Raw genomic sequence first — 56019 nt, forward strand, 5'->3', positions numbered from 1 at the left:
CCGAGGTTGAAATTTCACGCAGGTGAGGGGATGCGCCCAAGCCACCGCACACCCGCAGCCGGGTACGCGCGGGAGGGGCCGTGCCGGTACATCGAGGCCCGTCGCCACCGACGGCCACACCTCACCCAACGGCGACGGGCTGATGCCCCGGCACGGCCCCGCCCCACCCACCGGACCCACCCCGCCCTCCGCCCGGCACCCGCTTCCCCACCCGAAAACCGGGGAACCTCCAGACCTGCTTCGCGGGAACTCCACAGGTAAACGCGGGTAACACCCCAGGTCACCGAAGTAAGCGCATACCGACCGCCCAGTTCGGCGAAACGGTCGCGCGGGCCCGCTACCTACGAGTAGCGTGCGCGCTGCTCACCCCCCGCTCCCTGCGGTCCCGCCCCGGACCCGAGCCACGCAAGGAGAACCGGGATGCCCGACGCGTTCTCGTCCCCCGAGCACCCGAAGCCGCACCGGCAACAACCACACCGACCCCCGTACTCACCGCCCCCGTCCCCGTCCCCGCGCGCCCCGCTCTACCAGCCGTACCCGCCGCCGCAGGAGGAGGACCACGGGCATCCCGGACACCCGCCGCCCGACCCCGACCCCACCCGGCTGACCTACCCCTGGCAGCCCCGGCCCCGGCCGGCCGAGCCCCCGCAACGGCGCATGCCGCGCCACCGGCTCCTCGGGCAGCACAGCGACATCAGACTCCTGCGCGGCGCCTACCGCCGGCAGCGCCGCGTCGCGACCCTCACCGCCCTCGGATACTTCACCCTCTTCCTCATCCTGTCGGCCTTCGCGCCCTCGCTGATGACGAGCACGGTGTCCGGCGGACTGTCGACCGGTCTGCTGCTCGGCCTGCTCCAGGTCCCCGTCACCTGCCTCGCCATCGCCGTGTACGAGTACTCCGCGCGCCGCCGCCTCGACCCCATCGCGGACCGGATCCGCAGACAGAGCGAACTCGACGCGCGACGGGAGGCGGCACGATGACGGGGTTCAGCACGTCCGCCCAGACCATGTCGCTCGTGGCGTTCACCGCCGTCGCCACGATCACCCTGCTGCTGTGCGTGATGACCGGCCCGGACCGCGACGACCTCGACGAGTTCTACACCGGCTACGGATCGCTCTCGCCGATGCGCAACGGCCTCGCCATCGCCGGGGACTACATCTCCGCCGCGAGCGTGCTCGGCACCGGCGGCGTCATCGCGCTGGCCGGCTACGACGGCGTGGTCCTCGCCCTGAGCACCGCCCTGTCCCTGATGCTGCTGATGTTCCTGCTGGCCGAACCGCTGCGCAACGCGGGACGGTTCACCATGGGCGACGCCCTCGCGCGCCGCACACCGGGCCGCGCCGTCCGCAACACCGCCTGCGCGGTGACCATCGTCGCGCTGCTGCCGCTGATGCTGGTCCAACTCGCGGGCGCGGGCGACCTTCTGGCCTTCATCCTCGGTTTCTCCGCCGACTCCCTCAAGACCGGCTGCGTCATCGGCCTCGGCGCGCTGATGATCAGCTACGCGGCGATCGGCGGCATGAAGGGCACCGCCCTCATCCAGATCCTGAAGATCGTGATGCTGCTCGGCTCGGGCGTGGCGGTCGCCGTCCTCGTGCTCCACCGCTTCGACTGGAACCCCGGCACCCTGCTGGCCGCCGCGGCCCGCAACAGCGGTGTGGGCGACGCCTACCTCCGCTCCGGCCTCCAGTTCGCGGGCGGTGCCAGCCCCCGCCTGGACATGATCACCTCGGAACTCACGGTCGTCCTCGGCGGCGCCTGCCTCCCCCACATCACCATGCGCATGTACACGGCCGACAGCGCCCGCCAGGTACGCAGGTCGCTGTCCTGGGCGGTGCCGTGCGTGGCCCTGTTCGTCCTGATCGTCAGCGTCATCGGCTTCGGCGCCACCGCCCTGATCGGCCGCGAGGCCATCGCGGCCGCCGACCCGCAGGGCAACACGGCCTATCTGCTGGGCTCCCGGGCGGCCTTCGGCACCTCCGTCTCCACCGCCGAGACCCTCCTGTTCACCACCGTGACGACAGCGATCTTCCTGACACTGCTCGCCTCCGTCGCCGGGATGATCCTGGCCTGCGCCAACTCCCTCGCCCACGACGTGTTCGCCCACAGCCGGCTCTTCCGCGGCCGGCGCCGGGGCGACGAACTCTCCCCGCGCCGCGAGATGCTCCTCGCCCGCATCTCCGCGCTGACGGTGGGCGTCCCCGCCATCCTGCTCTCCACCCTCGCCCAGCACCACAGCCTGCAGCCCCTGGTCACCCTGTCCTTCTGCATCGGCGCCTCCGCGATCGCGCCCGCGCTGGTCTACAGCCTCTTCTGGCGCCGCTACACCCGCGCCGGACTGCTCGCCACCCTCATCGGCGGCACCCTCACGGTCCTCGTCCTCATGCCCGGCACCAACCTCGTCTCCGGCTCCCCCACCGCCGCGTTCCCGGACGCCGACTTCAACTGGTTCCCGTTCACCACCACGGGCATCGTGTCGATCCCGCTGGGCTTCGCCTACGGCTGGCTCGGCACGGTGGCCTCGGGCCGCCGCAAGGCGGAGGAACAGCGCAGGCAGTACGAGGCGGTGGAGGGCTGGATCCTGGCGGGGGCGATACGGAAGGGGCGCTGAAACCGGCCAGGACCGGTGGGAGACACACCGCGGAGCGGCGGGGGAGACACCGCCGAGCGGGGGAAGCTCCCGAACCGCGGAGCGGTCGGGAAGCACCGCGGCGCGGGGCTTCCCACCGGGTCGGCTACTCCGCCGGGGCCCGCCCGGTGAGAGACGTGAGGCTGCTGCGTACGTGATCCATGTGGGCCCGTACGTGATCCCACCGCTCCCCGTGCTCCCGCAGCACCCGGTCCGTCTCCCGGGCGATCCGCTCCTCGCTGACCCGCGCCTCGGCGACCAGTCCGGCCGCACGCGCCGCCGCGTCCTCCTGCTGGTGCCGGTCCCACTCCTCCGCCTCCGCGAGAACCCGCTCGGCCCGGGCCAGCGACTCCTGCGCGCGCGCCTCGCGTTCGATCCGGTCCGCCTCGGCCTCGGCCTCACGCTCGGCGGCGGCCCGCTCGAACTCGGCCCACCGGGCGGTGTGCTCCGCCTCCTGAGCGCCGGCCAGAGCCTCCGCCCGCCCCCGCACCTCACGCAGCACCGCGAGCACCTCCCCCCGTTTCTCCTTCACCTCCCGCCGCGCGGAGACACGCACCTCGTCGGCCTCGGCACGCGCGTCGGCCAGCCGCCGCAGGGCCCACTCCTCCGCCTCCTCGCGGACCTCGTCCGCGTACGCCTGCGCGGCCTTTCGCACGTCGCGGCCCACCGCCTCGGCGACCTCGGCCTCCGACCGCGCGTCCTGCCGCGCCTCCTCCCGCAGGGCCTCGGCCTCCTCCTCGCCGAGCGCGAAGATCCGCCGCGCCCGCTCGCCGAGTTCCTCGTACGTCTGCGGGGCGAGCCGCGTCACGGCCTCCCGCAGCCGCTCCGCCTCGGCCTCCATGTCCTTCGCCAGCACGGTCAGCCGGGCGGCCCGCTCCCAGGCCGCGTCACGGTTCCGGGAGAGCGCCGCGGCGTACGCGTCGACCTGTTCGGGACGGTAGCCGCGCCCCCGTACGGCCACGAAGCCGTACGGCGACACCGGTGTGCTGCTCATCCTTGGACCCCTCTCCGCCCGACACACACGAAAAGACGATTTCGCGCACATCTTGATGGATCACGCGGAAGTGTTCATAACGCGACACTCCGCCCACCCATTTCGGCCACAGACACGTCACGGACGTGACATTCGGGGTCGACGCCGATACGAAACGAACGAGGCGCCCGGCCCGTGATCCGGGCCGAGCGCCTCATCCGTACCGCCGTCGTCCTGCTCGTACCGCCCGCTTCCGCGGAACCGCGGCTAGAGCAGGCCGTCCCACATCTCCTCCAGCAGGACCGACCACCAGCTCTCCGGGGAGGCCAGGGCCGCCGGGTCGAGCGAGGCGAGCTGGGCCTGGAAGTCGACGGTCCAGCGGCCCGCCTGCTCCTGGTTGAGGCCGAACCGCAGCCGCCACATCCGGCCGAGCAGCGCCAGGCAGCGTGCGAACTCGGGCAGACCGGTGTTCACGAACTGCGGCGGCACCGGAGCGCCCCCGGGACCGGCCTCCACCGGCACGGCGACGATGTTCGCGGTGCCGTACTGGACACAGATCGCCTTGCCGAAGTCGCTGCCCATGACGAGGTACGAGCCCGCGTCCTGGGACGCCATCACCCCACGCTCCTGCGCCAGTTCGGCGAGGGTGGGCACCGGACGGCCCGGCTGGGCCTGCGCCCAGAAGAACGGGCCCATGTCGACCGGCAGCCCGGCCACGACCAGGGTGTGCGCCACGATCGGCGGTACGCCCTGCCGCGACACGGCCGCCTGGTCGAACCGGAACATCCCCGGCCCGAACGCCGCCGCCAGCTCCTGCGCGATCGCCTCCGGCGGGATCGGCGGCGCGGGCTGCACCGGCGGAATCGGCGCCCGCACCGGCGCCGGACGCGCCGGCCCGTCCGCGACCTGGTGCAACTCGCCCTGATGCGCGAGAAGTTGGTGCATCCCCTGCTGCCGGCTCGCGTGATCCGTGCCGTACGGCGCGATGCTCGTGATCCGCGCCTGCGGGAAGGTCTCCCTGATCATCCGCGCGCAGTACGCACCCGGCAGTTCACAGGACTCCAACTCCGTGTGCAGCTCCAGCACTTGCTGCGGCGGCACGTTCATCGCACGCAGCTCGTGCAGGATCTGCCACTCCGGGTGCGGGGTACCCGGCGCGGACCGCCGGATCAGCTGCTGCTCGGAGCCGTCCTGGGCCCGGTAGCGCAGCACGGCCTGATAGCCGGGCCCCACCGTCGGCTGTCCCGCCTGCGGGTAGCCGTACGCCGGCTGCTGACCCGGAACCGGCTGCCCCGGCACGGGCTGCTGCCCGGGCAGCGGCTGAGGGGCGCCCTGCGGCACACCGGGAGCCTGCGGGGGCGGCGGCACACCCGGGCCACCGGCCGGAGGGGCGAACATCGTCGCCGCGTGGTGCACCTCACCGGAAGGCGTGCCCCCGGGCGCACCAGGAGCACCGGGCGCACCCGGCGGCTGCGGCGCGCCCGGACCGCCCGCCTGGGGCCCGGCCAGCATCGTCGCGGCGTGGTGCGCTCCGCCCGCGGGCGTGGCACCCGGCGGAACAGGTGCACCGGGAGCGCCCTGCTGCCAGGGAGCGCCCGGGGCTCCGGGGGGACCCGGCGGCTGCGGCGCGCCGGGGCCGCCCACCGCGGGCCCCGCCAGCATCGTCGCGGCATGGTGGACACCGCCCGGAGGAGGCGTCGCGCCGGGCGGCTGGGGCGCACCCGGCACCCCCTCGGGCCCGTCCGGCCCGAGCTGCGAGACAAGCTGCGTCGGCACATAGCCGCCCGCGGGCGCACCCGGTGCGGACGGCGGAGGCGTGCTGCCCGGCCGTGCGCCCGGCGCCCCCGGGGCGCTCGGCGGATGCGGGGCGGCCGCCCCGCCGCCGCGCGCCGCCCGGGGCGGCATCGCCTTGCTGGTGGCGGCGTCGGCGATGTCACCCGCGTTCGGAGGCAGCGGCCGTGACGGCGCGGCGGACGACGGCGTACCGGGGAAGCCCGGAGCCGACGGGACACCGGGCGGCGGAGTACCCGGACCGGCGCCCGGAGAGTGCGGGAAGCCGTACGCGGGCGCGCCCGGAGGCGGCGTTCCCTGCGGGTCGCCGGAAACCGGCGCGGGAGAGCCCGGGAGGCCGGCCACGGGCGACACCGTCGTGCTCGGGAGTCGACTGCCGCCGGACATCATGGCGGTCTGGTCGTACGCGGCGGCGGGCGGCGGGGTGCGCGAGTCGTCGGCATCCGTCAGCTGCGGGGCGAACACGGTCGCCGGCAGCGGCACGGAACGGTCGTCCCCGGGATCGGCGTTCGTGTCCGTCCCCGCCCACGGGGTCGCGTCGGCCGGAACGGGCGCCATCACGTCCCGCGGACCGGGGACCTCGTCGTCGGTCGCGGCGGCCGGCCACGGCGTGGCCCCGACGGGAACCGGCGGCGCACCCGGCGTGGTGGCCGGCGAGGCGGCGTGCACCCCCGGCGCGGCAGCGGCTCCCTGCTCCCCGGAATCCCCCGGCACACCCGGCAGCGAACTCCCGCCACCGGCCGCGCCGTTCGCGGAGGCGCCCGCCGAGGAGGCGGCCGGACGGGAACCCGCCCCGTCGGAGCCGGACGATCCCGATCCGGAACGCCGGTCCGGAATCCCCATCTTGTCCGCGGCCTCCTGCAGCCACTCCGGAGGGCTCAGCAGGAACGACGTCTGATTCAGATCGACCCGGGCCGCGGGCGCCGGCGCCGGCTCGGAAGACCCGGCCGGCACCCCGTACTCCTCCTCGTACCGGCGGATGACCTCGCCCACCGGCAGCGCGGGCCACAGCGTGGCCTCCCCGCTGTCCCGCGCGATGACGAGCCGCTGCGCGCCCCCGTCGGAACGCGGCCCCTCGGCCCGGTCCTCCGCCCATACGACAAAGCCGAGTTCGAACTCGCGCACCCGCACCTCACGGTGCTGGTACCCGGCCACGTCCCCGTTGATCCACTCTTCCGCGCGCTCCTGCGCCTGCGCGAAGGTCACCATCGCAGCCTCACTCCCCCACCGAAGACACCGAGGAGACGGGCACGGCGTGCGCGAAACCGCCGTCCACCATCAGATTCGCCACCGTCTCCAACTCCGGCGGATTGCCCGCCAGCCGGGACAGGAACTGGTCGAAGTCGTCACCGCACGGCAGCAGCAGCCGCTGCACCCGCTCGGCCGGCGGCCACGCGTCCTGGTCACGGGCGTCGTCGAACGCGCAGAACCAGACCGAACCGATCCGGTCGCCCTTCACCTTGACGGCCAGCAGACCGCCCTGCACGAACCCGATCCCCAGGTAATCCTTGGTCAGATGGTCGCGCAGACACTTGTTGACGTACACCAGGTCGTTGACCGCGGCCTCGTCGCGCACCGTGAACAGCGGCTGGTCCACCAGCAGTCCGAGCTCGGCGTCGAGCGCGGCACCGACCGGCGCGCACCCGCCCGCGGCCTTCAGGAACGACCGGTAGGCACCGGGCAGCCGGTAACCGAGGTCCTCCTCGACCGCCAGCACCTGCTGCTCCGTCACCGCGACCGACGACTTCGGCAGCCCGAAGTGCGCGGGCCGCGTCTCCTGCAACGGCCGCGTCCCCCGCTTGGAATGGTCCACCACCGCGGTCGCGACACCACCGTGATGCCGCAGCAGCGCCTTCACCTCGACCGGCACCAACTCCAGCCGCCGGGTGCCCGCCACGTGGTGCCACGTCCAGCCGTGCGGAGTCGCCACCGAGGGAATCGTGTCCCACAGATCGTGCCCGGACGCGGCGAGGGCGGCGTTCGCGGACACATAGTCCGTCAGCCTCAACTCGTCGACACCGAAACCCTCCGGGGGCTCGGCGATCTCCGCCGCGGCACGCGCGTAGAGCGAGAAGTCCGGATAGCCGCGCTCGTCGATCCGTACACCTCTGGGATGGCGCGCCGCCCGGACCGGATCCGGGAAGTGCACGACTTGCCCGGCGTAGGCCGCGTTCGGCGGCGCGGCCTGCTGCCCGAGCCGACCTGTCGTCATGACGGTTGCCCCCTGTTACGGCGTCTTCAGTAGCTGGATGGAGCGCGGATGTCGACAGCCTATTCGGTTGTACGACACCGGTCACCGGGCCTCCGGTTCCGTGACCGGCCGTCACCTCACAGTGACCGTATGCCGAAGACCTGGCGTGTCGCGGCGCCCCAGCTACCGCTCCCGCCACGCCATTTGGCAGTCTGTCTCCGCACCGGGGGATGCACGGGAGGGAAAGACGATCATGAACGCGACGCATACGAGCACGTCCGGGGACCCCCGGGTCGGCTGGAGCAGCGCCGAATCGCTGCACGCGCCCGCCCTGCTGTACCGCCGCGACGGCATACTTCCCACCGTCGCCGCCGCCCTCTCCGTCCGCGGCACCACCCTCACCGGCACGGCCGCCCGGGGCGATCAGCCGCCCGTTCTTCACCCACTCGTCCAGGACTTCCTCGACACCCTCACCAACGCGCAACGCGACCGCTTCACCGGCCGCTGCGCCGAGGCCATCCTGATCTCCCGCCAGATCGCCTCCGCCGACGCCGAACGCAGCAAGCGCTCCGGCCGCAGGCCGATGACCAACGGCGAAGCCCGCAAAGCCCTCAAGGGCGCCAAACTCACCGCCCGCCGCATCCGCGAGGACGGCGACCCGCTGCACGGCAGCTTCGCCGCCCCCTGCCGCTCCTGCACGGCCCTCAGCGGCCACTTCGGCGTACGCATCGTCGACCCGGCGGCACCGAACGCCTGAACTCCCCCACCCCCGCACACGTACGTATGACGGCGTCCCGCGACGCCGAGTCCCATCCCTCGACGAACGAAGGGCAGATGCACTCCGAACGCTCCTCCTCCAGCCTCTTCTCCAGACCGGGGCAGGGGGGACCCCCGTCACGTTTCCCCGACCCCGTGGACGCCGTGCTGCGCTCGGCGGGGTGGCAGCCGGGACGCTGGGACATAAAGCAGGCCGAGTACTGGGCCGACGAACTGCGCGGACACGAGTCACCGGCCGGGCACCGGCACGCCGTGTTTCCCGCGGCGGTCGAGGCCTGGGCGGAGTTCGGGGGGCTGCGTATCGGCTCCGCGGGGCCCGGGCGACAGCTCACCCCCACCGCGCTCCACCTCGACCCCCTGCACGGGCTCCACATGGCCCGCACCCTCGGCGACCTCGGCCGCGCGCTCGACACCGAGGTCTGCCCCCTCGGCGAGGAGCCCGACTCCCACGCGCTGCTCGCCATCGACGCCGAGGGCCGTGTCTACAGCCTCGACCACACCGGCGACTGGTACCTCGGCCCCCACATCGACGCGGCCCTCACCACCCTCCTCACCGGCACGCCCCCACCCCGCCTGACCACCACCTGACAGACGGTCCCTCGCCCCCTCCGCCCCTGCCCTCCCCCAAGGTCTCGGCTTCGCTCGACCAGGGGGGGACCCCCATCACCCCTGGGGCTCCGCCCCGGACCCCGCTCCCCAAACGCCCGAGGGGCTGAAAATCCCTGGCCGGGGCACCACGACGCACCCGCAGACGGGATCCGACGCGAGGGGCCGTGCCGGTACATCGATGCCCGTCGCCACCGACGGCCACGCCTCACCCAACGGCGACGGGCTGATGCACCGGCACGGCCCCGCCCCACGACGCACCGCTCCCGAACCGCACCCACGAACCGCCCGCGAACCGCCCGCGAACCGCCCGGAAGGCTACGCCGGGATCACCGCCGACACCCGGAACCCACCCGCGTCGGTCGGCCCCGACACGAACACACCCCCGAGCGCGGCCACCCGCTCCTTCATCCCCAGCAGCCCGTTCCCCCCGCTGGGCAGCCCCACGGACGCCCCCGCCCCCATCTCCGGCGGACACTCGTTCTCCACCTGCATCGCGATCTCGGACACCCGATGCGCCAGCCGGACGTACGTCTTCGCCCCCGCCGCGTGCTTGTGGACGTTCGTCAACGCCTCCTGCACCACCCGGTAGGCGGTCTGCTCGATCTCACGGGCGTACCCGCGCAGGTCCCCCTCGACCGACAGGGCCACGACCATCCCCGCCGCCGCCGACTGCCCGATCAGCTCGTCGATCTCGGCCAGACTCGGCCCCTCGCCGCCCCCGGAGTCGTCCGCCGCCCGCGACGCCGCCGCCGCGGCAGCGGCTCCCACCGCGGCCAGCGGCACCGACGGCACCCGCGCGTCCAGCCCGTTCCCCGTACGCAGCACGCCGAGCATCTCCCGCAGCTCCGTGAGCGCCTGCCGCCCCATGTCCCCCACCAGGGCGGCGTTCTTCACGGCCTTCTCGGGATCCTTCCGGGCGATCGCCTGCAGCGCCGCCGCGTGCACGACCATCAGGGAGACCCGGTGCGCGACCACGTCGTGCATCTCCCGCGCGATCCGGGTGCGCTCCTCGTTGCGCGCCCACTCCGCCCGCTCCTCGGCCCGCTCCGCGAGCAGCTGCAGCTCCCGCTCCAGCGAATCGGCCCGCTCCCGCAGGCTCTCCATCAGCCGACGCCTGGCCCCCATGTACAGACCGAGCAGCACGGGCGGCGCGGTCATCCCGATCGCCGTCGTGATGGAGGCGAACGGGACGAGCCAGTTCCCCATCGGCACGTCCCCGCGCACCACGCTCTGGTGCGCCCGGACGAACGTGACGATCAGCATGCCGGCGAAGGACATCCCGGCCAGCGCCGCGGTGATGCGCCGCGGCAGCTCGGAGGCGGCGAGCGTGTAGAGCCCGACGAGCCCCATCAGGAACCCCATCTGGGCGGGCGTGACCGCGATGGACACCAGGACGACCGCGATCGGCCACTTCCGCCGCACCAGGAGCACGGACCCGGAGACCGCCCCGAACGCGACACCCACCGGAGCGGGCAGTCCCGCGTCGTGCGCGAAGCGGACCCCCTCGCCGCCGCACTCGAACGCGGACACCAGAGCGAGTCCCGCGTCCAACACCGCACTACGCCATCCGACCCACCACCACGGCCCGTTCCCGGCCGCGGTGTGCTCTTCCCCCGTCGTGGTCATGCCTCCAGCCTACGGTTGCACCCCGGACCATTTCCGGTGAGTTTCTCCGACCGCCCCGCGCCGCGCCCCGCCGGGAATCACCGGCCTCCGGAACGCCGTCGGCCCCGCGCCGGTGGCGGTGCCGCAAGCGCAGGAACGCAGACGCCCGGCCTCCGTGAACACCTCGGACACGCGGCGGGACCACGTGGTCATCTGCCGCACGGGAGGCGCCGAGTTGTACCGTCGCACGGAAGGCGCCCGGTACGGCATAGTGTTGGGTGCCGACTCGACGAGCCGACCAATTGTCCGGTTCGATCGAGTTCATTCCCCCGTGGTGTAATTGGCAGCACTGTGGCTTTTGGTGCCATCTGTCCGGGTTCGAGTCCTGGCGGGGGAGCCTCGGTCGATCCGGCCCCTGACGGTGCCCTCAGGCCCTCGGGGCCCTCTCCCGCATCCCTCCTGTTTCGCCCCGGTATCCTGCGGATGTCCACCCCCCAGTCATTCACAGCCGAAGGGCAACCCCGTGAGCGCCATCCACCCGGCCGCCGTCGTCGTACTCGCAGCGGGTGAGGGCACCCGTATGAAATCGGCCACACCCAAGGTTCTGCACGACATCTGCGGACGCTCCCTCGTCGGTCATGTGCTGGCCGCCGCACGCGAATTGGATCCCGAGAACCTGGTCGTCGTCGTGGGCCACGCCCGCGAGAAGGTCGTCGGGCACCTCGCGGAGATCGACCCGGGCGTCCGGACGGCGGTACAGGCCGAGCAGAACGGCACCGGGCACGCGGTACGGATGGCCCTCGAGGAACTCGGCGGCGGTGTGGACGGCACGGTCGTCGTGGTCTGCGGCGACACCCCCCTGCTCAGCGGCGAGACCCTGCTCGCGCTGGCCTCGGCCCACGGCGCCGACGGCAACGCCGTCACCGTGCTGACCGCCGAGGTCCCCGACGCCACCGGCTACGGCCGCATCGTGCGGGACGGCGCCGGCGGCGCGGTCACCGCGATCGTCGAGCACAAGGACGCGAGCGACTCGCAGCGCGCGATCCGCGAGATCAACTCGGGTGTCTTCGCCTTCGACGGCCGGCTGCTCGCCGACGCGCTCGGCAAGGTGCGCACGGACAACAGCCAGGGCGAGGAGTACCTCACGGACGTCCTCGGGATCCTGCGCGAGGCCGGGCACCGCGTGGGCGCGGCCGTCGCCGCCGACCACCGCGAGATCGCCGGCATCAACAACCGCGTCCAGCTCGCCGAGGCGCGCCGCATCCTGAACGACCGGCTGCTCACGCGGGCGATGCTGGCCGGCGTCAGCGTCGTCGACCCCGCGACGACCTGGGTGGACGTGACGGTCACGTTCGAGCAGGACGCGATCGTGCTCCCCGGGACGCAGCTCCAGGGCGCCACGCATGTCGCCGAGGGCGCCGAGGTCGGGCCCAACTGCCGCCTGAAGGACACCCGGGTGGGCGCCGGTGCCCGTGTCGACAACACGGTGGCCGACACCGCCGAGGTGGGTCCCGAGGCGAAGGTGGGTCCGTACGCGTACCTGCGTCCGGGCACCCGGATCGGTCTGAAGGCCAAGGTCGGCACGTACGTCGAGACGAAGAACGCGACGATCGGCGAGGGGACGAAGATCCCGCACCTGTCGTACGTGGGGGACGCGACGATCGGCGAGTACTCGAACATCGGTGCCGCGAGCGTGTTCGTGAACTACGACGGCAAGGACAAGCACCACACGACGATCGGCTCGCACTGCCGTACGGGTTCGGACAACATGTTTGTGGCTCCTGTCACGGTCGGGGACGGCGCGTACACCGCGGCGGGCTCCGTCATCACCAAGGACGTGCCCCCCGGTTCGCTGGCCGTGGCCCGTGGCCAGCAGCGGAATATCGAGGGCTGGGTGGCCCGCAAGCGTCCGGGGAGCGCGGCGGCGAAGGCCGCGGAGACCGCTGTCCGGGGACCGGAAGACGAAGGCTGACGGGAAAGCGGTGCGCCTGGGACGGCGTACCGTGATAAGTGCACATCCGCACCCCAGCTGAGAGACCTCTCGCGAACCAGCTGAGACCTCTCACGCCCACTGAGATGACCTCTGAGGAGACAGTGCTGTGACCGGGATCAAGACGACGACCGGCGAGAAGAAGATGATGTTCTTCTCCGGCCGCGCCCACCCCGAGCTTGCCCAGGAGGTCGCCCACAAGCTGGGTGTCGGGGTCGTCCCGACGAAGGCCTTCGACTTCGCGAACGGCGAGATCTACATCCGCTACCAGGAGTCCGCGCGCGGCGCCGACTGCTTCCTGATGCAGAGCCACACGGCCCCCATCAACAAGTGGATCATGGAACAGCTGATCATGATCGACGCTCTGAAGCGGGCCTCCGCCCGGAGCATCACCGTGATCGTGCCCTTCTACGGTTACGCCCGTCAGGACAAGAAGCACCGCGGACGTGAACCGATCTCGGCGCGTCTGGTGGCGGACCTGATGAAGACGGCCGGTGCGGACCGCATCCTCACCGTCGATCTGCACACGGACCAGATCCAGGGCTTCTTCGACGGCCCGGTGGACCACCTGTTCGCGCTGCCGATCCTCGCCGACTACGTGGGCGCCAAGGTCGACCGTTCCAAGCTCACCGTCGTCTCCCCGGACGCGGGCCGGGTGCGGGTCGCCGACCGCTGGTGCGACCGCCTGGACGCTCCGCTGGCCATCGTGCACAAGCGCCGCGACAAGGACGTCGCCAACCAGGTCACCGTCCACGAGGTGGTCGGTGACGTGAAGGGCCGTGTCTGTGTGCTCGTCGACGACATGATCGACACCGGTGGCACCATCTGCGCCGCCGCCGACGCGCTGTTCGCGCACGGCGCGGAGGACGTCATCGTGACGGCCACGCACGGTGTGCTCTCCGGCCCGGCGGCCGACCGTCTGAAGAACTCCAAGGTCAGCGAGTTCATCTTCACGGACACCCTGCCGACGCCGGGTGAGCTGGAGCTCGACAAGATCACGGTGCTCTCGATCGCGCCGACGATCGCGGACGCGGTGCGTGAGGTCTTCCAGGACGGCTCGGTGACGAGCCTGTTCGAGGAGCAGTAGGCCCCGGTCCCGCCGGTCGCCTAGATCGATTTCTTGTACGGCCTCCCCGCCCCGTAAGCTGTCACAGTTGCTCGGCGAGGGAGGCCGCACTTTTGTGTGCGGCGGTCCGTTATCGACGCGCTCTTCGTAGCAGGCCGATGGTTTGGCCGGGTGACCTTCTTCCCCAGGATCTACGAGGAGTGAACATGTCCGAGGTCAAGCTCGCCGCCGAGTCCCGCACCGAGTTCGGCAAGGGTGCCGCCCGCCGCGTCCGCCGTGAGGGCAGGGTTCCCGGCGTCGTCTACGGTCACGGCACGGAGCCGGTCCACATCACGCTCCCGGGCCACGACCTGCTGCTCGCGCTGCGCACGCCGAACGTCCTGCTCTCCCTGGACCTGAACGGCAAGACCGAGCTCGCGATCCCGAAGGCCGTCCAGCGCGACGCCATCAAGGGCTTCCTCGAGCACGTCGACCTGCTCCTCGTGAAGCGCGGCGAGAAGGTCACCGTCGAGGTCTTCGTGCAGACCGAGGGCGAGCTGGCCCCGGGCAGCTTCCTCGTCGAGAACGTGCTGAACACCCTGACGGTCGAGGCCGAGGCCACCCACATCCCGGAGTCGGTCACCGTCTCCATCGAGGGCCTGGAGGCCGGCGCCTCCATCCACGCCAAGGACATCACGCTCCCCAAGGGCACCACGCTGGCGATCGACGAGGACGCGGTCGTCATCCAGGTCCTGTCGGCACAGGCCGAGGAGCCGGCCGCCGAGGGCGAGACCGAGGCTGCCGCCGAGGCCTGATTCCCCCCGGAATCTTCATCTGTGTCAGCCGCCGCTCCTTCTCGGGAGCGGCGGCTGCCGCGTATCAAGGACACATGGGAGACACGGACGTGACGACCGACGCCAACGCGCCCTGGCTGATCGTGGGCCTCGGCAACCCGGGCCCCGAGTACGCCATGAACCGGCACAACGTGGGCTTCATGGTGGCCGATCTGCTGGCGGAGCGGATCGGCGGGAAGTTCAAGCGGGCGGGCAAGGCGCAGGCCCAGGTGATCGAGGGGCGGATCGGACCGCCGGGTCCGGCGAACCGCCGGGTGATCCTGGCCAAGCCGATGTCGTACATGAACCTGTCGGGTGGCCCGGTGACCGCGCTGCGGGACTTCTACAAGGTGCCGACGGCGCACATCGTGGCGGTCCACGACGAGCTCGACATCGACTACGGCGTGCTGCGGCTGAAGCTGGGCGGCGGCGACAACGGCCACAACGGTCTGAAGTCGATGACGAAGGCGATGGGCGCGGACTATCACCGGGTGCGGTTCGGCATCGGGCGCCCGCCGGGCCGTATGCAGGTCGCGGACTTCGTGCTGAAGGACTTCGGGTCCGCCGAGCGCAAGGAGCTGGACTACTTCGTGGACCGGGCGGCGGACGCGGTGGAGTGCCTGGTGATCGAGGGCCTGGAGCGGGCCCAGGGCACGTACAACTCCTGAGGGACGCCCGCGGGGCCGGGGGCCATGGGGTCCGGGGGACGGTTCCGGCGCGGCCGGGGTGCCGGCGGCCGACGTACCCGTACAACTGCTGACGTGTCCCCCACCCGGGGTTGACCGAGCGCTCGGCCATGGCCAATGATCCCGGCCATGCGTGCCGTCACCTCCCCCCAGAGCGCGTACGCGGCGCTGCGTATCGGCCGGCTCACGGTGATGGGCGCGGTCGCCGGGCTCATCCTGATCGCGGGCGTGTGGGCCTCCTGGGGCACCGCGCAGCACGTGATGCTGAGCAAGGGCCGGGAACAGGGCACGATCGCCGTGCGGTCGTGCTCGGGAGACGTCTGTACGGGGCCGTACACACCGGTGTCGCCGGGTTCACGGGCGCGGTCACGTGTCGTCATCGACCAGTCGGTGGCGGTGGAGAAGGGACGGACGTACACGGTCACGGTGAAGCCCGGCAGTGACGAGGTCGTCCGCAGCGGTCCGGCCGGTCTGCTCTATGCCTGGGTTCCGCTGGCGGGTGCCCTGCTGCTGGCCTCGGTGGTGGTCGCGGGCGGTCTGCGGCTGACCCGGGCGGCCTGGGTGATGGCGGGCACGGGCCTGGCCCTGCTGACGGCGACGATCCTGATCGTCTAGTACGGCCTCCGGCATCTCACGCCGTCGCCCGAGGGCGGCTCGACGGACACACGAAGGCGCCCTCCGCGCTCGTACGGGTACGAGCGCGGAGGGCGCCTTCTCGCGGCTGCGCCGGAGTCCGGCGCAGCCGTTGGGCTCAGCCGGTGTTGCGCAGGCCCGCCGCCACACCGTTGACCGTCAGGAGCAGGGCCCGCGAGAGCAGCGGGTCCGGCGTCCGGCCGGCCGCGGCCTCGTCGCGCTGGCGCTTGAGGAGGGCGACCTGGAGGTAGGAGATCGGGTCCAGGTAGGCGTCGCGGATGGCGAAGGTCTGCTGGAGCACCGGGTTGGTGTCGAGCAGCTTCTCGCCGCCGGTGATGCGCAGCACCTCGCGCACGGTCAGCTCGTGTTCGGCCTCGATGACGTCGAACACGTGCTTGAGCTCGTCGGGGACGAGGGTGTCGACGTAGTGGCGGGCGATCCGCAGATCCGTCTTCGCGAGGGTCATCTCGACGTTCGAGAGGAAGTTCCGGAAGAAGTGCCACTGCTCGTGCATCTCGTCGAGCACGGTGTCCAGGCCGGCCTCGCGCAGTGCCTTGAGGCCGGAGCCGACGCCGAACCAGCCGGGCACGATCTGCCGGGACTGGGTCCAGCCGAAGACCCACGGGATGGCGCGCAGTCCGTCGAGCGAGACGCCCGAGCCGGGGCGGCGGGAGGGCCGCGAGCCCAGGTGCAGGTCGGCGAGCTGGTCGACCGGCGTGGAGGCGAGGAAGTACGTCGGCAGGTCGGGGTCCTCGACGAGCCGCCGGTAGGCGGAGTGGGCGGCGTCGGAGACGACGTCCATCGCGGCGTCCCAGCGGGCGAGTGCCTCGTCGGACTGGCGGGGCGAGGTGTGCAGGGCGGATGCCTGCAGGGTGGCGGCGACCGTCAGTTCCAGGTTCTCGCGGGCCAGCGAGGGGACGAGGTACTTGTCGGAGATGACCTCGCCCTGCTCGGTCACCTTGATCTCGCCCTCCAGAGTGCCCCAGGGCTGGGCGAGGATCGCGTCGTGCGAGGGGCCGCCGCCGCGGCCGACGGTGCCGCCGCGGCCGTGGAAGAGGCGCAGGCGTACGCCGTAGCGGTGGGCGACGTCGCGCAGCCGGCGCTGGGCACGGTGGATCTCCCACTGGGAGGTGGTGATGCCGCCGAACTTCGAGGAGTCGGAGTAGCCGAGCATGACCTCCTGGACGTCCCCGCGCAGCGCCACCAGCCGGCGGTACGAGGGGTCGGAGAGCATGTCCTCCAGGATGGTGTCCGCGGCCTTGAGCTCGTCGGTGGTCTCCAGGAGCGGCACGATGCCGATCTTGGCCCAGCCGGCGTGCAGGTCGATGAGTCCGGCCTCGCGGGCGAGGACGGCGGCGGCGAAGACGTCGTCGGCACCCTGGCACATCGAGATGATGTACGACTCGATGACCTCGGGGCCGAAGATCTTCAGGGCCCGCTTGACGGTCTCGAAGACGCCGAGGGTCTTCTGCCCGGCGGCGTCGAGCGGCGCGGGGGTGGGGCCGAGCGGGCGACGGGAGCGCAGTTCCTTGGCGAGGAGCTTGGCGCGGTAGTCGCGCGGCATGTCCACGTAGCGCCAGGACTCCTCGCCGAGGCGGTCGAAGAGCTGGCCGAGGGCGTGGTGGTGGGCGTCCGCGTGCTCGCGTACGTCCATGGTGGCGAGCTGGAGGCCGAACGCGGCGAGCGTGCGGATGGTGCGGTTCATGCGGCCGTCGGCGAAGAGGCCGCCGCGGTGCGCGCGCAGCGAGGTCTGGATGAGGGTGAGGTCGCGCAGCAGTTCGGCGGTGCCGAGGTAGTCGCGGCCGTCCTCGTGGGGCGTGCCCTTGGCCAGGCGGAGCTTGGTGTTCTCCAGCTTCTGCCGGATGCAGGTGGCCTTGAGGCGGTAGGGCTCCTCGGCGTTGAGGCGCTTGTAGCGGGGGCTGATCTCCGGCAGGAGTTCCAGGTCGCTCTGGAGGGACTCCAGGAGTTCCTCGGTGGCGCCGGTGTAGCGGATGGAGTTCGACAGGAAGCCGCGGAGCTCGTCGATGAGCTCCAGGGCGTCGTTGATGCCGTGCTCGTGCTGGAGGATCAGGACGTCCCAGGTGACGGCGGGGGTGACGTTCGGGTTGCCGTCGCGGTCGCCGCCGATCCAGGTGCCGAAGGTGAGCGGGCGGGTGTCGTCCGGGAGGGCGACGCCGACGCGTTCGAGTTCGGCGGTGAGGTCCTCGAGGACGTCGCCGACGGCGCCCGCGTGGAGTTCGTCCAGGTAGTAGATGGCGTTGCGGGCCTCGTCGGCGGGCTCGGGGCGCACGACGCGGAGCTCGTCCGTCTGCCACACGAGGTCGATGTTCTCGGCGAGGCGGGTGTCGTAGCGGCGGCGGTCGGCCTCGATGACCGGGGTCTCCAGGAGCGCGGCGATGCGCCGCAGCTTGTTGAGGACCGAGCGCCGGGCCGCCTCGGTGGGGTGGGCGGTGAAGACGGGGCGGACGTTGAGGTTCTTGACCGTCTGGCGCAGGTGCTCGGGGTCGGCGTCCTTGAGCCGGTCGGCCGTCCGGGCGAGGAGGCCGCCCTCGGCGGCGCGCTTGGCACGCAGCTCGCGGCCGCGGTGCACCTGCTCGGTGACGTTGGCGAGGTGGAAGTAGGTCGAGAAGGCGCGGACCAGCTTGGCGGCGGTCTCCAGCTCGGTGCCGCGCAACAGCTCGGAGGCGGCCTCGCCGTCCTCGCGGGTCAGGCGGCGGACCTTCTCGACCAGTTCCAGGAGCTCGGGGCCCTCCTGCCGTACGAGGGTCTCGCCGAGGAGGTCGCCCAGGCGGCGGATGTCGGCGCGCAGTTCGCTGCTGGTCGTCGTGGTCTGGTCGTCGGCACTGCTCACAGGTGCGGCTCCTTGCAGTGGTGAAGCTCGTCTGAAGAGTGGGGAATCTCGTTCGAAGCTCGTCTGGGAGGGAACCCGGGTGACGACCGCGCGCGGCGGGTGCCGCTTAGGGAGGTGGCATCCGGGAAGAAAACAGAACGGACCGCGCTGTCCGACCGACTCCAAGGATAGGTGTCCCCCCGGACGCGCAGGCTCACGGGCTCTTGCCGCCGGGCTGCGCGCTGACATACTTACGATGCCGTAGGTTACGGACCCGTAGGTATTCCCGTCGGACGACGGGGGGACCGTGGAGTTCGCACCCGGACACTCTTCCCCGTCGTTCCTCACCCTCGAACCCCACAGGGGACGCCCACATGACCACGAGTTCCGATGTGATCGACGACGCCCCGCAGGCCGACGACGACGCCTCGCTCCCCGCCGCGACCCTCGGCGGCGAGAAGAAGGGGTCACTCGAACAGATCACCCTTCTTCTCTTCATCGCCGTCCCCTTCCTGGCGCTGCTCGCGGCGGTGCCGCTGGCCTGGGGACGGGGGCTGAGCTGGCTGGACGTCGGCCTGCTGGTCTTCTTCTACTACCTGGGCTGCCACGGCGTCACGATCGGCTACCACCGCTATTTCACCCATGGCTCGTTCAAGGCGAAGACTCCCCTGCGGATCGCGATCGCCGTCGCGGGGTCGATGGCGGTCGAGGGTCCTCTCGTGCGCTGGGTCGCCGACCACCGCAAGCACCACAAGTTCTCCGACGCGGAGGGTGACCCGCACTCGCCGTGGCGGTACGGCGAGACGGTTCCGGCGCTGATGAAGGGCTTGTGGTGGGCGCACATCGGTTGGATGTTCGACGAGGAACGGACCTCGCAGGAGAAGTACGCGCCCGATCTGGTGAAGGACCCGGTGATCCGGGCGATCTCGCGTCAGTTCATCCTGTGGACGCTGCTCTCGCTGGCGCTGCCGGCGCTGATCGGCGGTCTGGTGACGATGTCGTGGTGGGGCGCGTTCACCGGGTTCTTCTGGGGGTCCCTCGTACGGGTGGCTCTGCTGCACCATGTGACCTGGTCGATCAACTCGATCTGCCACGCGGTCGGCAAGCGCCCCTTCAAGTCGCGTGACCGTTCGGGCAACGTGTGGTGGCTGGCGGTGCTCTCGTGCGGCGAGTCCTGGCACAACCTGCACCACTCCGACCCGACGTCCGCCCGGCACGGCGTGGACCGCGGCCAGCTCGACTCGTCGGCGCGGATCATCCGCTGGTGCGAGCAGCTCGGATGGGCGTACGACGTGCGCTGGCCGTCACGCTCGCGCATCGATTCGCGGCGCAGCGACGACGGGAACGGCTCCCGACGCAAGACGGAAACCGCTGAAGCGGCATGATTGACGGCGTGGCGACCGACTCCAGCAGCACCCCGAGCAGCTCCGAGAAGCCGCGGCGTGCGCGCCGCACCCGCATGACCGGCGCCGAGCGCCGTCAGCAGCTGCTGGAGATCGGCCGCACCCTGTTCGCGGCCAAGGGCTTCGAGGGCACGTCGGTGGAGGAGATCGCGGCCAAGGCGGGCGTCTCCAAACCCGTGGTGTACGAGCACTTCGGCGGCAAGGAGGGGCTGTACGCGGTGGTGGTGGACCGTGAGATGCGGCGGCTGCTGGACATGGTGACCGGCTCGCTGACGGCGGGCCATCCGCGTGAGCTGTGCGAGCAGGCGGCGTTCGCCCTTCTGGACTACATCGAGGAGTACACGGACGGCTTCCGCATCCTGGTCCGCGACTCCCCCATCCCGCAGTCGACGGGTTCGTTCGCGTCCCTGATCTCGGACATCGCCACCCAGGTGGAGGACATCCTGGGCCGCGAGTTCAAGAGCCGCGGCTTCGACTCGAAGCTGGCGCCGCTGTACGCCCAGGCGCTGGTGGGCATGGTCGCGCTGACGGGCCAGTGGTGGCTGGACGTCCGCAAGCCGCGCAAGGCGGAGGTGGCCGCGCATCTGGTGAACCTGGCGTGGCACGGTCTGGACGGGCTGGAGCCGAAGCCGCGGCTGATAGGGCATCGCAAGGCCTGAGGCCGCGGCCTGCAGAGCGGTCCGGGAGCCCCGCTCCCGGCCGGCCCGGCACCCCGCGCCAAAGGCACCTCGGCCCCGCGCCGGGAGCGGTTCAGCTCGGCGCCGGGTCCGGCTCCAGGAATTCGAGGCGGTTGCCGACGGGGTCCTCGGAGAAGAAGCGCCGGTGGCCGGGCAGGTCCTCGTCCCAGGTGACGGGGGCGCCGGTGGCGGCGATCCGGGCGGCCAGGGCGTCGATGCCGGTGACGCGCAGTCCGGGGTGGGCCTTCTTCGCGGGACGGAAGGAGGCCTCGATCCCGAGGTGCAGGTGGACGGCTCCCGCCTGGAACCAGCAGCCTCCGCGCCCGGCGAGGACGGGCGGCTTGGGCGTCTCGGTCATGCCGAGGGTGTCGGCGTAGTAGGCGCGCAGGCGGTCCTCGGAGCCCGGCGGGGCGGCGAGCTGGACATGGTCGAGCGCGGTGAGCATCAGGCCTCCTTCCGGGCCACGGCGAACAGCCGGCGAAACGGCAGCACCGTGCCGTACGGCCGGGCGGGGTAGGCCTCGCGCAGCAGGTCCCGGTAGGCGGTGACGAAGGCGCCGGTGGCCTCGGGGTCGTCCGCGAGGGCGGTCAGCACGGGCCGCAGCGCGGTCCCCTTCGCCCAGTCGAGCACGGGGTCCTCTCCGGTCAGCAGCTGCATGTACGTGGTCTCCCAGACGTCCGTACGGCAGCCGGCTCCCTCCAGGCGGTCCAGGTAGACGAGCGGGTCGTGGACCGAGTCGGCGGGGCGGAGGGTGTCGCCGAGGAGACCCTTCCAGCGCGGGGAGGAGGCGAGTTCGCGCAGGAGGACGTGCAGCGGGGCGTCGGTGTTGTGCGGCACCTGGAAGGCGAGGGTGCCGCCGGGCGCGAGGGCGTCGAGCCAGCCGGGGAGCGAGTCCAGGTGCCCCGGCACCCACTGGAGCGCGGCGTTCGAGGTGATCAGGTCGTACGTCTCGGCGGGCGCCCAGTCGGTGAGGTCGGCGTGGGCGAAGTCGAGCCGTCCGCCGCCGGCCGTGGGGCCGGCGTGCTCCTCTGTGCGGGCCAGCATGGCGGCGGAGTTGTCGTAGCCGGTGATGTACGCGGTGGGCCAGCGGACGGCGAGCCGGACGGTGACGTTGCCGGGGCCGCAGCCGAGGTCGGCGATGCGGGCGGGGTCGCCGGGGAGGTCGCCGACCCGGGCGAGGAGGTCGGCGAAGGGACGGGCCCGGTGCCCGGAGTGGCGCAGGTACTGGCCCGGGTCCCAGGTGGGGGTGGGGGCGGCGGTCATGGGTGGCCTCCTCGGAAGTCGACGCGAGGGTCGCGGACCGCGGAAGGGGCGGCGGCGACCGGACCGTTCGGGTCTCCAGCCTCACAGGAAAACTATCTCGACGTCAAGAGACTCGCCCTCAAGAAGCTCACCTTCAAGACGCTCCACATCAAGAGACTTCATGTCGACACAACCACTACACTGATCGCCATGGAGGACGAGGTCGATCGGCTGGTCGCTGCGTGGCGCCGGGAGCGCCCGGACCTCGACGTGGAACCGCTCGAGGTGCTCAGCCGGGTGAGCAGGCTGGCCCGGCACCTGGACCGTGCGCGCCGGCTCGCTTTCGCCGAGCACAGCCTGGAGCCCTGGGAGTTCGACGTCCTGACGGCGCTGCGGCGCGCGGGATCCCCGTATCAGCTCTCCCCCGGACAGCTGCTGACGCAGACGCTCGTCACCTCGGGCACGATGACGAACCGCATCGACCGTCTGACCAAGAAGGGTCTGGTGGAACGCCTCCCGGACCCGAGCGACCGCAGGGGCGTGCTCGTCCGCCTCACGGACGAGGGATGCGACCGCGCCGACCAGGCACTGGCCGGGCTGCTCGACCAGGAGCGGGCGATCCTCGCCGAACTGAGCCGGGCACAGCGCGGAGAACTGGCCGGGCTGCTACGCCAGTTGACCGCCCCGTTCGACAACATCCCCGGTTAGGTCGACGGGCCCGACACCCGCGCGCCGGGCCAGCGCCACGGCGGCGAGGGTGGAGTGCACACCGAGCTTGCCGAGAACGTTCTGCATATGCGTGCGGACGGTGTGCGGCGACAGGAACAGCCGCTCCGCCACCGCCTTGCGCCCGAGCCCGGCGACCATGCACCGCAGCACCTCGCGCTCCCGGGGCGTCAGCGACTCGACGAGCCGCTCGCTCTCGGTACGGTGCTTGCGCGCGGCGGTGAGTTCCCGGAGCACGCCGGTGAGCAGGGCGGGCGGCAGATGGGTCTCGTCGCGCAGCACACCCCGTATGACGGTGAGCAGCCGCGACAGCGAGCAGTCCTTGGCGACCCACCCCGAGGCCCCCGCCTGCAGGGCGAGCGCGGCACGGCGCGGGTCGTCCTTCTCGGCCAGGACGACGGTCCGTACGCCCGGCTGCCCGGAACGCACTCCGGCGACCAGCGATATGCCGTCGACCAGGCCGTCCTCGTTGCTCTCCTGGACGGGCACCGCGTGACGCATGCCGGGCAGGTTGCCGCCCAGGTCGGCGTCGACGAGGAGCACGTCGAAGCGGCGGCCCTCGGCCGCCGCGCGTTCGAGGCAGCGCAGCGCGGCCGGACCGCTGCCGGCGGCGGACACGTCGACGTCGGGCTCGGCCGCGAGCGCGGCGGCGAGCGACTCGGCGAAGATGCGATGGTCGTCGACGACCAGTACTCGGATGCGAACCACAGAAACCCCCACTGTCGGGGGACGATCCGTACGGGTACGGCGCCCGAGGTGGTCCCGGGCCCGCTTGCGGCCCCGGAAAACGAGGTGCCGCCGCCGCACGGCCGCCGCCGTGCTGGAAGTGCTACCCCCACTTCGGGCGTCGTACCCGACTGTCTCGCCCCCTGATCAGCACCGGCCCCCACCGGCACTGCTCATCAGAGTACGGCCGGGGGCGGGGAGCGGAAGGCAATTTGCAGAACTGATTGGCCAGCGCGTTTATGGTGAGCCGTATGTTTCGTATCGAGACAGGAGACGACAAGGAGCGTCGGGATCTGCTCCGCAGGCGGCTGCTGGACACGAACACAGCGGCGTCCCCGGTGCTGCGCGCCCTGCGCGGAACCCCGGCCGAACGCGAACTGCCGCTCCACGTCTGGGCCTTGGACGAGGACGGCACCCTGGCCGGCGGCCTGGCGGGGCACACCTGGACGACCTGGCTGCACGTCACCTACCTGTGGGTCGACGAACGCCACCGGGGCGCGGGCCTGGGCACCCGGATCCTGGCCGAGGCCGAACAGACCGCCGCCGGGCGAGGCTGCGCCGCCGCCCGCGTGGAGACCTGGGACTTCCAGGCCCCGGACTTCTACCGCAAACAGGGCTACGAGGTGGTCTCCGTGATCCCCGACTATCCCCCGGGGATCACGGAGTACACGCTGACGAAACGGTGGAATCCCAGCCCCTCCGGCGACTGAAATCTTCAGCCCCTCCGGCGTTCGAGGAGCGGGGGTCCGGGGGCGGAGCCCCCGGGTACGGGAAGGGTAGGGGCGGAGGGGGCGAAAACCCGGGGTTCAGCCGATCCGCCGGGCCCCGGCCGAAGGCACCGCCGGGAACACCCGCGGAGCGGTGAAGCCCGCCTCGGCGAAGGCCTCCACCACAGCCTTGGTGACACCGTCGACGTCGGCCGCTTCGAGCAGCACGACGGCGGACCCCCCGAACCCGCCCCCCGTCATCCGCGCCCCGAGGGCCCCCGCCGCGTTCGCCGCCGAGACCGCGAGATCCAGCTCGGCGCAGGAGATCTGCAGATCGTCGCGCAGCGAGGCGTGGCCGTCCGTCAGGACCGGCCCGATCGCCCGGACGTCCCCCGCGTCGAGCAGGGAGATGACCCGGTCCACCCGGTGGTCGTCGGAGACGACGTGGCGGACGTAACGCCGCACCCGCTCGTCGGAGAGACGGGCGAGGGCGGCGTCGAGCTCCTCGTACGCGACATCACGCAGATGGGACACGCCCAGCTGCCGCGCCCCCTCCTCGCAGCCCGCGCGCCGCTCGGCGTACGCCCCGTCGCCGAGCGCGTGCTTCACCCGGGTGTCGACGACGAGGAGTTCGAGCCCCTGGGAGGCGAGGTCGAAGGGGACCTGGCGGATGGACAGGTCGCGGCAGTCCAGGTGCAGGGCGTGACCCTCGGTGCAGCACGCCGACGCCGTCTGGTCCATGACCCCGCAGGGCACGCCGACGAAGTCGTTCTCGGCGCGCTGGGCGAGCCGTGCCAGCTCGGGCCGGGTGAGCCCGAGTCCGTACAGCTCGTCGAGGGCCAGGGCGGTGACGACCTCCAGGGCCGCCGAGGAGGACAGCCCGGCGCCGGTGGGGACCGTGGAGGCCAGATGGATGTCCGCGCCGCCGACGGCGTGGCCGGCCTCGCGCAGCGCCCACACCACCCCTGCCGGATAGGCGGCCCAGCCGCTGTCCGACCGGGGCGTCAGTTCGTCGACGCGCAGTTCGACGACCGGCCCTTCGATGTCCGCCGAGTGCAGCCGCAGCACCCCGTCGGACCGGCGGGACACCGCCGCGACCGCCGTGTGCGGCAGCGCGAGCGGCATCACGAACCCCTCGTTGAAGTCCGTGTACTCGCCGATCAGGTTGACCCGGCCGGGCGCCGCCCAGACACCCTCGGGCGCGGCACCGTACAGCTCCTCGAAGCCCTCACGTACCCCCACCTGCTCCACCTGCTACCCCTTCGCCGTGTTGTTCTGTGCGAACTCCCACGCGTCCGCGACGATCCCCGCGAGATCCGCGCGGGACGGGTTCCAGCCGAGCCGCTCCCGGGCGGTCCCGGCCGAGGCGACCAGGACCGCCGGGTCCCCGGCGCGGCGCGGTGCCGCGACCTCGGGGATCGGGTGTCCGGTCACCTGGCGCACCGTCTCGATGACCTCGCGGACGGAGAAGCCGTTGCCGTTGCCGAGGTTGCAGATCAGGTGCTCGCCGGGGGCCGCGGCCGAAAGGGCCAGCAGGTGCGCCTCGGCGAGGTCCGCGACGTGGATGTAGTCGCGGATGCAGGTGCCGTCGGGCGTCGGGTAGTCGTCGCCGTAGACGGAGATGGCGTCGCGGCGGCCCTGCGCGACCTGGAGGACCAGCGGGATGAGGTGCGACTCGGGGTCGTGCCGCTCGCCGCTCTCGCCGTAGGCGCCGGCCACGTTGAAGTAGCGCAGGGAGACGGCGCCGAGGCCGTGCGCCGCCGCCTCGCCGGTGATCATGTGGTCGACGGCGAGCTTGGAGGCGCCGTAGGGGTTGGTGGGCCGGGTCGGCGCGGACTCCGTGATCGGGGTGGTCTCGGGTTCGCCGTACGTCGCGGCGGTCGAGGAGAAGACCAGTGTGCGCACTCCGGCGTCGCGCATCGCGGCGAGCAGGGCCATGGTGCCGCCGACGTTGTTGTCCCAGTACTTCTCGGGCTTCACCACGGACTCGCCGACCTGCGAGAACGCGGCGAAGTGCAGGACGGCGTCGTACGAGGGGTCCAGCCACTTGGCGGCGTCGCGGATGTCGCCCTCGACGAACGCGGCACCGGCGGGGACGCCCTCGCGAAAGCCCGTGGAGAGGTTGTCGAGGACGGTGACCTCGTGGCCGGCCTCGATCAGGTGGCGCGCGACCACGCTGCCCACATAGCCGGCTCCACCCGTGACCAGGTACTTCCCACTCATGAACTCGCTACCTCTCGCAGTCGCTGAGCCGCGGTCTCCGGCGGCACGTCGTTGATGAACACGTTCATGCCGGACTCGGAACCCGCGAGGAACTTCAGCTTGCCGGAAGTGCGGCGAATGGTGAAAAGCTCGAGGTGGAGCGCGAAGTCGTCGCGGTTGACGCCCTCGAACTCCTCCAGCGGGCCGAAGGGAGCCTGGTGCCAGGCCGCGATGTACGGCGTCGGCGGCTCGCCGGCCCCGTCCTTCCCGTCGTTCCCTTCGTCGAAGATCCGGTCGAAGCGCCTCAAGAGTTCCAGATAGACCTGGGGGAATTCTGTGCGCGCGTCCTCGTCGAGGCCGAGCAGGTCGGGCACCCGGCGGCGCGGATAGAGGTGGACCTCGTAGGGCCAGTGGGCCGCGTACGGGACGAAGGCCACCCAGTGCTCGCTCTCCAGGACGACGCGCGATCCGTCCGCGGTCTCCCGCGCGAGGACCTCGTCGAACAGATTCGCCCCACCGGTCGCCTCCTTGTGCGCGGCGAGCGAACGCAGCATCAGTGCGGTACGCGGGGTGGTGAAGGGGTAGCCGTAGATCTGCCCGTGCGGGTGACCGAGCGTCACACCGATCTCGGCGCCACGGTTCTCGAAACAGAAGACCTGCTGGACGGAGGGCAGATGCGAGAGTTCGGCGGTGCGGTCCGTCCACGCCTCCAGGACGAGGGCCGCCTGCGCCTCCGTCAGGTCCGCGAAGGAGGCGTCGTGGTCGGAGGTGAAGCAGACGACCTCGCAGCGGCCGGAGTCGCCGGCCAGCGAGGGGAAGCGGTTCTCGAACACCACGACGTCGTACGAGGAGTCGGGGATCTCGCTCAGCCGGCCGCCCGAGGACGGGCACAGCGGGCACTCGTCGGCCGGCGGGTGGTAGATGCGCCCCTGGCGGTGCGAGGCGATCGCGACCGAGTCGCCGAGCAGCGGGTCGCGGCGCACCTCGGAGGTGGTGACGGTGGGGTCGAGCGGGCGCCGGTCCACCGCGTCGCGCACCTGGTCGTCGCCCGCGTCGTAGTAGATGAGCTCACGACCGTCGGCGAGCCGGGTCGAGGTCTTCTTCACAGTCGGACTCCCCATCAACACCCGATCAAACCTTCAAACATAACCGAACACAACAAACCACAAGCCACCACCGCAGTCAACGTCACAATCAAACAAAGGTCACCACCGGGAGGACATGTCCACCGAATTCGGAGGAATAGATTCCGGTTCGACAGGTTCAAGCGACGGAGCGAGTTCTGATGCAGTCCCCCACACATCCGCCCCAACCGGGCGCCCTGCTCGCCGCCGAGCTGCGACTCCCCACGAACGCACTCGACTACACAATCCTCGGCATCTACTTCGCGGTCGTCCTGGGCATCGGCTTCGCCGCCCGGCGCTCGGTGAGGACCAGCCTCGACTTCTTCCTGTCCGGGCGCTCACTGCCCGCCTGGATCACCGGCCTGGCCTTCATCTCGGCCAACCTGGGCGCCACCGAGATCCTCGGCATGGCCGCCAACAGCGCCCAGTACGGCGTCTACACCGTGCACTGGTACTGGATCGGAGCCATCCCGGCGATGGTCTTCCTGGGCCTGGTGATGATGCCGTTCTACTACGGCTCCAAGGTCCGCTCCGTGCCCGAGTTCCTGCTGCTGCGCTTCGACAAATGGGCGCACCTGCTGAGTTCGGTCCTGTTCGCCTTCGCCGCCGTCCTCATCGCGGGCGTCAACCTCTACTCGCTCGCGATCGTGGTCGAGGCACTGCTCGGCTGGCCGCAGTGGGTGGCGATCGTGGTCGCCGGGTTCTTCGTCCTCGCCTACATCACCCTCGGCGGACTCTCCTCCGCGATCTACAACGAGGTGCTCCAGTTCTTCGTGATCCTGGCGGCCCTGATCCCGATCGCCGCGCTCGGCCTGCACCGGGTCGGCGGCTGGGACGGTCTGACCGACTCCCTCGACAAGACCCACGGCGCCGACTTCACGACGGCCTGGGGCGGCACGGGCATCGGCAGCGCCAACCCGCTCGGCGCCAACTGGCTGACCATCGTGCTCGGTCTCGGCTTCGTACTGTCCTTCGGCTACTGGACGACGAACTTCGCCGAGGTGCAGCGCGCGCTGTCGGCCAAGAACCTCTCCGCCGCCCAGCGCACCCCGCTGATCGCGGCCTACCCGAAGATCTTCATCGTCTTCCTGGTGATGATCCCGGGCCTGGTGGCGGCCGTCCTGGTCCCGAGGATCGGCACGAGCGGCTCGGGCCTGCAGTACAACGACGCGATCCCGTACCTGATGCAGGAACTGCTGCCGAACGGCGTCCTCGGCATCGCGGTGACCGGTCTGCTGGCCGCGTTCATGGCGGGCATGGCCGCCAACGTGTCGTCCTTCAACACGGTCTTCACGACCGACATCTGGGCGAAGTACGTGGTCAGGGGCCGCGAGGACGGCTACTACGTCCGCTTCGGCCGGCTCATCACGGTGGTCGGCGTCCTGGCGTCGATCGGCACGGCCTTCCTGGCCTCGTCCTTCTCCAACATCATGAGCTACCTCCAGACGCTGTTCTCCTTCTTCAACGTGCCGATGTTCGCGGTCTTCATCGTCGGCATGTTCTGGAAGCGGGCGTCCGTGAAGTCCGGTTTCTGGGGCCTGCTGGCCGGTACGACGGCCGCGATGGTGAACTACTTCGTCTTCTACAAGCGGGGCATCATCGGCTTCCCCTCCGACCAGGGCGCCAACTTCGTCTCCGCGATCGTCGCCTTCGTGGCCGGCGGCGTGGTGATGGTCGGGGTCTCGCTCTTCACCGCCCCCAAGCCCGCGCGGGAGTTGGAGGGCCTGGTCTACGGCACGGTGTCCCCGGGCATGGCCGAGCCTCCCGCCGCCGGTGACGACGCCTGGTACCGCAGGCCCGCCCTGCTGGGCTGGGGCGCGATGATCCTGGCGGCCGCCTGCTACATCCCGTTCTCGTTCTGACCTCGCTTCGACGAGTCCTGGCCCACTCCGACGAGGGAGAATCAAGAAACCATGTCCGACTATTCGGAAGACGACGCCCAGCGCGAGGTCTCGGAGCTCGAGAAGCAGTCCGCGACCGCGGCCCGGCTGTTCGACATCCGCCGCATCATCGGCGGACTGTTCGTGATCTACGGGGTCATCGTCACCGTCGCCGGCATCAACGCCTCCGACGCCGACCTCGCCAAGGCGGGCGGCGTCAACATCAACCTCTGGACCGGCCTCGGCATGCTCGCCCTCGGCCTGTTCTTCCTGGCCTGGCTGTGGCTGCGGCCCCTGCCGCCCCCGCTGCCGGAGACTCCGGCCGGGGAACAGCCTCCGCCGGCGGCCTGACACCCGCGTCCGGGGCCGGGGTTCCCACGGAGCCTCGGCCCCGGCGTACGACGTACATCCGCACCAGGTTCTTTACCTCCTCTTCACTCCGTGATCAACTTTGCTGGCATGTACAGGGCGGCCTCTGGGGAGGGGCCGTGGGGCAGGGGAGAGTCAGCGATGCACACCGCCGCAGCGGAAACAGTTCAGCCATGCCCGGAGTGCGGGGCCGAGATCCGTACGGACGCCCGGTTCACCACGTGGTGCGCCGCGTGCGACTGGAACGTCGATCCGGAACGGCCGGAGGAGAAGCACGGACGGCTCGCCAGGGCCCGGCGCGCCCAGGCGCGGCGGCACGGTGAGCGGCTGCTGGCGGAGCTGAGCGCCGGCGGGGACCTGCGTGCCCGGCGCGACTCCTCGGCCGTCCTCGCCGTCGCGCTCGCGCTCGTCGTCCACGCCCTGACCCTGGCCGTGACCGCGGGCGGCGTCTGGCTCCTCGTCCGGGGATGGGGCGGCTGGGGAATGGTCCCCGGCGCCTTCCTCCTCGCCCTGGGGTGGTCGCTGCGGCCCCGGTTCGCCCGGCTGCCGGAGAACACGCCCGTCCTGCGCCGCGCCGACGCGCCCGAACTCTTCGCGCTCGTCGACGAGATCGCCCGCGTGGCCGGTACCCGCGGTGTCGACGCGATCGCCGTCGACGACGGGATCAACGCGAGTGTCCGGAGTTACGGCGTACGGGGGCGCCGGCTCCTCACGCTGGGGCTGCCGCTGTGGGAGGTCCTCACGCCCCAGCAGCGGATCGCGCTGCTGGGCCACGAGATGGGCCACTACGTCAACGGGGACACCCGCCACGGTCTGGTCGTCGGGGCCGCCTACCGTTCGCTGACCACCTGGCACTACTACTTCGAGCCGGTCGACCACGACCCGCTCGACGACACCGGAGCGCTCACGCTCCTCCTCAACCTGCTCTACGTGCTGCCCCGGCTGCTCGTCCGCGGCGTCCTGGCGGTCCTGGACCGGCTGACCCTCCGCGCCTCCCAGCGGGCCGAGTACCTCGCCGACCGCGTCGCCGCCCGCGCCGGTTCCACCGAGGCCGCGCTGGAACTCATGGACCATCTGCTGATCGCGGACTCGGCCGCCGTGACGCTGGGCCGCGAGGTCAACCTCGCCGCCCTGAACGGCCCGCGCCGCGGAGGGGCGTCCGCCGACCTGACGGACGGGTTGTGGGAGCGTCTCGCCGCGGACCTGGCGTCCGTGCCGGAACACGAGCGCGACCGTCAGCGCCGGGCCGGTGTCCTGAGAGGCCACAGCGTCGACGACTCCCACCCGCCGACCCATCTGCGCCACGCCTGCCTGCTGATCGGCGAGCCCGCGCCCCCGGCCGTCACGGCCGACACCGAACGGGAGCACCGGATCGCCGGGGAACTGGCCGCCGCACGCACGAAGGTGGCCCGGCAGATCATCCGGGACGGCTACTGACCAGGCACTACTGGTGCCGTTCGGGAGCGAACAGGTCGGCCGGGTCGATCACGTGGACGGCCCGCTCCGACCAGACCTTGAGCTGCTCCAGGTCGGAACACGCCTGCACGCGGAGCCGGGTGGACTCGGACACCTCGATGCCACGCAACTCCAGGATCCTCAGGATCATCTCGATGCGATCCTCGACACGCCCTTCATCCCTCAGCTGGTCCGCGACCGGATTCTGGAAGAAGTAGTTCACCGGAGCCATCAGGTCCCTCCGAATCTCCTTCGCCCGGGAACCCACCAGGCCGGACGTCACAAGCTGCGCCGGCAGAGCCGCGCCCGCCGGTTCAGGAAGTCGCCGCTCTCGGTGTGCACCCGCACCAGGCTGTCCACACGTCGCTCGACCGGCTCGATCTCGGTCAAGTCCGTGTTGACCACCGTGAAGCCGCACGGTTCCGGGAACGGCACATGGAACAACCTCTGGAAGTTGCGGATCAGCCCAGCCGTGTCCTTCTGGCCGAAGTGATGCATCGCCTCGTGCGACAAGCTGACCATCGGACCTCCTTTCGATCTGGCGTGATCAACGAGCTAAGCGGCGGACAGGTCGCACCAGACGTACTTGCCGGTGTCGCCGCCCTGGCGCAGTGGATGCCAGCCCCAGTCGTCGGCGCAGGCGCGGACCAGGACCAGACCCCGGCCCGCTTCCGCGTCGGAGGTGACCGGCAGGTCGTGCGGCGGCGGCACCGGGCTCGCGTCCCACGCGCCGATCCGCAGCACCCCGTCCCTCCAGCGCAGCCGCAGGGCCGCCGGTCCCTTCGTATGCCGTACGGCGTTGGAGACCAGCTCCGCCGCCAGCAGCTCGGCGACGTCCGCGAGGCGGATCAGGCCGTGCAGGGTCAGGATCAGGCGGACGGTTCGACGGCAGACGGTGACGGCGCGGGTGTCGTGGGGGATGTGCAGGGAGTAGGTCCAGGGTTCGGTCGGGGGCATCGCTGAACTCCGGTTCAGGTGTGGGGAGTCGGGAGTCCGCTGGGGACATGGGCGGTGGCAGTGTCACAGCCGCCGTGGCAGGACGGAGTGGTGCGCTTCCGGGTACCCCGAGGTTCCGCAGCGTGTGCGTCGCGTCACCGACGGTAGGGTAGGAATTCCTACCCCCGCAAGGAGACTGCGTAATCTGACACCCGAACGGGGAGGTCAACCTCACCCGTTTTCAGGGTCATTGAGGAGGCGGCACTGGATGACGATGCGGAACCAGCCCACGGCACGGCAGGTACGCCTGGGCACCGAACTGCGCCGACTGCGGGAAGCCGCGGGGAAGTCCGCGCGGGAGGTGGCTGGGCTGCTCGGCTCCAGCTCGACCCACATGAGCCAGATCGAAGCGGGCAGCTCAGGTATCAGCGAAGAACGCCTGCGCAGGCTGGCGGCTCACTGCGCTTGTTCGGACGGGGAGTTGATCGACTCACTAGTCGGGATGGCAGCGGACCGGACAAGGGGCTGGTGGGAGGAGTACCGAGGTGTACTGCCCACCTCCTTTCTCGACCTGTCCGAGCTCGACCACCACGCGGTGTTCCGCCACGATGTGGCCGTCATCCATGTTCCCGGGCTTCTGCAGACGGAGGACTACGCGCGTGCCCTCTTCTCGTACATGGCACCCGAGCTTCCCCGGAGCGAGGTCGACGCCCGGGTGAGCCACCGGATGCAGCGTCGTGTGGTCATCGAACGACCTGACCCGATCAGCTACGAAGCCGTGATCCATGAGGCCGCGCTGCGGATCCGCGTAGGCGACCGCCCGGTCTCACGAGCCCAGTTGGAACGCATCCTGGAGCATTCCGAATCGGAGCACATCACCGTTCGAGTCATCCCCTTCGATGTGGACGGCTTCGCGGGCGCCGGGAGCGCGATGGGCCATCTCGGAGGTCCCGTGCCCCGTTTGGACACCGTCGTACGCGACGCACCACACGGCACCGGGTTCCTCGATTCCGACGCCCAACTGGCTCACTTCCGAACACTCTTCCGTAGGGTTGAGGAATCGTCACTGAGCCCCGGGCGCTCGCGCGACTTCATCCGGAATCTGGCAAAGGAACTGTGAGGCGACGCCATGACCGACCCCGCCAACTGGCAGAAGTCCTCCTTCTCCGGCGGCGGTGAAGGCAACGACTGCCTCGAACTCGCCACCACCCCCGGCACCGCCCACCTCCGTGAGAGCGACGCCCCCGCGACCCATCTCTCGACCGCCCCCGGCGCCCTCGCCCAACTCCTCCACCACATCAAGTCCGGTGGACTCGACGCACCTGCGGTCTGAGCGGCGGAGTCAAGGCTGATCACGCCTCCGGCCTCGACCGGGCCGTCCGGTCGCCTCGTATCCGATCTCCGCGGAGAATGAGAAAAGCGGACTACGAGGTGGCGATGATGCCGACGTGGCGACTGCGGGACTTCCGCGACGACGATCTCGACCGTGCCATCCAGATCTGGGACCAGGACCGGCACCCGGACGATGCTCCTCCCGTGTTCCCCGTGTCCGAGGTCATGGCCACGGCCCGGACCGGCGGGCCCGCGGTGGTCGCGGTCGTCGGCGACGCCCTGGTGGGCATGGCCGTGGCGCAGGCCCAGGGCGACCGGGCCTGGATCACGCTCGTGGCGCTCGCGGGGAACTGGCGCAGCCGCGGGATCGGGAGCGCCCTGATCGCCGAGCTCGAACGGCGGCTGCGCGAGCAGGGGATCCGCCGGATCTGCGCGCTGCTCGCCCCGCAAGCCACCGGCTCCGCGGCCTTGGAGAACTCCGGCTACCGGACCCGCGAGGGTCTGGTCTTCTACGAGAAGGTCGAGCATCTCGGCGCGAGCGACGCCGGTCTCCTCGCGGAGCTCGGCGGACGGGTCCAGCCCCAGGGACTCTGGGGTTCCCTCGCGGGGATGGAGCGGGAGAAGCAAGCCATCGAGCGGCGGATCGTGCTGCCGCTGGCCGAGCCCGCGCTGGCCGAGCGGTACGGGGTGAGGCCGCCGAAGGCGGTCATCCTCTTCGGACCGCCGGGCACCGGCAAGACCAGCTTCGCCAGGGCCGTCGCCTCCCGCCTGGAGTGGCCGTTCGTGGAGCTCTTCCCGTCCCGGCTCGCGGCGGGAGACGGGAGCCTGGCCAATTCGCTGCGGGACACGTTCACCGATCTGGCCGCGCTGGAGACCGTTCTCCTGTTCATCGACGAAGTCGAGGAGATCGCCGGCGCACGGTCCGGCGCGGCCGTCGACCCCGGCCACGGAGTCACCAACGAACTGCTCAAGCTGATACCCGGGTTCCGCGATCACGACGACCGCCTGCTGATCTGCGCCACCAACTCCGTCCGCTCCCTCGATCCGGCGTTCCTGCGCCCCGGCCGTTTCGACTACGTCATCCCGGTCGGTCCCCCCGACCCATCCGCCAGGGAAGCGATCTGGCGGCGCTATCTCGGCTCCGCCGCCGACGGGGTCGAACTGCGCCGGCTGGTGGCGGCCAGTGAGATGTTCACTCCCGCCGACATCGAGTTCGCCGCGCTCAAGGGCTCCCAGACCGCCTTCGAACGTGAAGTCACCGACCGTCGAGGCGCACCGGCCGGCACCGAGGACTACCTCACCGCCATCGCCGACACCCGCCCCTCCCTCACCGCCCAGGCGCTCACCGAATTCAGGGAAGACATCGAGCACCACGTCCGCATGTGATGCCGATTCTCCTCGCCGGGAGAGGGGAAGCTGACGGCATGACCGACAAACTCACCATCAGCGTTCTCGGTACCGGGATCATGGGGGCCGCGATGGCCCGTAACCTCGTCCGGGCCGGGCACGGCGTCCGGGTCTGGAACCGCAGCCGGGACAAGGCCGAGCCGCTGGCCGCCGACGGCGCGCTCGTCGTGGACACCCCGGAGGAGGCCGTGCGGGGCGCCGACGTCGTCCTGACCATGCTCCACGACGGCCCCGCCGTCCTCGACGTCATGCGCCGGGCGGAACCCGGGCTGCGGACCGGGGCCGTCTGGGTGCAGTCCACGACGGCCGGGACCGAGGCGATCGGCGAGCTCGCCGAGTTCGCCGGCGCGCACGGGCTGGTCTTCTTCGACGCGCCCGTCCTCGGGACGCGCGCCCCCGCCGAGGCCGGGCAGCTGACCGTGCTCGCGGCCGGGCCCGGCTCGGCCCGGGAGACCGTCACGCCCGTCTTCGACGCCGTCGGCGCCCGGACGGTGTGGACCGGCGAGGACGGCGCCGCGGGCAGCGCCACCCGGCTCAAGCTCGTCGCCAACAGCTGGGTCCTCGCCTCGACCGCCGCGACCGGCGAGGCGCTCGCCCTGGCCAGGGGCCTCGGCGTGGACCCGCAGGACTTCTTCGGCCTCATCGCGGACGGCCCGCTCGACATGGGCTATCTGCACGCCAAGGCCGCCCTCGTCCTGGAGGACCGGCTGTCCCCGGCCAGCTTCGCCGTCGGCACCGCCGAGAAGGACGCCCGCCTGATCGTGGAGGCGGGACGGCGGCACGGCGTGCGTCTCGATGTCGCCGAGGCCGCCGCCGAACGCTTCGGCCGCGCAGGTGCCCTCGGCCACGGGGACGAGGACATGGCCGCCGCGTACTTCGCGAGCTTCGAGGAGGGGAAGCCCCCCTCCTCGTAGACCCGTGGACCCGTGACTCCGTGGACCCGTGGACCCGTGACTCCGCGGCCCGCGAACCCGGAGGCCGTCGGCCCGTCGGCCGTGCCCGTCGGGCCGCGGACCTGTGGGCCGCGGGCCCGGGAAGCCGGAGCCGGAGTCCCAGGGACCTGTCGGCCCGCGCCCCTTCGGCTCAGCGGGCGCCGTCCGTGTCGCCGTGCCGTGCCTGCGCCGGGATCGGGCCCGCGCGGTCCAGCAGGCCCGTGCGGGCCGCGAGTGCCGCCGCTTCGAGGCGTGAGCCCACGCCCAGTTTCATCAGGACCCGCTGGACGTGGGTACGGGCCGTGGACGGGGCGATGCCCATGCCGGCCGCGATGAGCCGGGTGTCCTCGCCGTCGGCGACCCGCACCAGGACCTCCACCTCACGGGGTGTCAGCATCTGGAGCAGCCGCTGCCCCTCGTCGTCGGGCTGGGCGGCGGGGTTGAGCAGCTCGCTGAAGGCGCCCTGGAGCAGTTGCGGGGCCACGGCCGCCTCGCCCGCCCGCGCCTTCATGATCGCGCGTTCGACGCCCTCGATGCGCTCGTCATGCCGTACGTAGCCGGAGGCGCCGGCGGCGAACGCGGCGGCGATCCCGCGCGGGTTCGGTACCGGGCCGAGCACCAGGACCGCCACCTGCGGGCGCTCCCGTTTGATCCGCACCACCGGGTCGAAGATCCCCGGCTCGGCCGGTGTCGCCGTACCGATCAGGCACACCTCCGGTGCCCGTGTGATCACCAGTTCCGCCGCCCCCGCGGCGGGCGCCGCCGCGGCGAGCACCCGGTGCCCGCGCAGCTTCAGCGCCGAGGCCAACGCCTCGGCGAGCAGTCGGTGGTCGTCGACCACCATGAGCCGGACTCCCATCAGGCAACCCCCCAGTCCCCCCAAGCATCCCCACTGGTTCCCCGTGGATTCGGAGCCCCCCGGCTCTCCATCCCCCGGAAGCTACACGCTTGTTCGACGTTGCGCTTCCCCTACTGGAGAGAAGTGCCCCGGAATATCGAAATCCCACCCAATAGGGAGTGATGCGGGGTACGCGTGCGGCCCCGTCCCTGAACAGGGACGGGGCCGCACGCGGTGTCACTTCGTTCCGAAGGCGATCACCAGGTACGCCTTGTCCGTCGCGGACGTCGGCTTGTCCGCGTAGATCTGGGACATGTACAGCCGGCCGTCGTCGTAGAGGATCTCGGCGTACTCCGGGAGCATGCTCGACTCCGCGTCACGGGTCGACTGGGTCGCCGGGTTCTCCATCAGCGTCGTCTCCTTGAAGGAGGTCCCGTCGATGGAGACGATCTGCCCGCCCTTGTCGTACGGCGGCCGCTTGTACGCGAGGACGTTGGTGCCGTCCATGCGCAGCGGGGTGATGGTGTAGCCGTCGCCCGCGTCCGCGCGCTGGCCGGTCTGCTTGCCGGTGGCCAGGTCGAAGGCGACGATCTCGTTGGTCCTGCTGTAGTCGCCGGAGCCGTCGTGCTCCTCCGTCGGGATGTACAGCTTGTCGTTGCCGACGGCGAGCGACTTGCAGTACTCGATCCTGCTGATGCCGTCGCACTTGGCCGCGTACGTCTTGCCCGGTGCCGAGATCTTCGCCCGCAGCTTGCCGGTCTTGTTGTCGATGGAGAAGAAGTCCGAGATGCCGCTGCCGTCACCGGCGGAGTCGCCGACGTCGGCCGCCACGACCAGCGGGTCGGTGGAGACGACGCTGGCGTACTCGATGCCGGGCGACATCTTGTACTCGGAGATCACCTTGCCGGACTTCGGGTCGATGGTCTGGATGTGGAGCTGGCGCGTGCTGCCGTACTCACCGCACTTGCGGACCGCGACCAGCTTCGCGCCGCCGCCGTAGCCGGCGTCGTAGCAGCTGTCGCCCGTCTTCGGCGCCCACAGCACCTTGCCGGTGGAGATGTCGAACGCGCCGCCGCCGCTCGTGCTGCCGGTGGCGACCGTGTTCCCGCTGATCGTCACGTTGTCGAGGCTGATCTGCTGGTCACCGGACTTGACCGTCCGGGTCCACAGCTTCACGCCCGCGTCGAGATCGATCGCGGCGAGCTGGGTGCATCCGTGCGAGGGCTGCGCCTTGGTGGGCATGGCCGGCTCGTAGATGATCGCCGAGCGGTCGGCGTCCGTGCTGTGCGAGCTGGCCTGGCACACCGGGCCGGGGAGCTTGATCGTCCAGGTCTTGGCGCCGGTGTCCCGGTCGTAGCCGTTGATCTCGGCGTTGCCGGTCTTGGCGTACACCTTGTCGGTCAGCCAGGAGCCGGCCGTGGTCACGCTCGTGACGCCCTTGGGCACGGCCGGCGCGGGCAGCTGGAACAGCAGCGAGGAGGCGGTGTTCACCGGCGCCTTCTCCTTGCCGCCGCCCTTCTTGTCACCGCCCTTGCCGTCACCGCCCTTGCCGCCGCTCGTCCCCCCGGCGCTGGGCTTGTCGCTCTTGGAGTGCTGCGAGTACAGGACACCGCCGCCGACGATCAGCGCGACGGCCACCACGGCCGCCACGATGATGAGCAGCTGGCTGTTGAGCTTGCGGCCGCCGCCCGGCTGCGGAGCCTGCGGCTGCATCGGCATGGTCTGCGGCTGCGGGTAGCCGTACGGGATCGGCTGGCCCGCGGGGTTGTACGGGGCCTGCGGCTGGCCCGGGTAGCCGTAGCCCGGCTGTCCCGGGGGCGGCGTCTGCGGATAGCCGTACGGCTGCTGCGGGGACGCGGGCGGGGGCGTCTGGGGATAGCCGTAGCCCGGGCCGGCGGCGGGCGGGGGCGTCTGCGGGTAGCCGTAGCCGGGGCCCGCAGCGGCGGGCGGGGGCGTCGGCGGGCCGAAACCGCCCGGGGCCGAATCCTGCGGCGGGACACCGAAGCCCGGCGGCGGGCCCTGCGGAGCACCGAAGCCCTGCGGGGCCGGGGTCTGCGGGGCCGGGGTCTGCGGGGCGCCGGACTCGGGGGCTTCCCCGTCCGGGCTCGGCTGGGAGCCCGGAGCGGGGTCCTGGGGTGCTCCGAAGCCCTTCGGGGGCTCGTTCGGCGGCGGGGGCGGCTGACTCATGACGTGAATACCTCGGAATGCGAAGGGACGGCGGGCCTGTGCGCGTGCGGGGCGCGACGGAACGGGGCGGAGGCGTCGGTCACTTGCCGTAGGCCAGCATCAGCTTCTCCTTCGCCTGGTCGTTGCCCGTCAGCCGGGTCGTGGAGATGTAGAAGCGCCCGTCCACGTAGTCGACGGCCTTCGAGTAGAAGCCGGACTCGATGTTCGCGGTGCCCGCCGGGTTCTGGAGCAGCTTCACGGGTGTGTGCGCGCCGCCGCCCGTCGGGATCGACACGATGCGGCCGCCGCTGTCGTACGACGGCTCGACGTAGGCGATGAGGTTCGTGCCGTCCGTCCTCAGCGGCATCATCGCCGCGTCCCCCGGGGACTTGACGCGCCACTTCTCCTTGCCGGTCGCGAGGTTGAACGCGACGATCTCGTTGGGGCCGCTCTTGGCCTCGGTCGGCAGGTAGATCGTGTCGGCGTCGGCGGCGGTGCCGAGGCAGCCCGTCAGGTCGCGGTTGAGGATCGCGAAGCCGCACTCGGGCGCGAGACCGTCGTCGCTCTTGAGCTGCGAGCGCAGGGTGCCGTCGGCCTTCAGCGCGGTGATGTTCACCGTCTTCTTCGCGTCGTTGGTCAGGTAGAGCACGACCGGGTCCACGGAGTAGGCGTGCCCGACCCGCCAGCCCTTGGGGATCTTCGTCGTCCACCGGGCCTTGCCGGTGGCCGGGTCCAGTTCCTGCACCTCGTCGTGCTCGGTGCTGCTGCCGGCCCCGCAGGACGAGACGGCCAGCAGCTTGGTGCCGCCCGCGAATCCCGCCGGGTAGCAGCCGGTGCCGTACTTCTTCTTGTCCCACAGTTTCTTGCCGCTGGTGACGTCGTACGCCGTTCCCGACATCGAGCGGCCGACCGTCAGCGTCTTGCCGGTGATGGACAGTTCGACCGTGAGCGTGCTGTCGAACAGGTCGCCTTCCGCGATCTCCGCGGTCCAGCCCTTGGCGCCGGTGTTCAGGTCGATCTGCTGGAGCTGGTTGCACTTCGCGCTGCTGGCGGAACCGCTCATGTAGGCGATGACGACCTTGTCGTCGGCCGTCTTCTGCGGGGTGACCGCGCAGATCTTCTGCGGGAAGGCCAGCGCGGGCCAAGTCGGCTTGCCGTCGCCGACATTGAACGCGAAGAGCTGCTTGTACGCGGCCTTCACCGCCGTCTTGCCGGTGATCCACATCCCGGGGGCGTCGGCGCCCGAACCGGGCGCGTCGGGCGCCGACTTGTACCAGAGGACCTTCGCCTCGCCCGGCTTGCGGTCGGCGTTCAGGTCGTCGTTGTCCTCGCCACCGTCACCGCTGCCGTCACCGGGGTTGGCCGGGGCGTCCGAGGCCGGCGCGGACACGGACGGGCTGCCGCTCGGGCTGTGCTGCGCGACGGGCTTCTTGTCGTCACCACCACCGGTGACGGCCCAGACGGTGCCGCCGACGACGAGCAGTCCGGCCACCGCGGCGGCGACGACGAGCGCGGGCTTCCCCTTGAACGGGTTCTTCGAGCCCCCGCCGGGACCGCCGGGCCGCGGGGTGCCGGGCGCGCCCGGGTAGGGCGCCTGGGGCGGATAGCCGTACCCCGGCTGCTGCCCGTATCCGTAGGGGCCGCTCTGGCCGTAGGGACCCGGCTGCTGCGGCTGTCCGTACGGGCCCGGCTGGGCGTAGGGGCCGGGCTGCTGCGGGTATCCGTAGCCGGGCTGCGGGGGTCCGGCGGGCGCGGGCGCCTGGGGCGGCTGCCCGGGAGGAGGGGGCGTGCCCTGGGGCGCGGAGGGCGCGTTCGGGGGCGTGCCCTGCGAACGCGGGTCCTGCGGAGTGCCCTGCGGCGCGCTCTCCGGCGCGTTCAGGGGTGCGCCGAACCCGCCCTGCGACCGCGGGTCCGGCGAGGCGCCGGCACCGCCCGTCGGCGGCTGGTCCTGCGGTGCTCCGAATCCGCCCAGCGGCGGCTGACTCGGCGGCTGACTCATCAGCGCGTCCCCCTCTTCACTGATGTGACCCCCCACCGGCGGCGCCGGATTCGCGCCTCGTCCGGTGGATCTCAGACTGTTCTCAGACCGCTCTTTCTATCACTCCGGGGGGCGCGGTCAGGGGGCCGGTGCGCGCCCTGTTCCCAAGGGAGGACCGGGCTGTGATGCCGTCGTTACGCGCCTTCACGTGCCCTTCACGCCGCACGCGCAGGGCGAGTTCGACACCGTCGGACCGCCCTCACACAGGGCGCGATCGGCAACTCGCAGGCGCCCGGCGGCACTTGCACGCCCTCCGTACGGGTCGCGTACGCCCGACGGACGCGCCGGGCACGCGGCACCTTCGCGCCCCGAAGGGCACCGCCCGTCCGCCGAGGGGCGGTTGCCCCTCGGCGTCATGTGTCGGTGAACACGTCGGCCAGGCGTCGGGCCATGCGTCGGCCGGACGCCGGTCAGGCGTCTTCGGCCAGCTCCAGCCAGCGCATTTCCAGGTCCTCGCGCTCACCGGCCAACCCGCGCAGTTCCGCGTCGAGTTGAGCCACCTTCCCGAAGTCGGTGGCGTTGTCGGCGATCTGGGCGTGCAGCTTGGTCTCCTTCTCGGAGATCTTGTCCAGCTGGCGCTCGATCTTCTGGAGTTCCTTCTTCGCGGCGCGGGCGTCGGCGGCCGACGCGGCCTTCACCGGGGCGGGGGCGGCGGCGAGCACGGCGGCCGCGGCCACCTCCTCCATCTTCTTGCGCCGCTCCAGGTACTCGTCGATACCGCGCGGAAGCATCCGCAGGGTGCCGTCGCCGAGAAGGGCGAACACGTTGTCCGTGGTGCGCTCGATGAAGAAGCGGTCGTGGGAGATCACGATCATGGAGCCGGGCCAGCCGTCGAGGAGGTCCTCGAGCTGGGTGAGGGTCTCGATGTCGAGGTCGTTCGTCGGCTCGTCGAGGAACAGGACGTTGGGCTCGTCCATCAGCAGGCGCAGGATCTGCAGCCGGCGGCGCTCACCACCGCTGAGGTCCCCGACCGGCGTCCACTGCTTCTCCTTGTTGAAGCCGAACGTCTCGCACAGCTGCCCCGCGGTCATCTCGCGCCCCTTGCCGAGGTCGACACGGTCGCGGACGGCCTGGACGGCCTGCAGGACACGCCAGTTCGGGTCGAGCTCGCCGACCTCCTGGGAGAGGTACGCGAGCTTGACGGTCTTGCCGGTGACGATCCGGCCGGCGGCGGGCTGCTTCTCGCCCTCGGTGCGGGCGGCCTCGGCCAGGGCCCGCAGCAGGGAGGTCTTGCCCGCGCCGTTGACACCCACCAGACCGACGCGGTCACCGGGGCCGAGCTGCCAGGTCAGGTGCTTGAGCAGGACCTTGGGCCCGGCCTGCACGGTCACGTCCTCCAACTCGAAGACGGTCCTGCCGAGCCGGGAGTTGGCGAACCGCATCAGCTCGCTCTTGTCGCGGGGCGGCGGCACGTCGGCGATCAGTTCGTTGGCGGCCTCGACGCGGAAGCGCGGCTTGGAGGTACGGGCGGGAGCGCCGCGCCGCAGCCAGGCCAGCTCCTTGCGGACCAGGTTCTGCCGCTTGACCTCCTCGGTCGCGGCGATGCGCTCACGCTCGGCGCGGGCGAACACGTAGTCGGAGTAGCCGCCCTCGTACTCGTAGACCGCGCCCTTCTGCACGTCCCACATCCGGGTGCAGACCTGGTCGAGGAACCACCGGTCGTGCGTCACGCAGACCAGGGCGGAGCGGCGCTCGCGCAGGTGCCCGGCGAGCCAGGCGATGCCCTCGACGTCCAGGTGGTTGGTGGGCTCGTCGAGGACGATCAGGTCCTGCTCGTCGATGAGCAGCTTCGCCAGCGCGATGCGGCGGCGCTCGCCACCGGAGAGCGGGCCGATCACGGTGTCGAGGCCCTGCGGGAAGCCGGGCAGGTCGAGACCGCCGAAGAGGCCCGTCAGGACGTCCCTGATCTTGGCGTTGCCCGCCCACTCGTGGTCGGCCATGTCCCGGATGACCTCGTGGCGCACGGTGGCCGCGGGGTCGAGCGAGTCGTGCTGGGTGAGCACGCCGACGTTCAGGCCGCCGGAATGGGTGACCCGGCCGGTGTCGGCCTCCTCCAGCTTGGCGAGCATGCGGATCAGGGTGGTCTTGCCGTCGCCGTTGCGGCCGACGACACCGATCCGGTCCCCCTCGCTGACGCCCAGGGAGACTCCGTCGAGCAGTGCACGGGTGCCGTACACCTTGCTGACGGACTCGACATTGACCAGGTTGACGGCCATTTCTCTCCTGAACAAGGGGGACGATCGACCCTCAAGGGTAGTCCGCGCGGCGGACGTCCCCCGCCGCGCGTTCCGCGCCCCTTCAGCCGAGCACGGTGGCCCCCGGCGCCGGGGACCGTGTGACACGGACCGTCCGGCAGGTGCCCGAGGCGAGGAGCGCCTGGCCGATCGTCCGCGCGGTCTCCGCGTCCGGTGCGAGGAACGCCGTGGTCGGGCCGGAACCGGAGACGAGCGCGGCGAGCGCGCCGGCCGCGCGGCCCGCCGCGAGGGTGTCGGCGAGGGCCGGGAAGAGGGAGAGGGCCGCGGGCTGGAGGTCGTTGGAGACGGTGCGCGCGACGGCGTCGGCGTCCCCCTTCGCCAGCGCGTCGAGCAGTTCCTGCGAGGCGACCGGCTCCGGAACATCCGCGCCCTCGTTCATCCGGTCGAACTCCCGGAAGACCGCCGGGGTCGACAGCCCGCGCTCGGCCATCGCGAAGACCCAGTGGAAGGTCCCGCCGACCTCCAGCAGGCGCAGCCGCTCGCCCCGGCCGGTACCGAGCGCCGCCCCGCCCACCAGGGAGAACGGCACATCGCTGCCCAGCTCGGCACAGATGTCGAGGAGTTCCTCGCGCGAGGCGTTCGTGCCCCACAGGGTGTCGCAGGCGAGCAGCGCGCCGGCGCCGTCGGCGCTGCCTCCGGCCATGCCGCCCGCGACGGGGATGTCCTTGGCGATGTGGAGATGGACGGCGGGCTCGATGCCGTACCGGCGGGCGAGTTCCAGGGCGGCGCGGGCCGCGAGGTTCGTGCGGTCGAGGGGCACCTGGGCGGCGTCGGGGCCCGCGCAGGTGACGCGCAGACCGTCCGCCGGGGTGACCGTCACCTCGTCGTACAGGCCGACCGCGAGGAACACGTTGGCCAGGTCGTGGAAGCCGTCGGGGCGTGCGCCGCCGACCGCGAGCTGGACGTTGACCTTGGCAGGGACGCGTACCGTCACCGTCTCCGTCACGGCTGGGTCGACTCCTCGTTCTCGGTGGTGTTCTCGTGGGCGTCGTCGCCGGCGCTGTTCCCGGGGGCGTCGTTCCCGGCCGTGCCCCCGCCGGCACCGTCGCGGTCCGCCGCCGTGCGGTTCTCCGCGATCCGGACGAACTCCTCCACCGTCAGCGACTCCCCGCGGGCCTGCGGCGAGATCCCGGCGGCGACGAGCGCGGCCTCCGCGGCGGGGGCGGAGCCGGCCCACCCGGCGAGGGCGGCGCGCAGCGTCTTGCGGCGCTGCGCGAAGGCGGCGTCCACCGCGGCGAACACCTCGCTCTTCGTGGCCGTCGTGCTGATCGGCTCGGGGCGCCGGGTGAGCGCCACGAGACCGCTGTCGACGTTGGGCGCCGGCCAGAAGACGTTGCGGCCGATGGAGCCGGCCCGCTTCACCTCGGCGTACCAGTTCGCCTTCACGGACGGCACGCCGTACACCTTCGAGCCGGGCGGGGCGGCGAGCCGGTCGGCGACCTCGGCCTGGACCATCACGAGGGTGCGCTCGATGGTCGGGAAGGTGTCGAGCATGTGCAGCAGGACGGGGACCGCGACGTTGTACGGCAGGTTCGCGACCAGCGCCGTCGGGGGCGGGCCCGGCAGCTCCCGGACGTGCATGGCGTCCGAGTGCACCAGCGCGAACCGGTCGGCCCGCTGGGGCATCCGGGCCGCGACGGTCGCGGGGAGCGCGCTCGCGAGGACGTCGTCGATCTCGACGGCGACGACCCGGTCCGCCGTCTCCAGCAGGCCGAGCGTCAGCGAGCCGAGGCCGGGACCCACCTCCACGACCACGTCGTCGGGCCGCACCTCCGCGGTCCGCACGATGCGGCGCACCGTGTTCGCGTCGATGACGAAGTTCTGGCCGCGCTGCTTGGTGGGCCGTACGCCGAGGACTGCCGCGAGTTCGCGGATCTCGGCGGGGCCCAGGAGTGCGTCGGAGGTGGGGCTGGTCACGAGCCAAGGGTACGGGGGGCCCGGCCCCGGCCGTGCAGCCGCGGCCCGCGGTGGCGGTGCCGGCCCCGCAGCCGCGGCCCCGCGGTGACGGTGCCGGCCGTGCGCCGCGGCCCCGGTCGGTGTCAGCCGTGCAGCCGCGGCCCGCAGTGGGGCCAGGGGCTCGTCCCCCGGCGCACGTACAGCTTCTTGGCCCGCTGGGTCTGTTCCGCGGCCGTGGCGTCCTGCGGGCGCCCGGTGCCGCCGAGGGTGTGCCAGGTGCGGGTGTCGAACTGGTAGAGGCCGCCGTAGGTGCCGGACGGGTCCACGGCGCCGGGCCGGCCGCCGGACTCGCACGCGGCGAGGGCCGCCCAGTTCAGGTGGTCGCCGCCGCCGGGGGACGAGGGGTGCGGCCGCGTGCCGACCCGGACCGTCCGGGCCCGCGGCTGCCGCACCACCTCGGACCGGACGAGCCGGGGCCGCTGTTTGACGCCGTTGACGGTGCGCAGGGTGTAGGTGAGGCGCCGCGCTCCGTACTCACCCGGATGCTCGACGACCTCGATGCCCTTGAACAGCGAGGCGTCCTCGGCCCGCCGCACCTCGAACGGAATCCGTTCCTCGCGGACCTCCCTGCTCCCGGTGACGCGCAGGACGGTGACCGTCTGCCCGTCACGCGGGAAGCTCCCGGCCGGGACGGAGGTCGTGTCCTGTCCGTGCAGGGTGATCCCGGACTCCTGGACGGCCTCGGCGACACTCGCGGCGTTGGTGCGGATCGTCCGCGCCCGGCCGTCGGCCATGATCGTGACCGCGCGTTCGGTCCGCACGTCGAGCGCCAGTCCCTCGCGCCCGATGCGCCGGGAGCGCGAGGCGGACAGATGGGCGCCCTCGGCGCGCACCCCCAGCTGGCTCAGCGCGCCTTCCACCGTGTGGGCCGTCGTCCACACCCTGCGCCGCTCCCCGTCGATGGTGAGGTGCATCGGGCGCCCGTAGCGCACCGCGACCTCGTCCCCGCTGGCCAGGGCGGTACCGGGGGCCGGCGCGATCATGTCGTGCGGACCCGCCTTCACCCCCTCGTCGGCGAGCAGTTCCGTCACGTCGTCCGCGAAGGTGTGCAGGGAGCGCGATCTGCCGTCGACGCTGAGTTCGATCGCCTTGTCGTTGGCGACGAACGCCGAGGTGCCGCCGGCCAGGAAGGCCACGACCAGGGCCTGCGGGAGCAGCCGTCGCAGGGGGTCCGGGCGCTCGGGGACCCGTCTGCGCCGGCCCGCCCGACGCGCCTCGGCCCGACCGCCGGTGGCGCCGGAACCCCGTGCGCCGTCCGTGGCGACCAGGGTGTCCGGCTGCGGACGCGACAGCCGGGGCAGCCGGGGCTCGGTCGGCGCGTCGGGCGCCACCGGCGCGGGGCGCACTCCGCTCGCACCACGTGTACCGGGCGCGCCGTCCGGGGGCGCCGGAGGCGCGTCCGGCGCCGCGGGCGGCACGACGCCCGGGTCGTGGGCCGCCCGCCCGAACGCCGGGGAGACCCGGCCGTACGGCTCGTGGGGCAGGTACTCCGCGTGACCGGAAAACCTCTCCTGCCCACCGAAGGACTCGTCCCCGGGACGGGCCAGGTGGCCGGGGTGGACCTGATGCCCGGAGGGGGCCTGGGGGCCGGGGTGGACCTGCCGGCCGGGATGAGCCTGGTGGGCGGAGGGCGCCTGATGCCCGGAGGGGGCCTGATGGCCGGAGGGGGCCTGATGGCCGGAGGGGGCCTGATGGCCGGAGGGGGCCTGATGGCCGGAGGGGGCCTGATGGCCGGGACCCGTCTGAGCTTCCCGCCCCCGGTACGATCCGCCTCCCCGGTGTCTCCCGTAACCGCGGTACGCCGGGTGGTCCATCGGTGTCGCACCGGCCGCTCCGGGCCGCACGGGCGCCTCGGGGGCACCGAAGACCCCGGGCACTCCGACGGCACCGAAGGCTCCGAGCCCGCCAGGCACACCGGCCGCACCAGCCGCGCCGAAGACCCCGGGCCCGCCGTGTACTCCCGGCGGCCCCGGCGGCCCCGGCGGGCCGGGCGGGTCAGTCGGGGTGGGTGCGCCGACCACGACCACGGAGGCGGGGGCGCCGGTGACGCCGATGACGACGGTGGCGGCTTCGGGGCCACCTGTCGGTCCGTACATCCTGTACGGCTCGTACGGCTCGTACCGCGGGCTGCTCACGACGACACGCTCCAGGGTCCGGATCGGGCGACCAGAACCTAGCGGAGCGGTCGTCACTCTCCCAAGCAACGCGGCTACGCTGTGTCGCGAAACTCCCCCGTCGGAGCCCCCGGCCGGAGCAGAAAAAACCCCCGACCGGAGCAGGGAGAACCCCCGGAACCGTTACGGCTCAGTAATCGAACGCGCGCGCGGTGTTGGCGGAGACCGAGGTCGCCAGGGTGTACTCGTCGATCCCCCGTACCGCGGCCATGGCACGCACCGTGACCGGAATGAGATACGGAGCGTTGGGCCGTCCGCGGTACGGCGCGGGGGTCAGGAAGGGCGCGTCGGTCTCGACGAGGACGAGTTCGAGCGGGGCCACGGCCAGCGCGTCGCGGAGCGGCTGGGCGTTCTTGAAGGTCATGTTGCCGGCGAAGGACATGAAGTAGCCGGCACGGGCGCAGACCTCCGCCATCTCGGCGTCGCCGGAGTAGCAGTGGAAGACGGTCCGCTCCGGGGCGCCCTCCTCCGCCAGGACGCGCAGGACGTCCGCGTGGGCGTCGCGGTCGTGGATGACCAGGGCCTTGCCGTGCCGCTTGGCGATCTCGATGTGGGCGCGGAAGGAGCGCTCCTGCGCCTCCTTGCCCTCGGGCCCGGTGCGGAAGAAGTCCAGTCCTGTCTCGCCGACGCCCTTGACGTGGGGCAGGGCGGCGAGGCGGTCGATCTCCGCGAGCGCATCGTCCAGCGCCGCGTCGCCGCCCGGCTGCCGGGCGCCCTGCCGGGACCATCCGTCGGGGTCGCCGTGCACGATGCGGGGCGCCTCGTTGGGGTGCAGGGCGACGGTGGCGTGGACGGCGTCGTGCGCGGCGGCCGTCTCGGCGGCCCAGCGCGAGCCCTTCACGTCGCAGCCGACCTGGACGACCGTCGTCACTCCGACCGACGCGGCCTTGGCGAGGGCCTCCTCGACCGTGCCGGACTGCATGTCGAGATGGGTGTGCGAGTCGGCCACGGGAACGCGCAGGGGCTCGGGGAGCGGCGGTGCGGCGTTCTTGTCGGCGGCGGAGGAGGCGGTGGAAGGCATGCCCCGATCCTACGAAGGGGGCATGCCCGGCCTCACCTCGCGGGGAGCCGGGAGGCCGTCCCGTGGGTCCCGTCCGGCCGGTTCAGCCGGCCCGGCGGTGCTGGAACGGGTGCAGCAGGTCCGACAGGTGCCAGTGGTGCGGCTCCTTCGGGGCGCCGGCGGACTCGGCCTGCGCCTCCCCCGCCGGGCCGTCCTCGGGCTGCCGCGGTACCGGACGGTGGGGGCGGTGCGTCATGGAGTGCATGGAGTCCAGGACGGAGGACACCTGGCCGGCGCGCATGATGCGCACCACGTGGCTGTCGCAGTTCAGGCAGGTGGGCCGGCTGAGGGGCGACGGCACGACCTCGCCGTTCGCCACGTACACCACGTACTCGGCACCTTCCGAGTCGCGGTGGTGCTCGATCTCGTAGGACTGTTCCCAGCCGTGCCCGCAGCGCATGCAGGCGAATGAATACGATTCGTGGACGACGGCCGCCGCCGCGCCGCGGTGCCCGGTCTGTTCGGTGACCTGACCGGCGGCGACACCGCCGGTCCGTCCTGTGGTCTCACTCATGCCAGCTCCTCTTGTCCGCTGGACAAGCACCTCCGTCGGCCGAATTCCACCGAATTCCACCGATTTGCCGAGGCGAGGGACGGGTACGTCCCTTCGTCCAGTGGACGCTTCTCCCGGCGCGAACGCATCCGGCCTGTCGAGTGTTGGAGTCGTTTTGGCCTTTCCTTGTCGGAACGCTCCTGTTACGCGGCCTGATCTTTGCTTTCCACGGTAGTCCTTTGCCCTTCTATGGGCCGCTTCGTTCGGCCTACGAGCCGCTTCGTTCGGCGTTCTTCGCCGCCACGACCGCGTCGAAGACGTCCCGCTTGGGAATTCCCGCCTCGGCGGCGACGGCGGCGATGGCCTCCTTGCGCCGCTCCCCCGCCTCCTCGCGCACCCGCACCCTGCGCACCAGCTCGGCGGCGTCCAGTTCCTCGGCCCCCTTCTCGGGGGCGCCCTCGACGACGACGGTGATCTCGCCGCGCACCCCCTCGGCGGCCCAGGCGGCCAGCTCGCCCAGCGGGCCGCGCTTGACCTCCTCGTACGTCTTGGTCAGCTCGCGGCAGACGGCGGCGCGGCGCTGGGTGCCGAAGACCTCCGCCATGGCGGCGAGGGTGTCGTCGAGCCGGTGGGGCGCCTCGAAGTAGACGAGCGTGCGGCGTTCCTCCGCCACCTCGCGCAGCCGCGACAGACGCTCGCCGGCCTTCCTCGGCAGGAAGCCCTCGAAGCAGAAGCGGTCGACGGGCAGGCCGGACAGCGCGAGCGCGGTGAGCACGGCGGAGGGGCCGGGTACGGCGGTGACCTTGATGTCCTTCTCGACCGCGGCCGCGACCAGCCGGTAGCCGGGGTCCGACACGGACGGCATCCCGGCGTCGGTCACGAGCAGGACCCGCGCCCCGCCGACCAGCGCCTCGACGAGTTCCGGGGTCCGGGCGGCCTCGTTCCCCTCGAAGTACGACACGATCCGCCCCGTCGGCTGGACCCCGAGGGACTGCGTGAGCCGGCGCAGCCTGCGGGTGTCCTCGGCCGCGACGACATCGGCCCCGGCCAGTTCCGCCGCGAGCCGCGGCGGCGCGTCGGAGATGTCGCCGATGGGAGTGCCTGCCAACACAAGGATTCCTGTCACGGTTCCATCCTCGCAGGGGCGCGGCCCGGCAAGCTCATCCCATCCGAAGGGCCCGTGCACGGGACTCCCACAGACCTGTTCCCTACGATGGCGCGGTGACCAGTACCGCGTCCTCCACGGACACCCGGCAGGGGCAGGGCCAGGCCGCCGACGACCGGCGGCCGTCGTGGCAGCAGCGGCTGCGCCGATTCGGCTACACGGCGCCGCCCCGAAGTGATGTGCGCGACCGGCTTGTACCGCCGTACGCCGAGCCAGGCCCCGGGATCTGGGCCGCGCTCGGGCTGCGTCAGGAGGTCGCCGACCGTTTCAACCGCTGGTCGGGCTGGGTGGGCCCGCTCCTGGTGACCCTGGTCGCCGGGTTGCTGCGGTTCTGGAACCTGGGCAGCCCGAAGGCGGTGATATTCGACGAGACGTACTACGCGAAGGACGCCTGGGCGCTCTTCCACCGCGGCTACGAGGTCAACTGGGCGAAGGACGCCAACGACCTGATCCTGCAGAACAACGGGCACGTCCGGGTCCCCAGCGACGCCGCCTATGTCGTGCACCCGCCGATCGGCAAGTACGTGATCGGGCTCGGCGAGTGGATGTTCGGCTTCAACCCCTTCGGCTGGCGCTTCATGACGGCGCTGCTCGGCACGCTGTCGGTGCTGCTGCTGTGCCGGATCGGGCGCCGGCTGTTCCGTTCGACGTTCCTCGGCTGTCTCGCGGGCCTGCTGATGGCGGTGGACGGCCTGCACTTCGTGATGAGCCGCACCTCGCTGCTCGACGGTGTGCTGATGTTCTTCGTGCTGGCGGCCTTCGGCTGCCTGGTCGTCGACCGCGACAAGGCGCGGGCCAGGCTGGCGGCGGCGCTGCCCGCCGACGAGTCCGGTTTCGTCCGACCCGACGCGCACATCGCCGAGACGACCCGGCTGGGCTGGCGGCCCTGGCGCTGGACGGCGGGCCTGATGCTGGGCATGGCCATCGGCACCAAGTGGAACGGGCTGTACGTCCTCGCCGCGTTCTGTGTGATGGCGGTCCTGTGGGACGGGGCCTCGCGCCGGGTCGCGGGCGCCCGACGGCCGTATCTCGGGGCCGCGCTGGCCCGCGACACGGGCATCACGTTCCTGGCGACGGTCCCGGTCGCCCTGGCCGTGTACCTGGTCTCCTGGACCGGCTGGATCCTGTCGCCGGACAACGGCAAGGGCGGCTACTTCCGCAACTGGGCCGTGACGGACGGCAGGGGCGGCAACTGGACCTTCCTCCCGGACTGGCTGCGCAGCCTGTGGCACTACGAGCACGAGGTCTACAAGTTCCACGTCGGGCTGACGTCGCCGCACACCTACCAGTCCAACCCGTGGAGCTGGCTCGTCCTCGGCCGCCCGGTCTCGTACTTCTACGAGTCCCCGCTGCCCGGCAAGGACGGCTGTCCGGCCGGCACGGGCGACAAGTGCGCGCGTGAGGTGCTCGCGCTCGGCACGCCCCTGCTGTGGTGGGCCGCCTGCTTCGCGCTCGTCTACGTGCTGTGGCGCTGGGCCTTCCGTCGCGACTGGCGGGCGGGCGCCATCGTCTGCGCCGTCGCGGCCGGCTACCTCCCCTGGTTCATGTACCAGGAGCGCACGATCTTCCTCTTCTACGCCGTCGTCTTCGTGCCGTTCCTGTGCCTGGCCGTCACGATGATGATCGGCGCGATCCTCGGCCCGCCCGGCGCCGGAGAACGCCGCCGCGTCATCGGCGCGGCGGGATCGGGCGTCCTGGTCCTGCTGATCCTGTGGAACTTCATCTATTTCTGGCCCTTGTACACGGGCACGGCGATCCCGATCGAACAGTGGCGGTCCCGGATGTGGCTGGACACCTGGGTCTAGCTGGGCAGACACACTGAGAGGGCGCGACCGTCGGTCGCGCCCTCTCAGTCGTTGTTGGCCGTTGGCGGTCGTCATTGGTCGCCCTCGCACGGCCCGAGGACGGCCCAGCTCTGGGGACCAGGAGACGCAACCGCGTCGCCTTAGCCGCAGGACGTGCACGCGGTCATCCACAGAAAACGGCAACCCCGCACCGGCAATCCGGCGCTATGAACGGGCCTATCGCGTCCCGGAACACCCGAGACTACAGGCGCGCCTGGCAAGCATGAATGCTGCGCCGAACGTTGCCGAACGCTGCGCCAGCCTTGACATGTACTGCGCCGCACGCCATGATCTTCACGTCCGGCACACCACTAGGGGGTGCTGGACAGGGGAGGAATGAATTAAATGAACACAGCCGTGCGCAGGACATCCCTGGTGAAGGTCGCCGAGTTCGTGGCTTCCAAGGGCGTGGGCGGGAAGTTCAGCAAGCTGGAGCTGTTCGAGGCGGTCCCGGACGTCTCTCAGGCCGACCGCCGCATGCGGGATCTGCGGCCGATGGGCTGGAAGATCGACAACTACAAGGTCAACCCGAACCTGAAGCCCGACGAGTACCTCGTCCGGGAGATGGGGACCCGGGTTGATCTCGGCGAGACTCCGCCGAAGACCATCCGCAAGAACATCACCGGGCCCAAGCGGCGACGCATCCTGGAGCGCGACGGTCACACGTGCCAGGTCTGCGGGATCCGTGCCGGACAGGAGTTTCCCGATGCCCCCGGACGCACCGCCGTCATGACCATCGGCCACATCATCCCGGTCAACCGCGGCGGCACGAACGACGACGACAACCTGCGTGCCGAGTGCCAGCGCTGCGGCGACGAGTCCCGCGACATCACCGTGGACCCGCCCACGGGCCAGCAGGTACTCACCCACGCTTCCCACCGGAGCCTGAAAGACAAGCGCACCCTCTACGGCTGGATGCAGGCCGGACGGCGCACCCCCTCTGACACCGAGAAGGTGTTCCAGGAGTGGTCCCGGCTGCCCCAGAAGGAGCGCATGCAGGTCATGACCGCCCTCGCCGAGCAGGTCATCACAGAACTCGAAAACGAGTAGCTGCCCTCGTCTGGCAGGCAGCCCCCTGGGCTGCCTGCCAGACGCATGGGCTGGGACGTAAGCATCAAGGCCAGGCCGCCGGGCCACCTCTCACAGCGCCTACCAGCCCCAGGGCCCAGCCACTTTAGTGCGCTGGAGCGTGACGACGAACGGCCACTCGCCCTCGTCGCGGGCGTCGACCCAGGCGGCTGCGAAGTCTCGAGTCTCAGGACCTCCGGGGTCCCGTTTCTCCGGGGCGTATACGTCTGGGCCCAGGCGGAGATCAATCTCTCTTGTCTCGTCGAAGCCTCGGTCCACCAGGATGCGGAGCGTGTCACCGTCTTTCACTCTGAGTACGGACGCTCGGTAGTCCCACATGCGCCCTCCTCAGGTGCGTTCGATGTATGCCGTGCGTCCCCCGCTCGGCTTGGTGCAGGTGCGTGATCACCTCACCGCTCTCAGCATGGACGCATGGCCGTGCTTTTGTATGCGACGAACACGATCCCCAACTGCCGCATCACGGGGAGCTGGGGCCTTGCCCACTTGACGCGGAGCGGCGACCTGTCAGATGTGCTGGATCGGTTCAAAGCGCAAGTCGCCTCGTGGGGCGCCGAAGCTGTGGTTGGAACTCGGATTGAGCCGACCGTGTTCGTCGGTGGAAACATGGCAGGGCCGCGGAGCGAGATGGTCTATCTCGTGTACGGAACCCCCGTCACGTACGAGGGGAAGTGACTCAGGTTCGCTCGGTGTACGTCTTGAACTTGTGGCACGACGCGCAGAGGACCCAGAGGTTGTCCAGATCCCAGGAGCCACCGCGAGCTACGGGCACGATGTGATCCACCTCAAGGTGCTCGCGGGCTCCGCACTGTCGGCAGGTGAAACGGTCGCGCGCCAGGGCTCGCGCCCGGCGGCGAGTCCAGTCGGAAGGTCTCGATGCATTTCGAGCTGCCGCATGCAGGGCACTTGAGTTGCCATTGCCTGCTCCACGCTCCGCCCTCGTGCGGTACTGGAACCAGGATTCCTTCGTGACTCTGAGGCACGCTTCCCTCCAGACAGGTCGGACCTACCCATGACAGCCGATCGGTGGCTCGCACGCAGTGCTTTCGCCTGATCAGTAGGCGCGTACACACCGGATACGAGACCTTCCGACCAGTCATCCCCCGCCGCCAATCAGCCACCCGGCGTCAACCTTGGTGTGCGCCTCTCCGCCGGCGCACATCGCTGCTGATGTGCAGGTGCTGGTGTCACTTGTCGAGCTGACGGCGAGCCAGAAGACACCAAGCGGAATAGTTTCAAGAATAATTGACACCCCCTCAGTAAGGGGTGCAAGATGCTCTCGTGACGAACCCGCTGACGTTAGAAGAGGCAGCAGACGTCCTTGGCGAGCATCGCGAGGACATCCGAAACGTGCTCCAGGACGGCTGGTCACGCTGGCGCAAGCTGTTGCAGGCAGACACCGAACTGGCCGTCATCGTCAGCGGCAGGACCCGCGCGAGCCTGGTGTACGACTTCATCCGCTATGAAGCGATGAATCGCTTCGAAGGCGCGTCAGGCGTCGTGATCAGCGAGGAGCGGGGGTTCCTCCTGCTGACCTTCGACGAACGCCTCCTCCTGCGCTTCAAGAAATTCCGGAGCAAGGGGCTCAAAACCAGCGGGATCCCCACCCAACAAGCCCGCAACTTCGCCAACCAGACACTTCCGGGCATGGACGAGCTGACGCACATCGTCGCTGGCTACCTCCCCGATGAAGCAGGCATCGACCTGGATAGAGTGGCAATCACTTGCAGCCTCGCGAACGAGATGCTGTGGGTTATCGACCTCGACCTCGGCCTCGATGACGGGTTGGGACTGGACGACGGCCTTGGCCCTGTCGGCACCGCTCCCGTGCCCTTGGCGCCAACCGACGGGCAAGGAGACACCCAGGTTGTGCCGAAGATCGATCGAGCCGAGGACGGAAGCGAGTAGTCACTAGCCAGGAAAGGATCGGGACTGCCATGAACCCGCGGATGCTCCAGACCGCGAGGGAGTCGCGCGGCTTGTCGCAGTCCAAGCTCTCGACGATGACAGGGATCTCTCAAGCAGTCCTGTCCAAAGCAGAGCACGGTCTGGCGCCGCTCCCACCCGAGCGCATCGACATCATCGCCGGTGCGCTCGACTACCCTCGCGAGATGTTCGACTGGCCCGACGATCCCATAGGGCTTGGCGCCTCCAGCTACTACCACCGCAAGCAAGCCGGGCTGGGCCAGACAGCACTTCGCCGCATCGAGGCAGAGATCAATCTCTTCCTCATGCAAATGAAGCGACTGGAGACGAGTGTGGACATCGCGCCCGTCCACCCTCTACCTACCTTCGAGTCACCCGAAGCGCAGGGGCCCGAGCCGGAAGAAGCTGCACGCAAGCTGCGAACTGCATGGCTCCTTCCTGACGGGCCGGTCCAAGATGCGGTCCGGACAGTCGAGCGTGCGGGTGTTGTAGTGGTTCGACGAGATCTTGGGTCACCAAAGATCTCAGGCATGAGCATCCGTCCGCCGGCCTCACTTCCTGTAATCATTTTGAATACTGGAATGCCTGCCGACCGAGAGAGATTCACCGTCTTTCACGAGGTCGGCCACCTTGTCATGCACCAGGTTCCAAGTGAGGACGGTGAACGCGAGGCGGACCGGTTTGCAGCAGAATTCCTGATGCCGGCGCGCACCATTACGCCCCAACTGACTGGAATCAACCTCCAGCGCGCAATGCAACTCAAGCAACACTGGAAGACATCAATGGCCTCAATCATTCGCCGCGCATACACGCTGGGGAAGATTGACGCCAACCGCTACAAGAGCCTAAGCGCACAAATGGCGCAACGCGGATTTAACCGCCATGAACCCGTCACCCTGGAGTCAGAGGAATCTCGAATTCTTTCCTCGGTCCTAGACGCCCATCGTAAAATCTATGGATATAGCGATGCAGAGCTAGCAAGGGTCGTTGGACTGAAGACCCCGGAATTTCAGGCAGGATACGGAACTCGCCGATCCTTGAGAGCCGTTTAACCCCTGCTCGCATCGACTCAAGCAGCGAACGGCAATCGCTCCGGGGCAGGCGTGCGATCGACAAAGCCGTGGTCCGCCGACCGCGCCGCGCGCTGAGCCAACCATCCAGAGACCCTAGGTCCGCCGTTCACTGCGACGCCCTCGCGAACCGTTCGGACATGCGTGAACCCTTGCCCGAGGTAGTAGCGCTGAAGTCCCTCATTGGTAGTCCATGCGTCCAACCGGAGCCACTTGGCACCCGCACGGTGTGCCCAA

The 56019-nt window shown here is 71.1% G+C and carries 51 protein-coding genes, 1 tRNA gene and 1 pseudogene (1 of these 53 only partly in view); 26 read left to right on the forward strand and 27 right to left on the reverse strand.

All coding sequences use genetic code 11. The annotated features are described in order from the left end of the window. Window positions 1-420: 420 nt before the first annotated feature. Complete coding sequence (locus ACH4S8_RS42735) at window positions 421-981, forward strand: DUF485 domain-containing protein (protein WP_398404313.1); 561 nt, start codon at window positions 421-423, stop codon at window positions 979-981. Beyond that, the gene (locus tag ACH4S8_RS42740; RefSeq protein WP_398404315.1) at window positions 978-2612 is read left to right on the forward strand and encodes a cation acetate symporter; all 1635 of its coding nucleotides are present in this window, start codon (window positions 978-980) and stop codon (window positions 2610-2612) included. Before ACH4S8_RS42735 ends, ACH4S8_RS42740 begins: the two co-directional genes overlap by 4 nt. A 124-nt stretch (window positions 2613-2736) precedes the next feature. On the opposite strand, the gene ACH4S8_RS42745 is transcribed toward ACH4S8_RS42740, so the two are convergent. From ACH4S8_RS42745 to ACH4S8_RS42755, 3 genes are all read right to left on the reverse strand, one after another. Continuing rightward, window positions 2737-3624: a cellulose-binding protein gene (locus ACH4S8_RS42745; RefSeq protein ID WP_398404317.1), complete on the reverse strand. Its 888-nt coding sequence runs from the start codon at window positions 3622-3624 to the stop codon at window positions 2737-2739. Window positions 3625-3870: 246 nt separating this feature from the next. After that, entirely contained in the window at window positions 3871-6603 is a 2733-nt protein-coding gene (locus tag ACH4S8_RS42750; RefSeq protein WP_398404319.1) for an SUKH-4 family immunity protein, read from the reverse strand. Between the two features lie 7 nt (window positions 6604-6610). Next, entirely contained in the window at window positions 6611-7606 is a 996-nt protein-coding gene (locus tag ACH4S8_RS42755; RefSeq protein ID WP_398404321.1) for an SMI1/KNR4 family protein, read from the reverse strand. A gap of 232 nt (window positions 7607-7838) precedes the next feature. Here ACH4S8_RS42755 and ACH4S8_RS42760 point away from each other — a divergent pair, with 232 nt between their 5' ends. Together ACH4S8_RS42760 and ACH4S8_RS42765 are read left to right on the forward strand one after the other, a co-directional pair. After that, on the forward strand, window positions 7839-8342 hold the full coding sequence (locus tag ACH4S8_RS42760; RefSeq protein WP_398404323.1) for a YwqJ-related putative deaminase: 504 nt from the start codon (window positions 7839-7841) through the stop codon (window positions 8340-8342). Window positions 8343-8419: 77 nt separating this feature from the next. Continuing rightward, window positions 8420-8950, forward strand: a complete 531-nt coding sequence (locus tag ACH4S8_RS42765; RefSeq protein ID WP_398404325.1) for an SUKH-3 domain-containing protein — start codon at window positions 8420-8422, stop codon at window positions 8948-8950. Window positions 8951-9286: 336 nt separating this feature from the next. Here ACH4S8_RS42765 and ACH4S8_RS42770 read toward each other — a convergent pair whose 3' ends face one another. After that, window positions 9287-10597 (reverse strand): sensor histidine kinase, encoded by a 1311-nt coding sequence (locus ACH4S8_RS42770; protein WP_398404327.1) that lies wholly within the window; start codon window positions 10595-10597, stop codon window positions 9287-9289. 304 nt (window positions 10598-10901) lie between these two features. Between ACH4S8_RS42770 and ACH4S8_RS42775 the strand changes: the two genes are divergently transcribed. From ACH4S8_RS42775 to ACH4S8_RS42800, 6 genes are all read left to right on the forward strand, one after another. Continuing rightward, window positions 10902-10973: transfer RNA gene (locus ACH4S8_RS42775), tRNA-Gln, on the forward strand. A 126-nt stretch (window positions 10974-11099) separates the two neighbouring features. Further along, window positions 11100-12548 carry a bifunctional UDP-N-acetylglucosamine diphosphorylase/glucosamine-1-phosphate N-acetyltransferase GlmU gene (gene glmU / locus ACH4S8_RS42780; RefSeq protein WP_398404329.1) on the forward strand — a complete coding sequence of 483 codons (1449 nt, stop codon included), beginning with the start codon at window positions 11100-11102 and terminating at the stop codon, window positions 12546-12548. Between the two features lie 127 nt (window positions 12549-12675). Next, entirely contained in the window at window positions 12676-13653 is a 978-nt protein-coding gene (locus ACH4S8_RS42785) for a ribose-phosphate diphosphokinase (RefSeq protein ID WP_398404331.1), read from the forward strand. Window positions 13654-13838: 185 nt separating this feature from the next. Then, window positions 13839-14426: a 50S ribosomal protein L25/general stress protein Ctc gene (locus tag ACH4S8_RS42790; protein WP_398404333.1), complete on the forward strand. Its 588-nt coding sequence runs from the start codon at window positions 13839-13841 to the stop codon at window positions 14424-14426. Between the two features lie 74 nt (window positions 14427-14500). Continuing rightward, on the forward strand, window positions 14501-15112 hold the full coding sequence (gene pth / locus ACH4S8_RS42795) for an aminoacyl-tRNA hydrolase (protein ID WP_398404335.1): 612 nt from the start codon (window positions 14501-14503) through the stop codon (window positions 15110-15112). 135 nt (window positions 15113-15247) lie between these two features. Next, window positions 15248-15745 carry a hypothetical protein gene (locus ACH4S8_RS42800; protein WP_398404337.1) on the forward strand — a complete coding sequence of 166 codons (498 nt, stop codon included), beginning with the start codon at window positions 15248-15250 and terminating at the stop codon, window positions 15743-15745. 136 nt (window positions 15746-15881) lie between these two features. On the opposite strand, the gene ppc is transcribed toward ACH4S8_RS42800, so the two are convergent. Then, a complete protein-coding gene (gene ppc / locus ACH4S8_RS42805; protein ID WP_398404339.1) occupies window positions 15882-18614 on the reverse strand; it encodes a phosphoenolpyruvate carboxylase in 2733 nt (910 codons plus the stop codon). 353 nt (window positions 18615-18967) lie between these two features. Between ppc and ACH4S8_RS42810 the strand changes: the two genes are divergently transcribed. Together ACH4S8_RS42810 and ACH4S8_RS42815 are read left to right on the forward strand one after the other, a co-directional pair. Next, window positions 18968-19978 (forward strand): acyl-CoA desaturase, encoded by a 1011-nt coding sequence (locus ACH4S8_RS42810; protein WP_398404341.1) that lies wholly within the window; start codon window positions 18968-18970, stop codon window positions 19976-19978. Next, window positions 19975-20655 carry a TetR/AcrR family transcriptional regulator gene (locus ACH4S8_RS42815; protein WP_328555094.1) on the forward strand — a complete coding sequence of 227 codons (681 nt, stop codon included), beginning with the start codon at window positions 19975-19977 and terminating at the stop codon, window positions 20653-20655. The genes ACH4S8_RS42810 and ACH4S8_RS42815 overlap by 4 nt, the downstream gene beginning before the upstream one ends. A gap of 91 nt (window positions 20656-20746) precedes the next feature. Here ACH4S8_RS42815 and ACH4S8_RS42820 read toward each other — a convergent pair whose 3' ends face one another. Next, the gene (locus ACH4S8_RS42820; protein WP_398404344.1) at window positions 20747-21118 is read right to left on the reverse strand and encodes a VOC family protein; all 372 of its coding nucleotides are present in this window, start codon (window positions 21116-21118) and stop codon (window positions 20747-20749) included. Next, window positions 21118-21936 carry a trans-aconitate 2-methyltransferase gene (locus ACH4S8_RS42825; protein WP_398404346.1) on the reverse strand — a complete coding sequence of 273 codons (819 nt, stop codon included), beginning with the start codon at window positions 21934-21936 and terminating at the stop codon, window positions 21118-21120. The genes ACH4S8_RS42820 and ACH4S8_RS42825 overlap by 1 nt, the downstream gene beginning before the upstream one ends. Before the next feature lie 189 nt (window positions 21937-22125). Here ACH4S8_RS42825 and ACH4S8_RS42830 point away from each other — a divergent pair, with 189 nt between their 5' ends. After that, complete coding sequence (locus tag ACH4S8_RS42830; protein ID WP_261703948.1) at window positions 22126-22623, forward strand: MarR family winged helix-turn-helix transcriptional regulator; 498 nt, start codon at window positions 22126-22128, stop codon at window positions 22621-22623. Here ACH4S8_RS42830 and ACH4S8_RS42835 read toward each other — a convergent pair. Beyond that, window positions 22582-23349 carry a LuxR C-terminal-related transcriptional regulator gene (locus ACH4S8_RS42835; RefSeq protein WP_398404349.1) on the reverse strand — a complete coding sequence of 256 codons (768 nt, stop codon included), beginning with the start codon at window positions 23347-23349 and terminating at the stop codon, window positions 22582-22584. The two genes, ACH4S8_RS42830 and ACH4S8_RS42835, sit on opposite strands and share 42 nt — an antisense overlap. Before the next feature lie 257 nt (window positions 23350-23606). Here ACH4S8_RS42835 and ACH4S8_RS42840 point away from each other — a divergent pair, with 257 nt between their 5' ends. After that, window positions 23607-24077 (forward strand): GNAT family N-acetyltransferase, encoded by a 471-nt coding sequence (locus ACH4S8_RS42840; protein WP_398404351.1) that lies wholly within the window; start codon window positions 23607-23609, stop codon window positions 24075-24077. A gap of 96 nt (window positions 24078-24173) precedes the next feature. Here ACH4S8_RS42840 and galK read toward each other — a convergent pair whose 3' ends face one another. The 3 genes from galK to galT are packed head-to-tail and all read right to left on the reverse strand — an operon-like array spanning window position 24174 to window position 27382. Beyond that, complete coding sequence (gene galK / locus ACH4S8_RS42845; protein ID WP_398404353.1) at window positions 24174-25316, reverse strand: galactokinase; 1143 nt, start codon at window positions 25314-25316, stop codon at window positions 24174-24176. A 12-nt stretch (window positions 25317-25328) separates the two neighbouring features. Then, window positions 25329-26297, reverse strand: coding sequence for a UDP-glucose 4-epimerase GalE (gene galE / locus ACH4S8_RS42850; protein ID WP_398404355.1), 969 nt, complete (start codon window positions 26295-26297; stop codon window positions 25329-25331). Continuing rightward, window positions 26294-27382, reverse strand: a complete 1089-nt coding sequence (gene galT / locus ACH4S8_RS42855; protein ID WP_398404357.1) for a galactose-1-phosphate uridylyltransferase — start codon at window positions 27380-27382, stop codon at window positions 26294-26296. Before galT ends, galE begins: the two co-directional genes overlap by 4 nt. 179 nt (window positions 27383-27561) lie before the next feature. Here galT and ACH4S8_RS42860 point away from each other — a divergent pair, with 179 nt between their 5' ends. The 3 genes from ACH4S8_RS42860 (at window position 27562) to ACH4S8_RS42870 (ending at window position 31086) form a co-directional block, all read left to right on the forward strand. Beyond that, window positions 27562-29262, forward strand: coding sequence for a sodium:solute symporter family protein (locus tag ACH4S8_RS42860; protein WP_398404359.1), 1701 nt, complete (start codon window positions 27562-27564; stop codon window positions 29260-29262). A gap of 51 nt (window positions 29263-29313) precedes the next feature. Further along, window positions 29314-29631 carry a hypothetical protein gene (locus tag ACH4S8_RS42865; protein WP_398404361.1) on the forward strand — a complete coding sequence of 106 codons (318 nt, stop codon included), beginning with the start codon at window positions 29314-29316 and terminating at the stop codon, window positions 29629-29631. A gap of 159 nt (window positions 29632-29790) precedes the next feature. Next, entirely contained in the window at window positions 29791-31086 is a 1296-nt protein-coding gene (locus tag ACH4S8_RS42870; protein ID WP_398404363.1) for a M48 family metallopeptidase, read from the forward strand. 7 nt (window positions 31087-31093) lie between these two features. On the opposite strand, the gene ACH4S8_RS42875 is transcribed toward ACH4S8_RS42870, so the two are convergent. From ACH4S8_RS42875 to ACH4S8_RS42885, 3 genes are read right to left on the reverse strand one after another with little or no spacing between them, the layout of a single operon-like run. Continuing rightward, window positions 31094-31336 (reverse strand): hypothetical protein, encoded by a 243-nt coding sequence (locus tag ACH4S8_RS42875; RefSeq protein ID WP_398404365.1) that lies wholly within the window; start codon window positions 31334-31336, stop codon window positions 31094-31096. A gap of 47 nt (window positions 31337-31383) precedes the next feature. Then, complete coding sequence (locus ACH4S8_RS42880; RefSeq protein WP_398404367.1) at window positions 31384-31626, reverse strand: hypothetical protein; 243 nt, start codon at window positions 31624-31626, stop codon at window positions 31384-31386. 33 nt (window positions 31627-31659) lie between these two features. Further along, window positions 31660-32061 (reverse strand): ATP-binding protein, encoded by a 402-nt coding sequence (locus tag ACH4S8_RS42885; protein ID WP_398404369.1) that lies wholly within the window; start codon window positions 32059-32061, stop codon window positions 31660-31662. 247 nt (window positions 32062-32308) lie between these two features. Between ACH4S8_RS42885 and ACH4S8_RS42890 the strand changes: the two genes are divergently transcribed. From ACH4S8_RS42890 to ACH4S8_RS42905, 4 genes are all read left to right on the forward strand, one after another. Beyond that, the gene (locus ACH4S8_RS42890) at window positions 32309-33160 is read left to right on the forward strand and encodes a helix-turn-helix domain-containing protein (protein WP_398404371.1); all 852 of its coding nucleotides are present in this window, start codon (window positions 32309-32311) and stop codon (window positions 33158-33160) included. Between the two features lie 9 nt (window positions 33161-33169). Next, the gene (locus ACH4S8_RS42895; RefSeq protein WP_398404373.1) at window positions 33170-33373 is read left to right on the forward strand and encodes a DUF397 domain-containing protein; all 204 of its coding nucleotides are present in this window, start codon (window positions 33170-33172) and stop codon (window positions 33371-33373) included. 77 nt (window positions 33374-33450) lie between these two features. Then, window positions 33451-34758 carry an ATP-binding protein gene (locus ACH4S8_RS42900; RefSeq protein WP_398404375.1) on the forward strand — a complete coding sequence of 436 codons (1308 nt, stop codon included), beginning with the start codon at window positions 33451-33453 and terminating at the stop codon, window positions 34756-34758. A gap of 38 nt (window positions 34759-34796) precedes the next feature. Further along, complete coding sequence (locus ACH4S8_RS42905; RefSeq protein ID WP_398404377.1) at window positions 34797-35693, forward strand: NAD(P)-dependent oxidoreductase; 897 nt, start codon at window positions 34797-34799, stop codon at window positions 35691-35693. A gap of 169 nt (window positions 35694-35862) precedes the next feature. Here ACH4S8_RS42905 and ACH4S8_RS42910 read toward each other — a convergent pair whose 3' ends face one another. The 10 genes from ACH4S8_RS42910 to rsmI form a co-directional block, all read right to left on the reverse strand. After that, complete coding sequence (locus ACH4S8_RS42910; RefSeq protein ID WP_398404379.1) at window positions 35863-36570, reverse strand: LuxR C-terminal-related transcriptional regulator; 708 nt, start codon at window positions 36568-36570, stop codon at window positions 35863-35865. Between the two features lie 216 nt (window positions 36571-36786). After that, window positions 36787-38736, reverse strand: a complete 1950-nt coding sequence (locus ACH4S8_RS42915) for a PQQ-binding-like beta-propeller repeat protein (protein WP_398404381.1) — start codon at window positions 38734-38736, stop codon at window positions 36787-36789. Between the two features lie 79 nt (window positions 38737-38815). Next, the gene (locus ACH4S8_RS42920; RefSeq protein ID WP_398404383.1) at window positions 38816-40714 is read right to left on the reverse strand and encodes a PQQ-binding-like beta-propeller repeat protein; all 1899 of its coding nucleotides are present in this window, start codon (window positions 40712-40714) and stop codon (window positions 38816-38818) included. A 449-nt stretch (window positions 40715-41163) separates the two neighbouring features. After that, complete coding sequence (locus ACH4S8_RS42925) at window positions 41164-42969, reverse strand: ABC-F family ATP-binding cassette domain-containing protein (protein WP_398404385.1); 1806 nt, start codon at window positions 42967-42969, stop codon at window positions 41164-41166. An 82-nt stretch (window positions 42970-43051) separates the two neighbouring features. After that, window positions 43052-43954 (reverse strand): 4-(cytidine 5'-diphospho)-2-C-methyl-D-erythritol kinase, encoded by a 903-nt coding sequence (locus ACH4S8_RS42930; RefSeq protein WP_398404387.1) that lies wholly within the window; start codon window positions 43952-43954, stop codon window positions 43052-43054. Continuing rightward, the gene (rsmA, locus tag ACH4S8_RS42935) at window positions 43951-44925 is read right to left on the reverse strand and encodes a 16S rRNA (adenine(1518)-N(6)/adenine(1519)-N(6))-dimethyltransferase RsmA (protein ID WP_398404389.1); all 975 of its coding nucleotides are present in this window, start codon (window positions 44923-44925) and stop codon (window positions 43951-43953) included. Before rsmA ends, ACH4S8_RS42930 begins: the two co-directional genes overlap by 4 nt. Window positions 44926-45047: 122 nt before the next feature. Further along, on the reverse strand, window positions 45048-46511 hold the full coding sequence (locus ACH4S8_RS42940; RefSeq protein WP_398404409.1) for a ubiquitin-like domain-containing protein: 1464 nt from the start codon (window positions 46509-46511) through the stop codon (window positions 45048-45050). A 757-nt stretch (window positions 46512-47268) separates the two neighbouring features. Beyond that, on the reverse strand, window positions 47269-48159 hold the full coding sequence (locus tag ACH4S8_RS42945) for a TatD family hydrolase (protein WP_398404391.1): 891 nt from the start codon (window positions 48157-48159) through the stop codon (window positions 47269-47271). A gap of 82 nt (window positions 48160-48241) precedes the next feature. Beyond that, window positions 48242-48712, reverse strand: coding sequence for a hypothetical protein (locus ACH4S8_RS42950; RefSeq protein WP_398404393.1), 471 nt, complete (start codon window positions 48710-48712; stop codon window positions 48242-48244). A gap of 247 nt (window positions 48713-48959) precedes the next feature. Beyond that, window positions 48960-49817: a 16S rRNA (cytidine(1402)-2'-O)-methyltransferase gene (gene rsmI, locus ACH4S8_RS42955; protein ID WP_398404395.1), complete on the reverse strand. Its 858-nt coding sequence runs from the start codon at window positions 49815-49817 to the stop codon at window positions 48960-48962. 95 nt (window positions 49818-49912) lie between these two features. Between rsmI and ACH4S8_RS42960 the strand changes: the two genes are divergently transcribed. Further along, a complete protein-coding gene (locus ACH4S8_RS42960) occupies window positions 49913-51661 on the forward strand; it encodes a dolichyl-phosphate-mannose--protein mannosyltransferase (protein WP_398404397.1) in 1749 nt (582 codons plus the stop codon). 384 nt (window positions 51662-52045) lie between these two features. After that, window positions 52046-52750, forward strand: a complete 705-nt coding sequence (locus ACH4S8_RS42965; RefSeq protein WP_398404399.1) for an HNH endonuclease — start codon at window positions 52046-52048, stop codon at window positions 52748-52750. Window positions 52751-52849: 99 nt separating this feature from the next. On the opposite strand, the gene ACH4S8_RS42970 is transcribed toward ACH4S8_RS42965, so the two are convergent. Then, window positions 52850-53107: a hypothetical protein gene (locus ACH4S8_RS42970; protein WP_398404401.1), complete on the reverse strand. Its 258-nt coding sequence runs from the start codon at window positions 53105-53107 to the stop codon at window positions 52850-52852. Between the two features lie 93 nt (window positions 53108-53200). On the opposite strand from ACH4S8_RS42970, the gene ACH4S8_RS42975 reads away from it, so the two are divergent. Further along, window positions 53201-53461: a hypothetical protein gene (locus tag ACH4S8_RS42975; RefSeq protein ID WP_398404403.1), complete on the forward strand. Its 261-nt coding sequence runs from the start codon at window positions 53201-53203 to the stop codon at window positions 53459-53461. Between the two features lies 1 nt (window position 53462). Here the strand turns inward: ACH4S8_RS42975 and ACH4S8_RS42980 are convergent, their stop codons facing one another. Continuing rightward, window positions 53463-53687: an HNH endonuclease gene (locus ACH4S8_RS42980; RefSeq protein WP_398404411.1), complete on the reverse strand. Its 225-nt coding sequence runs from the start codon at window positions 53685-53687 to the stop codon at window positions 53463-53465. Window positions 53688-54067: 380 nt separating this feature from the next. Between ACH4S8_RS42980 and ACH4S8_RS42985 the strand changes: the two genes are divergently transcribed. After that, complete coding sequence (locus ACH4S8_RS42985) at window positions 54068-54694, forward strand: hypothetical protein (protein ID WP_398404405.1); 627 nt, start codon at window positions 54068-54070, stop codon at window positions 54692-54694. Window positions 54695-54735: 41 nt separating this feature from the next. Then, on the forward strand, window positions 54736-55764 hold the full coding sequence (locus ACH4S8_RS42990; protein ID WP_398404413.1) for an ImmA/IrrE family metallo-endopeptidase: 1029 nt from the start codon (window positions 54736-54738) through the stop codon (window positions 55762-55764). A 17-nt stretch (window positions 55765-55781) separates the two neighbouring features. Here the strand turns inward: ACH4S8_RS42990 and ACH4S8_RS42995 are convergent. Further along, window positions 55782-56019, reverse strand: a pseudogene (locus ACH4S8_RS42995) (GNAT family N-acetyltransferase); its annotated part runs 41 nt beyond the window's last position; the annotation flags it as partial.

The sequence above is a fragment of the Streptomyces sp. NPDC021080 genome (genome assembly GCF_044333225.1).
In the GTDB taxonomy this organism is placed as follows: domain Bacteria; phylum Actinomycetota; class Actinomycetes; order Streptomycetales; family Streptomycetaceae; genus Streptomyces.

What these genes read in the sequence shown, in the direction of transcription:
- ACH4S8_RS42915 (WP_398404381.1), bottom strand. Translation starts at nt 38,736, where the DNA reads ATGAGTCAGCCGCCCCCGCCGCCGAACGAGCCCCCGAAGGGCTTCGGA.
- ACH4S8_RS42865 (WP_398404361.1), top strand. Translation starts at nt 29,314, where the DNA reads ATGTCCGACTATTCGGAAGACGACGCCCAGCGCGAGGTCTCGGAGCTC.
- ACH4S8_RS42895 (WP_398404373.1), top strand. Translation starts at nt 33,170, where the DNA reads ATGACCGACCCCGCCAACTGGCAGAAGTCCTCCTTCTCCGGCGGCGGT.
- ACH4S8_RS42900 (WP_398404375.1), top strand. Translation starts at nt 33,451, where the DNA reads ATGAGAAAAGCGGACTACGAGGTGGCGATGATGCCGACGTGGCGACTG.
- galE (WP_398404355.1), bottom strand. Translation starts at nt 26,297, where the DNA reads ATGAGTGGGAAGTACCTGGTCACGGGTGGAGCCGGCTATGTGGGCAGC.
- ACH4S8_RS42875 (WP_398404365.1), bottom strand. Translation starts at nt 31,336, where the DNA reads ATGGCTCCGGTGAACTACTTCTTCCAGAATCCGGTCGCGGACCAGCTG.
- ACH4S8_RS42790 (WP_398404333.1), top strand. Translation starts at nt 13,839, where the DNA reads ATGTCCGAGGTCAAGCTCGCCGCCGAGTCCCGCACCGAGTTCGGCAAG.
- ACH4S8_RS42880 (WP_398404367.1), bottom strand. Translation starts at nt 31,626, where the DNA reads ATGGTCAGCTTGTCGCACGAGGCGATGCATCACTTCGGCCAGAAGGAC.
- ACH4S8_RS42990 (WP_398404413.1), top strand. Translation starts at nt 54,736, where the DNA reads ATGCTCCAGACCGCGAGGGAGTCGCGCGGCTTGTCGCAGTCCAAGCTC.
- ACH4S8_RS42820 (WP_398404344.1), bottom strand. Translation starts at nt 21,118, where the DNA reads ATGCTCACCGCGCTCGACCATGTCCAGCTCGCCGCCCCGCCGGGCTCC.
- ACH4S8_RS42735 (WP_398404313.1), top strand. Translation starts at nt 421, where the DNA reads ATGCCCGACGCGTTCTCGTCCCCCGAGCACCCGAAGCCGCACCGGCAA.
- ACH4S8_RS42945 (WP_398404391.1), bottom strand. Translation starts at nt 48,159, where the DNA reads ATGCCTTCCACCGCCTCCTCCGCCGCCGACAAGAACGCCGCACCGCCG.
- ACH4S8_RS42745 (WP_398404317.1), bottom strand. Translation starts at nt 3,624, where the DNA reads ATGAGCAGCACACCGGTGTCGCCGTACGGCTTCGTGGCCGTACGGGGG.
- ACH4S8_RS42755 (WP_398404321.1), bottom strand. Translation starts at nt 7,606, where the DNA reads ATGACGACAGGTCGGCTCGGGCAGCAGGCCGCGCCGCCGAACGCGGCC.
- ACH4S8_RS42765 (WP_398404325.1), top strand. Translation starts at nt 8,420, where the DNA reads ATGCACTCCGAACGCTCCTCCTCCAGCCTCTTCTCCAGACCGGGGCAG.
- ACH4S8_RS42760 (WP_398404323.1), top strand. Translation starts at nt 7,839, where the DNA reads ATGAACGCGACGCATACGAGCACGTCCGGGGACCCCCGGGTCGGCTGG.
- ACH4S8_RS42910 (WP_398404379.1), bottom strand. Translation starts at nt 36,570, where the DNA reads ATGGGAGTCCGGCTCATGGTGGTCGACGACCACCGACTGCTCGCCGAG.
- ACH4S8_RS42965 (WP_398404399.1), top strand. Translation starts at nt 52,046, where the DNA reads ATGAACACAGCCGTGCGCAGGACATCCCTGGTGAAGGTCGCCGAGTTC.
- ACH4S8_RS42920 (WP_398404383.1), bottom strand. Translation starts at nt 40,714, where the DNA reads ATGAGTCAGCCGCCGAGTCAGCCGCCGCTGGGCGGATTCGGAGCACCG.
- ACH4S8_RS42810 (WP_398404341.1), top strand. Translation starts at nt 18,968, where the DNA reads ATGACCACGAGTTCCGATGTGATCGACGACGCCCCGCAGGCCGACGAC.
- ACH4S8_RS42885 (WP_398404369.1), bottom strand. Translation starts at nt 32,061, where the DNA reads ATGCCCCCGACCGAACCCTGGACCTACTCCCTGCACATCCCCCACGAC.
- ACH4S8_RS42950 (WP_398404393.1), bottom strand. Translation starts at nt 48,712, where the DNA reads ATGAGTGAGACCACAGGACGGACCGGCGGTGTCGCCGCCGGTCAGGTC.
- ACH4S8_RS42800 (WP_398404337.1), top strand. Translation starts at nt 15,248, where the DNA reads ATGATCCCGGCCATGCGTGCCGTCACCTCCCCCCAGAGCGCGTACGCG.
- ACH4S8_RS42830 (WP_261703948.1), top strand. Translation starts at nt 22,126, where the DNA reads ATGGAGGACGAGGTCGATCGGCTGGTCGCTGCGTGGCGCCGGGAGCGC.
- ACH4S8_RS42975 (WP_398404403.1), top strand. Translation starts at nt 53,201, where the DNA reads ATGGCCGTGCTTTTGTATGCGACGAACACGATCCCCAACTGCCGCATC.
- ACH4S8_RS42750 (WP_398404319.1), bottom strand. Translation starts at nt 6,603, where the DNA reads ATGGTGACCTTCGCGCAGGCGCAGGAGCGCGCGGAAGAGTGGATCAAC.
- ACH4S8_RS42890 (WP_398404371.1), top strand. Translation starts at nt 32,309, where the DNA reads ATGACGATGCGGAACCAGCCCACGGCACGGCAGGTACGCCTGGGCACC.
- ACH4S8_RS42770 (WP_398404327.1), bottom strand. Translation starts at nt 10,597, where the DNA reads ATGACCACGACGGGGGAAGAGCACACCGCGGCCGGGAACGGGCCGTGG.
- pth (WP_398404335.1), top strand. Translation starts at nt 14,501, where the DNA reads ATGGGAGACACGGACGTGACGACCGACGCCAACGCGCCCTGGCTGATC.
- ACH4S8_RS42860 (WP_398404359.1), top strand. Translation starts at nt 27,562, where the DNA reads ATGCAGTCCCCCACACATCCGCCCCAACCGGGCGCCCTGCTCGCCGCC.
- ACH4S8_RS42970 (WP_398404401.1), bottom strand. Translation starts at nt 53,107, where the DNA reads ATGTGGGACTACCGAGCGTCCGTACTCAGAGTGAAAGACGGTGACACG.
- ACH4S8_RS42905 (WP_398404377.1), top strand. Translation starts at nt 34,797, where the DNA reads ATGACCGACAAACTCACCATCAGCGTTCTCGGTACCGGGATCATGGGG.
- ACH4S8_RS42870 (WP_398404363.1), top strand. Translation starts at nt 29,791, where the DNA reads ATGCACACCGCCGCAGCGGAAACAGTTCAGCCATGCCCGGAGTGCGGG.
- ACH4S8_RS42825 (WP_398404346.1), bottom strand. Translation starts at nt 21,936, where the DNA reads ATGACCGCCGCCCCCACCCCCACCTGGGACCCGGGCCAGTACCTGCGC.
- ACH4S8_RS42840 (WP_398404351.1), top strand. Translation starts at nt 23,607, where the DNA reads ATGGTGAGCCGTATGTTTCGTATCGAGACAGGAGACGACAAGGAGCGT.
- ACH4S8_RS42925 (WP_398404385.1), bottom strand. Translation starts at nt 42,969, where the DNA reads ATGGCCGTCAACCTGGTCAATGTCGAGTCCGTCAGCAAGGTGTACGGC.
- ACH4S8_RS42815 (WP_328555094.1), top strand. Translation starts at nt 19,975, where the DNA reads ATGATTGACGGCGTGGCGACCGACTCCAGCAGCACCCCGAGCAGCTCC.
- ACH4S8_RS42740 (WP_398404315.1), top strand. Translation starts at nt 978, where the DNA reads ATGACGGGGTTCAGCACGTCCGCCCAGACCATGTCGCTCGTGGCGTTC.